The sequence below is a fragment of the uncultured Agrobacterium sp. genome, assembly GCF_913777885.1.
Classification (GTDB): Bacteria; Pseudomonadota; Alphaproteobacteria; order Rhizobiales; family Rhizobiaceae; genus Agrobacterium.
Map to the genome: position 1 here is coordinate 566,122 of NZ_CAJYTV010000003.1, position 57,671 is coordinate 623,792.

The window sequence follows — 57,671 nt, forward strand, 5'->3', positions numbered from 1 at the left end:
GACGCCTTGGGGTTGACGGTCGAAACCTACGATACCCGCTCGCTTTCGGCTCGCTTTCCGATGTTCTCGCTGCCGCAGGATCATCATGGATGGTTCGAGCCGCGTAATGCCGGCCACGTCAATCCACGCGCCATGGTCAAAGCCCAGATCGCGATCGCTGAGCAGCAGGGTGCCTCGATCTTTCGTGAGACGGTTGCCAAGGTTTTCGACAGCGCTTGCGGTGTCGAGGTCGAAACATCGGAAGGTGCGCGCTACTCGGCGCAAAAAGTCATCGTGGCGGCTGGCGGCTTCACGAATATGGGCGATATCCTGCCCGTCAAAGTCGATATGGCGGCCACCGGCCGGACCATCGCTTTCTTCGAACTCGATGAAGACAAGCAGAAAGCCTTCGCCGGTATACCATCCACTATCGTCCTTGCGGAAAACGAAGACGACATCGTCTATATCCTTCCACCTGTGCGATATCCTGATGGCAAGGTCTATTTGAAGATCGGCGGTGAAAGCGAGAAGGGCCGTTTGGATACGCTCGATCAGGCGATCCGATGGTTTCATTCGGATGGAACGGCGAGTGAAGTGGAATTCCTTGTCCGCCGAGCTGTCGAATTGATGCCGGCTCTTGCAGGATGTCCCATCACCTCCGGCTCCTGCGTCGCCTCCATCACTCGCACCGGCTATCCCTACATCGGCTACACATCGTCTTCCAATATCGCGGTCCTGACTGGTGGCAATTTCGTCTCGGCAAAATCGTCCGACGAAATCGGCCGTCTGGGAGCAGTGCTTCTGCTGGAGGGGCAACTCGGCGAGGATGATTTTGCAGCGCAGATGGCGCCGGTGTTCGTTTGACGATGTCAATGATGCAGACGTTGTCGCAGACGTGAGCCTTCATCGACGTCTTAAATCTCTCTGACGGTGATTCAAGAAGCCGCTACAAGTCACTGAAGCAGAATCTCAAATTGGAGGACACCGGGCATGGCAGCGCAGTTTAAATACATCGTCGTCGGCGCGGGTATGATGGGGGCCGCCGCGGCCCGGCATCTGTCTCTTTGGTCGGATGGCGTCGCGCTGATCGGGCCGAATGAGCCGGCGGACATCGCACGTCATCAGGGCGTGTTTGCCAGCCATTACGATGCGGCGCGGATTACGCGCACCATCGATGACGATGCGGATTGGGCCCGGCTCGCCAATCGCTCGATTGCGCGTTACCAGGAAATTGAAAACGAGAGCGGCATCGATTTCTACCATGAGGTTGGCTGCCTGATCGTCGGCAAGGCGCGCGGCACGGGTGTTCCCTATATCGAGAATGTCTGCGCGGCGGCAGAGACGCTTGGTGTTGAAACACAAGTTCTGGGCGATGCCGAGTTGATCCGGCGTTTTCCTTACTTTTCCTTTGAAAGCGGTTGCGAAGGCGTGTTCGAGCCGCGCAATGCCGGACACATCAATCCACGTGGGTTGGTGCGGGCACAGATTGTTGCAGCCGAGAAGCGCGGTGTTACGCGCTATGACGACGTCGCGGTTTCGGTGCGCGACGAGGGTGGTTTGGCGATTGTCACGACGGTGTCCGGCAAGCGCCATACAGCGGAAAAGGTGCTGGTTGCTGCGGGCGGATTTTCCATCGCAAAGGGACTGCTCCCTGAGCCTCTTTCGATGGAAGTCTATGGTCGCACGGTTGCTTTCTTCGAAATCGACAACACCAAGCTTGCAGACTATGCCGAAATGCCATCGCTGATCTACGAGCCGAGTGACGCGAGCAAGCATATCTATCTCTTGCCCCCCGTCCTCTATCCTGATGGCAAGACCTATCTAAAAATCGGCGGTGAGCCCGAAGATATTCTGCTGGGCAGCGACGCGGAACTACGCGCCTGGTTTCGCGCTGGCGGTAAGCCTGAGGTGCGCGACAATCTCGCAGCCATCGTCAAGACGCTCGTTCCCGGTATCGATGTGGAGAGATTGTCGATGGCAGGCTGCGTCACGTCCTATACGTCGAGCGGTTATCCGGCGATCGGCTATTGCGGATCGCAACGGGTTGCTGTTCTGACAGGCGGCTGCGGTGCGGCGGCGAAGAGCTCTGACGAGATCGGGCGGCTGGGCGCGGTCCTCCTGAGGCAAGGCCACCTCAAGGATGAGGGATACGAAACCGATTTCGCACCGGTCTTTTGTCCATAGCGTTGCCGCCATCTGCGAACGCGCTCCAGAGCGTGCCGATTTTCCGTTGGCTTTTCATCCCGAACCCGTCTAAGGAGCGCGTGCCAGTTGGCCGGGCAGCCGCGCTTTACCAATGTCGAAAGACGGTAGGGTGAGGAAAGTCCGGGCTCCACGGAAACACGGTGCCGGATAACGTCCGGCGGGGGCGACCCTAGGGAAAGTGCCGCAGAGAGTAGACCGCCACCTTTTAGGTGGTAAGGGTGAAAGGGTGGGGTAAGAGCCCACCGCGCCGCTGGTAACAGGGGTGGCATGGTAAACCCCACCGGGAGCAAGACCGAATAGGGATGACGTGGGGCGCTGCCAAAGCAGTGCCTACAGCCTGTTTCCGGGCGAGTCATCCGGGTGGGTTGCGCGAGGCGGCATGCAAATGTCGTCCCAGATGAATGGCTGCCACGTTCCGGGTCAAACCGGGGCCATACAGAACCCGGCTTACAGGCCAACTGGCGATTTTTCTCTTTTTCCAAAGTGGTGCGAAGCAGATTCCGCTCATCGGAATAGGCTCTTGTTATCGTTCGATAATTTTTGCTCCTGACTTCCGTTAGGTCAAGTGAAGAAGTCGCTTCAAACCCTTGCCGGTAAACCATTCGTTAAACTTAACGGGATATGAATATTCGAATCCGAAGTCGGTTCGCGCCGCCTTCTCCCATTGACGCCCATAGTGTCCCATGGTAACCCAAATGCACACCGCAAGGGGTCGTGTTTTTGACCCGCAATCGCTGAAACGGAGACAAGGCCTTTCCAAGGCTGCAGGACTTTTGGTTCTGCCGGTCAGCGATTTGTCGTGCGTATCGGTGTCGTCTGAGCATGCGGCTTCAGGCGTTTTTGGCGAGTTGTCACATGGGGCGCTTTTTATCGAACGTGACGAACAGGATCGACGCCAAGGGGCGCGTTTCGGTTCCTTCGGCGTTTCGTTCGGTGTTGGCGCAGCGCGAAATCCAGGAGCTTTATTGCCTTCAGGATTTTGCCTTTCCGGCCATCAGCATTGGCGGGCCGGACCTGTTGGATCGCTACGAGCGGCAGATCGCGTCGATGGACGCGTTTTCGCCGGAAGCAAATGCGATGTCGCTGCTGGTTCACGGTGGCGGCGTGTTCATGAAGCTCGACGGGGAAGGGCGGCTGATGGTCACGGATTTCATCCGCGACTTCACCGGCATCACCGCGGAAGTGACCTTTGTCGGTCGGGCGGATCATTTTCAGTTGTGGCGGCCGGAGGCGTTTCACGAGGCGCAGACGGCCGCAAGAGCGGGGCGCAGTTTTTCTGCTGTTCGTCCCGTATAAGGCGGGGACACGGAATGGCGGCGAATTCTGGCGGACGATCTTCTGATGCCGGTGGCGGACCTGTTCGCCACATTCCGGTTCTCCTTCGCGAAGTTTTAAGCGCGCTCGATCCCGCTCAAGGCAAGATCATTCTCGACGGCACATTCGGCGCTGGCGGCTACACCCAGGCGATCCTCGATTGTGGCGCCAACGTGATTGCGCTTGACCGCGACCCCACCGCCATTGCTGGCGGACAAGCGATGGTCGCAGCCAATGGCGGGCGGCTTTCTCTTATTCAATCGCAATTTTCCGATCTGGCAACGCACGCACCCTCTGAAGGGCTTGACGGCGTCGTGCTCGATATCGGCGTGTCCTCCATGCAGATCGACGAGGCAGAACGCGGCTTCTCCTTTCAGAAGAACGGCCCGCTCGACATGCGCATGTCCGCATCCGGCGTGTCGGCTGCCGATGTCGTCAATCGCTGCAAGGTCGGCGATCTGATCCGCATCTTCGGCTTCCTCGGTGAGGAAAAGCAGGCGGGTCGTATTGCGCGCGCCATCGAGAAGAAGCGTGCCGAGGAGCCTTTCCGCACCACCCGTGATCTTGCCGGGCTGATAGAAATCGTCACGCCCCGCAAGGCGAAGGACAAGATCCATCCCGCAACCCGTGTTTTCCAGGCGCTGCGCGTCTTCGTCAATGACGAGCTGGGCGAGCTGGCCAAGGCGTTATTTGCTGCCGAGCAGGTATTGAAGCCCGGCGGTCGTCTCGTGGTCGTTACTTTCCACTCGCTGGAAGATCGCATCGTGAAGAAGTATTTCGCTGATCGTTCCGGCCGTGCGGCAGGGTCCCGTCACATGCCGATGGTCGAAGACAAGCCGGCGATCTTCGATGCGCTGGGCAAGCCGATGATCGCTGCGAGCGAGGAAGAGGCGGAGATGAATCCGCGTGCCCGTTCCGCTAAGCTGCGTGCGGGTATTCGCACCAACGCTGCGGTCCGTTCGCCGGACATGTCAATTTTCGAACTTCCTGATCTCGCCAGCCTTGAAAAGATGGGAGGCTGATATGCTACGCACACTCGACCTCATCCTCGTCGGCGTGATGGTGGCAGCAGCCGTCGTCACCTATTCCATCAAGCATCAGGCCGATCTCAAGCTTGAATCGGTCAAGAAGCTCGAAGCCGAGATCAGGCTAGAGCGCGACACGATCGATCTACTGCGGGCCGACTGGGCGCTTCTAACGCAGCCGAACCGCCTGCATCGTCTCGTCAATGCCTATCAGGCCGATCTCCAGTTGGCGCCCACCTTGCCGACGCAGCTGGCGCAGCCGCAGGAACTGCCGATGCTGCGTTCGCAGTTGCCGCAGCCGCCAGAGCCTGAAGGCATGAGCGTCGAGGACGTGATTGCTGCGGCCGTCAATGGTTCGAAGCCGGGTGCCACACTTGGTGGTGCCAAGCCGAAGTCTGCGCCTGCCGGCCAGATTGTCGCTACTGGCGGCAAGCCTGTTCCAGCACCGGCGCCGCGCTCTCATGTGGCACGCGCGCCGAAGCAGCCGATGCCTGCGCCAAGAGCGCCGGTTGGCGACGAGTCTGGCGAAATGGATGAAACGATAACAGGATCGGTGGACTGATGTCTTTTCTCTCCCGCGTCATGGTTTTGAAGAGCAAGGCCCATTTCTCCGCCAGCACGATTGGCGGAGCGGACCATGCTGCGTTTGACGGTGCGCGCAAGAAGCGCGCTTCGCAGGCAAAAAGCCGCGTCGGCCTTTTGATCTTCGGCTTCGTCTGCTTTTACGGCGTCATCGGCGGTCGTCTGGTGCAATATGGTCTGGCCCAGCAGGAAACAGTTTCCAGCATCGCGCCTGCCGACAGGCTGATGGCCTCGCGTCCCGACCTTCTGGACCGCAACGGCGAAGTGCTCGCCACCGATATCCGCACCGTGTCGCTCTTTGCCGAACCGCATCGCATCGTTGATGTCGACGAGGCAATCGAGAAGCTGCGCACGGTTCTTCCCGATCTCGATACGCGCGGCACCTATCAGAAGCTGACCTCCAGTTCACGCTTCCAGTGGCTGCGCCGTCAGTTGACGCCGAAGCAGCAAAGCCAGATTTTGGCGCTCGGCATTCCCGGCATCGGCTTTCGCCCTGAGAAACGTCGCTTCTATCCCGGTGGCCCGACAGCGGCGCACGTCATCGGCCATGTCAATATCGATAACCGCGGCGTTGCCGGCATGGAGCGTTATCTCGACAGTCAGGGCCTTGCGGATCTGACCGCACTTGGCATGACGTCCGATCAGCCGCTGGAGCCGGTGAAGCTTTCCATCGATCTGCGCGTCCAGGCCATCGTGCGCGAAGTGGTGGTCAACGCCATCCAGAAATTCCAGGCGATCGGCGCGGGTGCTGTCGTCATCAATGTGCATACGGGCGAAATCCTCGCCATGGCATCACTGCCGGATTACGATCCCAACAATCCGGCGGAAGGCGCCAAGGAAGGCTGGCTGAACCGCATGTCGAACGGTACGTTCGAAATGGGCTCGACCTTCAAATCCTTCACCATCGCCATGGGCCTGGACGAGGGCGGCATCAACTTGGGGTCCACCTTCGATGCCCGCTTCCCGATCCGCATCGGTGGCTTCACCATCAAGGATTTCCACGGCAAAGGCCGCGTGCTTTCCGTGCCTGAAATCTTCCAGTATTCGTCCAACATCGGCACGGCGAAAATCGCCGATACGGTCGGTACGGAAGGGCATAAGGAGTTTCTGACGCGTCTTGGCCTGTTGTCCAAAATGCAGACGGAGCTTCCGGAAGTGGCAATGCCGACGCAGCCGCGCCAGTGGAAGAAGATCAACTCCATCACGATCTCCTTCGGTCACGGTGTTTCGACGACCCCGCTGCAAACGGCAATTGCCGGTGCGGCACTCGTCAATGGCGGCAAGCTGATCGAGCCAACCTTCCTGCCGCGCACTGTCGAACAGGCCGATCTCGTCGCCAAGCAGGTCATCAAGCCCACCACTAGCCGTGACATGCGCTTCCTGTTCGAGTGGAATGGCGTCAACGGCTCAGGCCGTAACGCCCGTGTCGAAGGCTTCAACGTGGGTGGCAAGACGGGTACTGCCGACAAGGTGGTCAATGGCCGCTACGTGCATGACAAGAACTTCAACGCCTTCCTCTCGGCTTTCCCGATGGAGAAGCCAGAATATGTCGTGCTTTCCTTCATCGACGAACCGAAGACGGACAAGGGCAATGGTGCGGCACTTGCAGGCTCTTCCGCGGCTCCGATGGTGCATGACATCATCGCCCGCTCTGCCGCGATCCTCGGCGTGAAGCCGAAGTTCGGTAAGGATGGCTCGGCCTTGCTCGTGTCTTATTGATTGGTACAGCTTATGATGGACCGGCGATTCGCGTCGGGGGGACATGACGGACACATCAATGAATTTGCGAGATCTATCGGGACAGTCGTTTCCGGAACTGAATGAATTGCTTCGCGCAGATGCCGGAGCGCTGACCATCACCTCGATCACGGCTGATAGCCGCAAGGTCGAGCCGGGCGCGCTCTTCGTTGCCGTTGCAGGCAATAAGGCGGACGGCACGAGTTTCGTACAGGATGCCGTCGCCAAGGGTGCGGCCGCGGTCGTGACCGGCCAGCCTGTATCCGCAGACGTACCGGTTCTCGTCGTTTCCGATCCGAGATTGTATCTCGCGCTCGCTGCCGCCCGCTTTTACGGAAAACAGCCGGAAACCATGGTTGCCGTGACCGGTACGGCTGGCAAGACTTCCGTTGCATCCTTCACCCGCCAGATTTGGGCTTTTGCCGGCCATCCCGCAGCACAGATCGGCACCACCGGCGTTATTGCGCCTGGCCGTGAGGAGTACGGCTCGCTCACCACGCCCGATCCTGTTTCGTTGCATGCGCTTCTGGCAGAACTCGCCGCAGAAGGCGTGACGCATGCGGCCATGGAGGCGTCGAGCCATGGTCTCGACCAGCGCCGTCTCGACGGCGTCAAGCTCTCGGCTGCCGGTTTCACCAATCTCGGCCGCGATCATATGGACTACCATCCGACCGTCGAGGACTACATGGCCGCCAAGATGCGGCTCTTCGATACTCTTCTTCCGAAGGGCTCTCCGGTCGTCATCTTTGCCGACGACCCATGGTCTGCGCAGGCAATAGAGGTCGCGACCAAAGCCGGTCACGACGTGCGCACCGTGGGTCGAAAGGGTGACTATCTGGCGCTGAAGCGTGTAGAGCACTTTCGCCACAAGCAGATGATCGAAGTGCATCACGAAGGCGCAATTCACGAAGTGGATATTCCGCTCGCCGGCGACTTCCAGGTGGCCAATGCTCTCGTTTCAGCGGGTCTTGCCATGTCCACCGGTGTGCCTGTGGCGGTAGCCATGAAAGCGCTGGAAAAGCTGATTGGCGCTGCCGGTCGTCTGGAACTGGTAGGGCAGACGAAGAACGGCGCGTTGGCTTACGTGGATTATGCTCACAAGCCGGACGCGCTGGAGAACGTTCTGACCTCCGTGCGTCCTTTCACCTCGGGTCGCATCATTACTGTTTTCGGCTGCGGCGGCGACCGTGACAAGGGCAAGCGTCCGATCATGGGCGAGGTCGCCACACGGCTTTCGGACGTTGTCATCGTCACAGACGACAACCCGCGTTCGGAGGAGCCCGCCACCATTCGATCCGAGATCATGGCGGCGGCACAGGGCGCACTGGAGATCGCAGACCGCGCAGAGGCGATCCGCCATGCCGTGTCGATGCTGGGGAATGGAGACACATTGATCGTTGCGGGCAAGGGGCACGAGGAAGGTCAGATCATCGGCGGCGTGACGCTGCCGTTTTCCGACCATGAACAGGTGCGTTCGGCGCTGGAAGGATTGAAGATTTGAACTGGTTATGGACAGTTGCGGACATGATCGCCATTACGGCTGGTCGTCCGGTCGGCAATCTGCCGCAAGGCATTACGGGAATTTCCATCGACAGCCGCACGGTGCAGCAGGGCGAAGCCTTCTTCGCCATCAAGGGCGATCGTGTCGATGGTCATGATTATGCAAGTTTCGCGGTTGCCAATGGCGCGAGCCTGATGGTCGTTGCCGAGGCAAAGCTGCCAGCGCTAGGTCGTTTGACCGTGCCGATGATCGTTGTCGACGACGTGCTCAGCGCACTGGTCAAGCTCGGTATCGCCGCGCGCGAAAGAACCTCGGCCCGCATCATTGCTGTTACCGGTTCTGTCGGCAAGACGACCACCAAGGAAATGCTGCGGCAGGTGCTGGCGCCATCGGGCAAGGTTCATGCGGCGGTGTCGTCCTTCAACAATCACTGGGGTGTGCCGCTGACGCTAGCGCGTATGCCGGCCGATACCGAATTCGGCGTGTTCGAGGTGGGCATGAACCACCCCAACGAAATCCGTCCGCTGGTCAAGCAGGTGAAACCGCATCTGGCGATCATCACCACCATTGCGGCAGCACATCTTGGCAACTTCAATAGCCTCGAAGAGATTGCCGATGCGAAGGCGGAAATTTTCGAGGGCGTGGTGCCGGGCGGCGCCGTCATTCTCAACCGAGACAATGCGCAGTTCGAGCGGTTGGAAGCTACCGCGATCAATGTCGGCATCGAACATATTCTAACGTTCGGCCAGCATGCCAAGGCCGATTTTCGTCTGGCAGATTTCGAAAGCACGCCGAACGGATCGACCATTTGGGCCATCATCAATGGCGAAACGAGCGAGCTCAATATCGCTATTCCGGGTCGTCACATCGCTGAAAACGCCATGGCGGCGCTCGGTGCCGTGGCTGTCACGGGCGCCAATCTCGACCGCGCATTCCAGGCGCTTGGCGCTCTGAAGCCGGTCAAGGGCAGGGGAGAGCGGCATCGCCGTTCCATCGGTGACGGCTCATTCCTGCTGATCGACGAAAGCTATAATGCCAACCCTGCTTCCATGCGTGCGGCAATTGCGCTTCTGGCGCAGGCCGAGGTGCACGGGAATGGGCGGCGCATCGTGGTTCTCGGCGATATGCTGGAAATGGGCGAGTTCGCCGCCGAGGTCCATGAAGATCTGTCGAGCCCGATCTTGTCTGCCGGTATCGAACATGTGTGGCTTGCGGGAGAATCGATGGCGTATCTGCGCGATGCGCTGCCGGAAAGCGTCAATGTCTCCTGGTTTCCAACAACAGGTGAACTGGCGGAGTTCGTGCTGAAATGGGTGCAGCCGGGCGACGTGGTGATGATAAAATCGTCACTTGGCATCGGTTTCGGCAAGATTGTGTCGGCTCTTCTTGACAAGTATCCGGCATTCCCCGAGACGGAGCGCCAGAATTAGGAAGCCTGAAAGGCCGAAATTTTCGGCTTTTTGCGCTCGATACGGAAACAAGAACCTCGAAGCGGTGCTGGTCATCCTCCCGCCCGCCGCTTCGACCGCCTTTCGAAAGGGCAAACATGCTGATCTGGCTCGTTGAACTGTCGGACAAAATTCAAATCTTCAACCTGTTTAGGTACATCACGTTCCGGGCAGGTGCCGCGCTCTTCACCTCCGCTCTCATCGTTTTCCTGTTCGGACCGGCCATCATCAATTCGCTGCGCATTCGCCAGGGCAAGGGTCAGCCAATCCGTGCCGACGGCCCGCAGACGCACTTCAAGAAGGCCGGCACGCCGACCATGGGCGGCTTGATGATCCTCGCCGGCATTCTCGGCGGATCGCTACTTTGGGGCGATCTGTCGAATGTCTATGTCGTTGCGGTTCTTCTTGTGACGCTTGGCTTCGGCGCGATCGGCTTTTACGATGACTACCTGAAGGTGACCAAGCAGAGCGACAAAGGCTTTTCGGGCAAGGCGCGTCTTGGCATCGAATTCGTTATCGCTGCGATTGCCACCTTCTTCATGATGCAGATTGCGCTGGCCACAGCCCCGCATGGCGGAACACTTGGAAGCTCGGTCGCGTTTCCGTTCTTCAAGGAATTCGTGATCAATCTTGGCTACTTCTTCGTTCTCTTCGGCGCCTTCGTCATCGTCGCGGCGGGTAACGCGGTGAACCTGACGGACGGTCTCGATGGTCTTGCCATCGTGCCGGTGATGATTGCTGCGGCGACCTTCGGCGTGATTTCCTATCTCGTCGGCAATGCCATCTTCGCCAATTATCTGCAGATCAACTTCGTGCCGGGAACGGGTGAGCTTGCGGTGATCGTCGGCGCTGTCATCGGTGCCGGTCTCGGCTTCCTCTGGTTCAATGCGCCGCCTGCCGCGATCTTCATGGGCGACACTGGCTCGCTCGCACTCGGTGGTCTGATTGGCTCGATTGCCGTTGCCGTCAAGCATGAGATCGTCATGGTCATCGTCGGCGGTCTCTTCGTGATGGAAACGCTCTCCGTCATCATCCAGGTGTTCTGGTTCAAGCGCACTGGACGTCGTGTTTTTCTCATGGCGCCGATCCACCACCATTTTGAAAAGAAGGGCTGGACGGAAAGCCAGGTTGTTATCCGCTTCTGGATCATCTCCGTCGGTCTTGCCATGCTCGGTCTCGCTACACTGAAGCTGAGGTAAGCGATGATCCCGGTCACATCTTTCGCGGATAAGAAGGTTGCTCTCTTCGGTCTCGGCGGTTCGGGCCTTGCGACCGCCAGAGCGCTGGTTGCTGGCGGCGCCGATGTCGTTGCTTTCGACGACAACCCGGACAGCGTCGCGAAGGCTGCGAGTGAGGGTATCGCGACCGCCGATCTGCGCACGCTCGATTGGTCGAAGCTTGCCGCTTTCGTTCTCGCGCCGGGCGTGCCGCTGACCCATCCGAAGCCACACTGGTCGGTCGATCTTGCCAAGGCTGCTGGTGTGGACGTGATCGGTGATATCGAGCTCTTCGTGCGAGAGCGCCGAGCGCATGCGCCGGATTGCCCCGTCATTGCCATTACCGGCACCAATGGCAAATCCACAACCACGGCCCTGATTGCCCATATTCTGAAATCCGCTGGCCGCGATACGCAGCTTGGCGGCAATATCGGCACAGCCGTTCTCAGCCTCGATCCACCGAAAGCTGAACGGTTCTACGTGGTCGAATGCTCCTCCTATCAGATCGATCTCGCTCCGACGTTGAACCCATCGGCCGGGATATTGCTCAACCTGACGCCCGATCACCTCGATCGCCACGGCACGATGCAGCATTATGCCGACGTCAAAGAGCGTCTCGTTGCAGGAAGCGATGCGGCTATTGTCGGAGTCGACGATAGCTATTGCACCTTGATTGCCGATCGTATCGAACGCGCTGGCGTGAAAGTCAGCCGGATCTCGAAGCGCAGTGTGGTGGCCAATGGGCTTTACGCCGAAGGCAGCCGGATCATGAAAGCCGAGGGCGGTACGTCGTCTCTGCTTGTCGATCTGGACGGCATCCAGACGCTTCGCGGTAGCCACAATGCTCAGAACGCTGCCGCTGCCATTGCGGCTTGCATTGCAGTCGGCGTCTCCGAGGACGAGGTGAGGTCGGGGTTGAAGTCCTTCCCCGGTCTGAAGCACCGCATGCAGCCCGTCGGACGGCGTGGCAACGTCACCTTCATCAATGATAGCAAGGCGACCAATGCGGATGCATCTGCGCCCGCGCTTTCGAGCTATGACCGCATCTACTGGATTGCCGGCGGTTTGCCGAAGGCAGGCGGTATCGCCAGCCTTTCACCATTGTTCTCGCGTATCGCCAAGGCCTATCTCATCGGCGAGGCGGCAGCCGAGTTTGCCGCGACGCTGGGTGAAGCCGTACCTTATGAAATTTCAGGCACGCTGGACAAAGCGGTCGCGCATGCGGCTGCCGAAGCCACGGCAGATGGTCAGAGCGGCAATGTCGTGATGCTATCTCCGGCTTGCGCAAGCTTCGATCAATATAAGAATTTTGAAATACGGGGTGATTCGTTCGTTTCGCACGTCGCTGCACTCGATGGTGTGACGATGCTGGTGGAAGTGCAAAAGGAGCACTGAAGATATGGTAAGCCGTACTGACCGTGGTCCAGTCGCGGAGTGGTTCTGGACAATTGACCGCTTCTTCCTGGCCGCCTTCATTGCTCTCATCGGCATTGGTCTGATGCTGTCCTTTGCCGCGTCGCCGGCGGTGGCAGAGCGCATCGGCCTCAACAGCTTCTTCTTCGTCGAGCGCCAGGCGATGTTCATCGTCCCGTCGCTGGCGATCATGATCGGTCTGTCCTTTCTTTCGCCGCGGCAGGTTCGCCGCGTGGCTATCGTGCTATTGATCGTATCGCTCCTGATGATGATCTTCGCGCTGTTCTTCGGCATCGAGGTGAAGGGTGCGCGCCGCTGGATTTCGATCGGCAGCTTTTCCATCCAGCCATCCGAATTCATGAAGCCAGCCTTTGTCATCGTTTGCGCCTGGCTTTTTGCCGAGCGTGCGCGCCATCCCGAAATTCCAGGCAACCTCTTCGCCATCATCACTTTCGGCATTGTCGCGGCGCTTTTGATCGCCCAGCCGGACTTTGGTCAGACGATTCTGACATCCGTTGTCTGGGGTGGGATGTTCTTCATGGCCGGTGTGCCGTGGTTTTGGATCATCATGCTCGGTGGTCTGGGTGTTGGTGGCATCGTCACTGCCTATCTGACGCTACCGCACGTGGCCGGTCGTATTGACCGCTTCTGGACAGGCGAGGGTGACACGTTCCAGGTGGATACCGCGCGAGAGGCGATCATTCGCGGCGACTGGTTCGGCCAGGGCCCGGGCGAGGGCATCGTTAAGCGAATCATTCCTGACAGCCATACCGACTTCATCTTCTCCGTGGCTGCGGAAGAATTCGGCATCGTCTTCTGCATGGCGTTGGTTGCGATCTTCGCGTTCATCGTTCTGCGTGGCCTCAGCCATGCCTTCAAGGAGAAGGACGATTTCGTCCGTTTTGCGGTTGCAGGCCTCGTTCTACAGATCGGCATCCAGTCGATGATCAATATCGGCGTCAATCTCGAACTCATGCCAGCCAAGGGCATGACGCTGCCGCTGATTTCCTATGGTGGTTCTTCGATGATGGCGATCTGCGTGACCGCCGGTTTCCTGCTGGCACTCACACGACACAGACCCGAGAAGCGCGCACAGGAGCGCAGCTTCTTCCGCGTGGGCGCGGGTCTTCCTGCGGAGTAAAGAATTATGACGAAGGGTATTGTTATGCTTGCCGCCGGTGGAACCGGCGGCCATGTTTTTCCGGCAGAAGCGTTGGCATACGAGTTAAAGGCACGCGGTTATTCCGTGCACTTGGTGACTGACAGCCGTGCCGAGCGCTATGCGGGCAAGTTTCCCGCCGAGGAAATTCATGTCGTGCCATCAGCGACGATTGGCTCGAAGAACCCGATCCGTGTGATCAAGGCGCTGGCCACGCTCTGGACGGGTCTTCGCTCTGCGCGCAAACTGATGACTCGACTTAAGCCTGTTGCCGTTGTCGGCTTCGGTGGTTATCCCACGGTTCCGCCGCTTTTGGCATCCACCGGCATGGGCGTACCGTCGCTGCTGCATGAACAGAATGCGGTCATGGGCCGCGCCAACAAGGCGCTGGCAAAGCGGGTTAAGGCGATCGCCGGCGGCTTTTTGCCGGAAAACAAGGGCGAGTATGGCGACAAGATCGTCATGACGGGGAACCCTGTTCGTCCAGCCGTCCTGTCTGCTGCGCATGTTGCCTACACGCCATCCAATTCGGGCGAACAGTTCAATCTCGTCGTTTTTGGCGGAAGCCAGGGGGCGCAGTTTTTCTCCGCAGCTGTTCCTGCTGCCATCTGCCTCCTTCCTAATGATCTGCGCAGCCGCATCACGCTGACCCAGCAGGCGCGGGTCGAGGATAAGGACAGCGTTGTCGAATCCTACAAGAAGCTTGGTGTGAGGGCGGATGTCTCGCCATTCTTCGGCGATATGGCCAAGCGTATTGCTCAAGCCGATCTGGTGATCAGCCGCTCAGGCGCTTCGACCGTCTCGGAGCTTTCGGTGATCGGTCGGCCGTCCGTTCTCGTTCCTTATCCGCATGCGCTCGATCACGATCAGGCGGCCAATGCGGCGGCTCTTTCCGCCGCCGGCGGTGCCAGCGTCATCAAGCAGGCTGATCTCTCACCGAATGCGCTCTCGGCGCTTTTGGCTGACGCGATGAACGACCCGGCTCGACTGGAGAAGACGGCTGCTGCCGCCAAGGCCACCGGCAAGCCGGACGCGGCCAAGCGCCTCGCCGATCTCGTGGAGGCGATTGCCGCCGGGGAAAGCGTTCAGCAATTCAAATCGAAGAATGAAGGAGTGCATCCATGAAGATGCCGAAAGCCATCGGTCTTGTCCATTTCATCGGAATTGGCGGCATCGGCATGAGCGGCATTGCCGAGGTGCTGCACAATCTTGGCCATCGCGTTCAAGGTTCCGATCAGGCAGACAGTGCCAATGTGCAGCGTCTGCGCGAGAAGGGTATTGAGGTTTTTGTCGGTCACAAGGCTGAAAACCTTGGCGACGCGGAAGTGGTGGTGGTTTCGACCGCCATCAAGAAGAACAACCCCGAACTGGTCTCCGCACGCGAAAAACATCTGCCCATCGTTCGCCGTGCGGAAATGCTGGCCGAGCTGATGCGTTTCCGCAATGCGATTGCTATCGGCGGTACGCATGGCAAGACCACGACGACGTCCATGGTGGCGACGCTGCTGGAAGCTGGCAATCTCGATCCGACCGTCATCAATGGTGGTATCATTAACGCCTATGGCACCAATGCCCGCATGGGCGAGGGTGAATGGATGGTGGTCGAGGCCGACGAATCCGACGGTACCTTTCTGAAGCTGCCCGCAGATGTTGCGGTGGTCACCAATATCGACCCGGAACATCTCGACCATTACGGCAATTTCGACGCCGTGCGTCAGGCCTTCCGCCAGTTCGTGGAAAACGTGCCTTTCTATGGGTTCGGGGTCATGTGCCTCGACCATCCAGAGGTGCAGACGCTGGTCGGCAAGATCGAGGATCGCAAGGTCATCACCTATGGTGAGAACCCACAGGCGGATGTTCGCTTTTCCAATGTTCGTATCGATGGTACCAAGTCTGTCTTCGATGTCGAAATCCGTCGCCGCCGCACGGGCAAGGTATTTTCCTTCAAGGATCTCGTGCTGCCGATGCCCGGCCGTCACAATGTCTCGAACGCTACAGCTGCGATTGCAGTCGCCAACCGGCTCGGCATTTCGGAAGCGGACATCAAGAAGGGGCTTGGTTCTTTCGGCGGCGTCAAACGCCGCTTTACGCTGACGGGTGAATCCAACGGCGTGCAGGTTTTCGACGATTACGGTCATCACCCCGTGGAAATCAAGGCCGTGTTGAAAGCTGCGCGCGAGGCCTGCAAAGGTCGCATTATCGCCGTCCATCAGCCGCACCGCTTCACGCGCCTGTCGAGCTTGTTTGAGGATTTCGCCCATTGCTTCAACGATGCGGACACGATTCTTCTTGCTCCGGTCTATGCAGCAGGTGAAGATGCCATCGAAGGTGTCAACTCCGAGACGCTGGTTTCTGCCATCAAGGCAGCAGGCCATCGCGACGCCCGTCATCTTGCCTCGCGCGACGATCTGGCAAAGACAGTTGCAGCCATTGCGAATCCGGGTGATTTCGTGGTTCTCTTGGGCGCTGGTAATATTACGCAGTGGGCAGCGGCGCTGCCGTCAGAATTGGATAGCATTTCAGGAAAGTCTGCATGAGACAGGTGGATGGGGTAAAGTTGCTGGAAAGGCTCGGCGACGGAGTAAAGGAACTAAGAGGACGTGTGACGCCGGACTCGCCAATGGACCGCGTGACGTGGTTCAGGGCCGGTGGTCTTGCGGAACTGATGTTCCAGCCCCACGACACGGATGATCTCATCACCTTCCTCAAGCTTCTGCCCGAGGATGTTCCGCTGACCGTGGTTGGCGTTGGCTCCAACCTGCTGGTGCGTGACGGCGGCATTCCGGGCGTCGTCGTGCGTTTGTCTGCCAAGGGTTTTGGTCAGGTCGAGCTTGCTGGCGAAAATCGTATCAAGGCGGGTGCTATCTGCCCGGACAAGCATATCGCAGCCATGGCGATGGATAACGGCATAGGCGGCTTCCACTTCTACTATGGTATTCCGGGCTCCATCGGCGGCGCGCTGCGCATGAACGCCGGCGCCAATGGTGGCGAAACCCGAGACCGTGTCGTGGAAGTCTATGCTTTGGACCGCAACGGCAACAGCCATGTGCTGTCCAATGCCGATATGCAGTATAGCTACCGGCATTCAGGTGCCGATAAAGATCTGATCTTCACGGGCGCACTTTTCGAGGGTTATCCGGAAGACCGTGCAAAGATCCGTGCCGATATGGACGCTGTGCGTCATCACCGTGAGACTGTTCAGCCGATCCGCGAACAGACCGGTGGTTCGACCTTCAAGAATCCGGAAGGTCACTCCGCCTGGGAGTTGATCGATGAGGCGGGTGGTCGCGGCATGGTGATCGGCGGCGCGCAGATGTCGTCTCTGCATTGCAACTTCATGATCAATACCGGCCACGCGACGGGCTACGATCTCGAATATCTCGGTGAAGCCGTGCGCAAGCGCGTGTTCGAGAAATCCGGCATTCGTCTGGAATGGGAAATAAAGCGCCTTGGCCTTTTCATGCCGGGCCGCGAAGTCGAGCCCTTTCTCGGCGCATAAGCGCATTCAGTAAGCTAATAAAAAAGCCCGCGAAGTCAGAAACTTCGCGGGCTTTTTTATTAGCTTGATTCAGGCTTCAAGCGGCGCATCGGGAATGGTGCGCCGCCATTGTCGGGATCGCTTACACTTCGTCCTTGCCTGAGGCAAGGATGCAGACCAGCGTGATCACGGCAGCGATGCCGAGATAATAGCCGACGGCGGCCATGCCGTAATTCGTCTGCAGCCACGTCGCGATGTAAGGTGCGAGAGAGGCGCCGACGATGCCTGCGAAGTTGAAGGTCAGCGACGCGCCGGTGTAGCGCACGCTGGTGGGGAAGGGGGCAGCCAATGCCGCGCCGATCAGCGCGTAGGTCATGCCCATCAGCGCCATGGCCGAGGCCGCGAAGATTGCGACACCTGTTTCGCCGCCGCCCAGAAGAACCGGAAGCAGGAAGGAGAAGGCGGCGATCAAGACCGTGATGACGATCAGCGACAGGCGACGACCGACCTTGTCGCCGACGATGCCCGTCAGCGGGATGAAGATGCCGAAGACGACGGCACTGAGGATCTGGATTTCCAGCGCGTCGAGGAAGGGGATCTTCAGGACCTTGACGTTGTAGGACAGCAGCCAGGCGGTCGCGATGTAGAACAGCACGAACGTGACGAGCGCTACAAAGGTGCCGAGGAACAGGCTGCGCTTGTACTTGGTGAAGATTTCCTTGGCTGGAACGGCAACGCGCTCATGCTTGTCGATTGCTTTCTGGAACGCAGGCGTTTCCGAAATGGAGAAACGGACCCACAGACCAACCGCGATCAGCAGCGTCGAGGCGACGAAGGGAATACGCCAGCCCCACGAGATGAGCGCTTCATTCGACATGACGTGCAGCAGCAGCCAGAAGATACCCGAGGAGAGGAAGAGACCAACCGGTGCGCCGAGCTGCGGGAACATGGCGTACCAGTTGCGTTTGCCAGGAGGCGCATTTTCCGTTGCCAGAAGAACGGCGCCGCCCCATTCGCCACCAAGTCCAAAGCCCTGGCCGAAACGGCAAAGGGCTAGCAGCAGAGGAGCGAAAACGCCTGCTGTTTCATAGGACGGCAAAAGACCGATCACGACAGTAGAGATACCCATCGTCAGCAGGGCTGCGACAAGCGTCGTCTTGCGGCCCACGCGGTCGCCGTAGTGACCAAACACCAGTGCGCCGAGTGGACGGGCAAAGAAGGCGATCGAGAAGGTGGCGAAGGATGCAAGCAAAGCCGTCATCGGATCGCTGTTGGGGAAGAACAGCGTCGGAAACACGAGCACGGCGGCGGTCGCATAAACGTAGAAATCGAAGAATTCGATGGTCGTACCGACCAGGCTGGCAGTGAGAACTCGTGCAGGCGAATTTGTCTTTACATCGTTCGGCGTGGCAGCTGTCGGCGATACAGGAGATATCGCGTCAGTCATGGTATTGGTTCCATTGTTAAGTAAGACTTATGACCTTGGAGGAGGCTGCCGTTGCGTTAACGCAATTTTCGATCCTTTGGAACGACTAAAGCGCAATAAGCTGTAAAAAATCACGAGAATTTCAGGTGTTTTTGGACTTCGAGGTGACGAGCGCTCAATGCGCGGTCTCTTTTTTGCCGCTCAGCGCGTGTGCCTTAAGGTTCTAAAATCCCTGGGGACAATTGGGCGATCTTAACGAATCGATCTTGCTTTTGATGCCGATGCTCGAACTCCGCGCAATGGATTTATTTGATACGGCTGAAATTCTGAATCTTGCATCGACCGCAACACTCTGATTCCAAGGAAGGAATCCGTGCCTCATGTGATTCTTTAACAAAAATCGCACCAATGGCCGCTTCGGTTAAGGAAAGTAAACGCTTCGTTAACCTTAATGACGTTTAAGTGTCTCGTACGGGTCGGGCGAGAGAATCGCGAACCATTCCGGTTCCGGTGCCTCGTCTGGAATTTCAGGTGTCAGAGGTTTTTATGAGCGGCAAGCACGTAGCTGTTCTTATGGGTGGGTTTTCTTCGGAGCGGCCGGTCAGCCTCTCGTCGGGAGAGGCTTGCGCGTCCGCGCTGGAAGGTGAGGGCTATAAGGTCACGCGGGTGGATGTCGATCGCAACGTTGCTGCGGTCCTTGCTGACTTGCGCCCTGACGTCGCATTCAACGCTTTGCATGGTCCCTTTGGGGAAGACGGTACGATCCAGGGTGTTCTGGAATATCTCGAAATTCCATATACCCATTCCGGGGTCGCGGCGTCGTCTCTGGCGATGAACAAGTCGCAGTCCAAGAAGATTGCCGCTGCCGCTGGCATCCCTGTTGCTGCCGAAAAGCTGATGAACCGTTTCGATATCGGCTCCGACCATCCGATGGCGACGCCTTATGTCGTCAAGCCTGTTTGCGAGGGTTCGAGCTTCGGAGTTGTCATCGTCACGGAAGATCAATCCCATCCTCCGCAGGTGCTTGGCTCGACCGACTGGCGTTATGGTGATTCGGTCATGGTCGAACGCTATGTTCATGGCCGCGAACTCACCTGCGGCGTGATGAACGGCGAGGCTTTAGGCGTGACGGAAGTCGTGCCGCTCGGCCATAATTTCTACGATTACGACGCAAAATACGCCAAGGGTGGCTCAAAGCATGTCATCCCGGCAGAAATTTCACCGAATATTTACCAAAGAATCCAATCATTGGCGGTCATGGCGCATCAGGTGATTGGCTGCCGTGGCGTAAGCCGTTCGGATTTTCGCTACGACGACCGTTTCTCAGAAGATGGCGAACTTATCTGGCTGGAGATCAATACTCAGCCGGGCATGACGCCAACCTCCCTCGTGCCCGAGATGGCGGCTCACCAGGGCCGTTCCTTTGGTGATCTTGTCCGGTGGATGGTGGAGGATGCGTCGTGCTTGCGGTAAAGGGCAAAAAATCGGCAGCTAGAAAGCGTGACCAGCACGCAGCCGCAGGTGTGGATGACCGGCTGGTTCTTCCGCGTCCGCTGCGCCGTGTCTTCCGCTTTTGTGCGAGCCTTGCAACGGGGCGCATTCATATTCCTGCCCATACCGGTACGGTATCGACGCTCGTATTTTTCTCCGCTGTTGGTCTTTACGGCATGTCGCTTGGTGGCCACACGGAGCTTGTTGCTCAAGCAACAACGTCCGCTGCCGGTTTTGCCGTTGAAGACGTCAAGGTATCCGGCAATCTTCAGACATCGGAAATCGAAGTCTTCCAGCTTCTCGGCCTTGATGGCGCAACCTCGCTGATCGCGCTGGACGTCAACGCTGCGCGCAAGAAACTGACCGAACTTCCATGGGTCGACGATGTGGAAGTGCGCAAGGTCTATCCGAAGACGATCGAAGTGCGCCTCAAGGAGCGTCAGGCCTTTGGTATCTGGCAGCACGGCTCGGAGCTGTCGTTGATCGAAAAGAGCGGCAGTGTCATCGCGCCGTTGCGTGACAACAAATATGCAGGTCTGCCGCTGTTCGTTGGCCGCGATGCCGAAACCGGTGCTGCAGGCTTTGTCGATGAGCTTGCGGACTGGCCGGAAATTCGCAACCGCGTTCGCGCCTATGTTCGCGTTGCCGGTCGCCGTTGGGATCTGCACCTCGACAATGGCATCGTGGTGAAGCTGCCGGAAGAGAACGTGCCGAAGGCGCTGCAGCTTCTGGCCCGTCTCGACATGGAGCAGAAAATTCTTTCGCGCGACGTCGCAGCCGTTGATCTGCGTCTTTCCGACCGCACCACGGTGCAGTTGACGGACGGTGCAGCAGAGCGTCGTCAGGCTGCCGTCGAAGCGCGTAGTAAGGCCCTCAAGAAAGCGGAGAAGAACACATGAGCTTGTTCGGTTCTTCCCAGTTCGGTCTTCCGCGCCTGAAGCCATTGTCGTCCAAGCGCAGCCATGTGGTTTCGGTTCTCGATATCGGCTCCACCAAGGTCGTGTGCATGATCGGCCGTCTGACGCCGCGCCAGGAGAGCGAAGTTCTGCCCGGTCGCACGCATAAGGTAGACGTGATCGGCATCGGTCATCAGCGTTCGCGTGGCGTGAAATCCGGCGTGATCGCCGATCTCGACGCGCTTGAAGGCGTCATTCGCTTAGCGGTCGATGCCGCCGAGCGCATGGCAGGCCTCACCGTCGACAGCCTGATCGTCAATGTTTCGGCTGGCCGTCTGGCGAGCGATATCTACACTGCCTCCATCGATCTCGGTGGACAGGAAGTGGAATCGGGCGATCTGCGCAAGGTTTTGATTGCTGCAAGCCAGCAGTCGCTTCGCCAGGACCGTGCTATTCTGCATTCGTTGCCGACGGGCTATTCGCTGGATGGCGAGCGCGGCATTCGCGACCCACTCTCCATGTATGGCGATCTACTGGGTGTGGATATGCACGTCGTTACCGCTGAACGCACGGCGCTGAAGAACCTAGAACTTTGCATCAACCGTGCGCACCTCTCGGTCGAAGGCATTGTTGCAACTCCCTATGCCAGCGGTCTGGCTGCATTGGTGGATGATGAAGTCGAACTCGGCTGCGCTGCTATCGATATGGGCGGCGGCACGACGACGATCTCGGTTTTCGCCGAAGGCCGTCTGGTCCATACCGATGCAATCGGCCTCGGTGGCCACCACGTCACCACCGACCTTGCACGTGGTCTCTCCACGCGTATCGAAGACGCAGAGCGTCTGAAGGTGGTTCACGGTTCGTCGCTTGCCAATGGCGGCGTGGACGATCGCGAGATGATTGCCGTTCCGCCGATCGGCGAGGACGATCGCGATCAGCCATCGCAGGTCTCTAAGGCGCTGGTCAGCCGTATTATCCGCGCTCGTATCGAAGAGACGCTGGAACTCATTCGTGACCGGATCCAGAAGTCCGGTTTCAGCCCCATCGTGGGTAAGCGCGTGGTGCTGACGGGTGGCGCTAGCCAGCTCACCGGTCTGCCGGAAACGGCGCGTCGCATTCTGGCTCGCAACGTGCGCATCGGTCGTCCGATGGGTGTGGCGGGCCTACCGGTTGCGGCCAAGGGCCCGGCCTTTTCCACGGCTTGCGGATTGATGATCTATCCGCAGATCGCGGACATCGAAATTCATGCGGCGCAGAGCGGAATGTTCTCGCCGTTTGGAATGGGCAGCGGGCGGATCGCCCGTGTGGGGCAGTGGCTGAAAGAAAGTTTCTGATCCTTTTCCTGCGTATCACGGAAAAGGAATGAGTGAAGATCGAAGAAATTGGCCAGCGGGGCGTTGCCGGCCATCAAAAGAAGGAATGGTAAAATGACGATACAGCTGCAAAAGCCGGATATCACCGAGCTGAAGCCACGCATCACCGTTTTCGGTGTTGGCGGCGGTGGCGGTAACGCTGTCAACAACATGATCACGGCGGGTCTGCAGGGCGTCGATTTCGTCGTCGCCAACACGGACGCACAGGCGCTCACGATGACGAAGGCCGACCGGGTTATCCAGCTCGGCGTGAACGTCACCGAAGGCCTCGGCGCCGGTTCGCAGCCGGAAGTTGGCCGCGCTGCTGCCGAAGAGTGCATCGATGAAATCATCGATCACCTGAACGGCACTCACATGTGCTTCGTCACCGCCGGCATGGGCGGCGGCACCGGCACGGGTGCGGCTCCGGTCGTTGCACAGGCAGCCCGCAACAAGGGCATCCTGACGGTCGGCGTCGTAACCAAGCCGTTCCATTTCGAAGGTGGACGCCGCATGCGTCTGGCCGAACAGGGTATCGAAGAGCTGCAGAAGTCGGTCGATACGCTGATCGTCATTCCGAACCAGAACCTTTTCCGCATTGCCAATGACAAGACGACCTTTGCCGATGCCTTCGCAATGGCTGACCAGGTTCTCTATTCGGGCGTTGCTTGCATCACCGACCTGATGGTGAAGGAAGGTCTCATCAACCTCGACTTCGCCGACGTTCGCTCGGTCATGCGCGAAATGGGCCGCGCAATGATGGGTACGGGTGAGGCTTCCGGCGAAGGCCGCGCAATGCAGGCTGCGGAAGCGGCGATTGCCAACCCGCTGCTCGACGAAACCTCGATGAAGGGCGCACAGGGCCTCCTGATCTCCATCACCGGTGGTCGCGACCTGACCCTCTTCGAAGTCGACGAAGCTGCAACGCGTATCCGCGAAGAAGTCGATCCGGATGCCAACATCATCCTCGGCGCGACCTTCGACGAAGCGCTCGAAGGCCTCATCCGCGTTTCCGTTGTTGCCACCGGCATCGACCGTGTACCGGGCCAGATGGAGCAGAACATTGCTGAAATGCGTGCAGCCGCAGCTGCCGCAGCAAAGCCCATTATCCGTCCCTCCGCGGCCGTTGCATCCGCACCGGCCGCAGTTCAGCCTGCCCCAGTATCGCAGGCACCAAAGACCGTAGATCCGATTGCTCAGACCATCCGCGCTGCGGAAGTCGATATGGAGCGCGAACTTGCTCTGGCCGCTGCCGAACAGCAGCTGCGCCAGGCACAGGCAGAGGCCGAGTTCCGCCCACAGAGCAAGCTGTTCGCATCTGCTCCGGCCGAAGCGCCGGTCGTTGCTCGCCCCGCAGCACCGGTTCAGGCTGCTCCGGCACCTGTATACCACGCTCCGGAGCAGGTCGCAGCGCCGGCTCCGCGCATGGCACAGCCGCAGGCTCAGGTTTATCATGAACCTGCTCCTGTCGCACGCCAGCCGGAGCCGGTTCGCATGCCAAAGGTCGAGGATTTCCCTCCGGTCGTGAAGGCTGAAATCGATCACCGCGCACAGGTTGCTCATGCAGCGCCTGAAGAGCGTGGCCCGATGGGTCTCTTGAAGCGAATCACAAATTCGCTCGGTCGCCGCGATGAAGAAGATACTGTTCCTTCCGACATGATGGATGCTCCGAGCCTTGCTCCGCAGCAACGCCGTCCGCTGTCTCAGGAAGCCAGCATGTACGCACCGCGTCGGGGCAATCTGGATGATCACGGTCGCCAGATGCCGGCATCGTCCAGCCATCACGATGACGATCAGCTCGAAATTCCGGCCTTCCTACGCCGTCAGTCGAACTGATCGGATTGCCGGTCGGTGAACCGATCAGGCGATTCTACGTTTAGCGAATACCCGGGTTCGAAAGGCCCGGGTATTCGTGTTTCATCCGCTTCGTCAGGGCGAATTTAGATCAATTGTTTCAAATGCTTGCGTCTGTAACAATGCGAAATCAACAGTGATTTGTTATGGCGCTGCACTGTGCGTATGTAAGAACATGGGTTTGGGAAATGACGTCTTTGTGAAGGCAATATTTCCACTCGTTCGACTTCGAACCGAGGCGGTATCGCCGGCTGGTTCACATGAAAAGGCTTAATACGCATGACCATCGGATTGCTCGGTTTTCAGACAACCATCGCCAACCCCGTTCAGCTCAAGGGCATCGGCGTTCACTCGGGCAATCCGGCTTCCATGACGTTTCAGCCGGCGGAAGCCGGAACGGGCATCGTCTTCAGCCGCACGCTGGAGAACGGCACCGTGGTCGATGTGAAGGCCGTTTCTGCCAATGTCGGCAATACCGATCTTTGCACCGTCATCGGCCGTTCGCCGGCACAGTCGGTTGCGACCGTCGAGCATGTCATGGCTGGCATCTACGCCATGGGCATCGACAACCTGATCGTTGAAGTCGACGGTCCGGAAGTGCCGATCATGGATGGTAGCTCCGCACCTTTCATCGAAGCGATCGAGTCGGTTGGTATCAAGAATCTCGGTGTGAAGCGTCGCTACATCCGCGTGATCAAGCCTGTTCGTATTGATGCGGGCGCTTCCTGGGCGGAATTCCGTCCCTATGACGGCACGCGTTTCGAAGTCGAAATCGATTTCGATACGCCGCTTATCGGTCGCCAGACCTGGAAGGGTGACCTGACGGCTGATACATTCAAGAACGAGTTGTCCCGCGCCCGTACCTTCGGCTTCATGCGTGATGTGGAGCGCCTGTGGGCTGCCGGCTACGCGCTCGGCTCGTCGCTCGAAAATTCCGTTGTGATCTCCGACGACCACACGGTCATCAATATGGAAGGCCTGCGTTACGCGAAGGACGAATTCGTCCGTCACAAGACGCTTGATGCCGTTGGCGATCTGGCACTTGCAGGTGCGCAGTTCATCGGTTGCTATCGCTCCTATCGTGGTGGCCACAAGGTCAACGCCAATGCGCTGAAGGCACTGCTCAGCGATCCGACCGCGTATGAGATCGTCGAGGCGCCTGCCGCGCGTCATCCGGTCGTTCGCGCACGTGAGTTTGTCGCCATCAACCAGCCGGAATTTGCCCCCTGGTCCGCGTAAATTCTGCGAGAAACTCGATCTTCACTAAGGGCTGCTCCTCCAGGCAGCCTTTTTTTATTTGCTGCCGACACTTTATTACAGTGTGCCGTTAGCGTTGCAGGTTACGCCACCGGAAGAGCTTGCAAAGCAGACTTCAAGCCATCAGAAAAGTGCTTCGTTCAAGGGGATTAGTAGTGCCGGTGTTTTTCGGTCGCGACGCGTGATTGGCTCTACCGTATGTCGAATACGTCCACCATCGATCACCTGTGCGACGGCGAAAATCTGCTCGAGCAGAACGCTTCCATTTAAAAAGGAAACCCTCTAATAGGAGTTGCACGGGTGGAGATCGGGATTATCGCGTCATGCGCGGTTGCCTGCCATAAAAATGCGTTAATGCGTCATCATTGCGTTGCCCTGCTGGTGCTTTTACGGCTAGAAACGCCTGCAAGAAGCCAAAGCTCTGTGTTGACGCGGGAAGTGGGAACTGTCGAATGAAGCGTGTAGGTTCTGGTGCTATGAATGGAACGATGCGGGTCGGACTCGTGTCGCTGATGCTGCTTGGCGCCGGAACGCTGGTCACTGCCTGCCAGTCCGATCCCGATATCGACATCACCAAACTCGGCGTTGAGAATGATCCGCCGGATGTGCTCTATCGCCAGGCCCTTGCCAATATGAACAAGGGCAACATGACCGAAGCGGGCCGCAAGTTCACAGCGATCGATAAGCAGTATCCTTTCACCGAGTGGGGCCAGAAGGCTCTGGTGATGAACACCTTTATTGCCACCCGCCAGAACAAGAACGAAGCAGCGATCACCTCTGGCCAGCGGTTCCTCAAGCAGTATCCGCGCGCCAAAGACGCCGCCTACGTTCAGTACATGATCGGCCTTGCTTACTCCAAGCAGATTGCCGACGTGACGCAGGACCAACGCGCCGCCCAGCGCACCATCGAGGCGATGAGCAAGGTGGTCAACGATTATCCCGATTCCGAATATGTAGCCGATGCGCAGGCCAAGATCCGCTTTGCGCGTGACCAGCTTGCCGGTCGCGAAATGCAGGTCGGTCGTTATTACCTCGAGCGCAAGGAATATTTGGCCGCGGTGTCGCGCTTCCGCATCGTCGTGGAGCAGTACCAGAACACCAACCAGATCGAAGAGGCGCTGGCGCGTCTTACCGAAGCTTACTACGCCATGGGACTGGTGGATGAAGCCCAGACGGCTGCTGCCGTGCTTGGCAATAACTACCCTGACAGCCAGTGGTATGCCGATTCCTACAAGCTCTTGAAGGGGCAGGGGCTGGAGCCGCGCGAAAATCGCGAATCCTGGATCTCGCGCGCCGGCAAGAAGCTGATCGGAGCCTAAGGCAAGGGCGTCATCCATGCTGGTCCAGCTTTCGATCCGCGACATCGTTCTGATCGAACGGCTCGACCTTGGGTTCGAGGCCGGTCTCTCCGTGCTGACCGGTGAAACCGGCGCTGGTAAATCCATTCTTCTCGACAGCTTGTCGCTTGCTCTTGGCGGCCGCGGCGATGGTGGCCTTGTGCGTCACGGCGAGGAAAAAGGTCAGGTTACGGCCACGTTCGAAGTCGGATTGGATCACCCCGCTCGGCTGCTGTTGCGTGAGAACGGTCTGGACGACGACGGCGATCTGATCTTTCGGCGTGTGCAGTCGGCGGACGGGCGGACCAAGGCCTATGTCAACGATCAGGCCGTATCGGTGCAGATGATGCGCCAGCTCGGACAACATCTCGTTGAAATTCACGGTCAGCATGACGATCGGGCGCTGGTCGATACCAACGCGCATCGTGCGCTTCTTGATGCTTTCGCCGGTCTTGTCGACGAGGTCGTTTCGGTGCAGGGTCTGTACCGTACGTGGAAAGATGCCGAGCGCGGCTTGAAGGTGCATCGCGCCAAGGTCGAGGCGGCGGCGCGTGAGGCCGATTATTTACGGTCATCGGTTGATGAGCTGGAAGCCCTGTCTCCTCGCGATGGTGAGGAGGACGAACTGGCCGAGCGTCGGGCCGTGATGCAGAAGTCCGAACGTATTGCCGGTGATATTGCCGAAGCGAGCGAGTTCCTGAACGGCAACGCATCTCCCGTGCCGATCATCGCCTCGATGATGCGGCGACTTGAGCGCAAGAGCCATGAAGCGCCCGGTCTGCTGGAAGACACGGTGCAGCTGCTGGACGCCGCGCTCGACAATCTGTCCAATGCGCAGATGGAGGTGGAGGCAGCTCTTCGCCGGACCGAATTCGACCCACGCGAGCTGGAGCGGGTTGAAGAGCGTTTGTTTGCGCTTCGTGCGGCGGCTCGCAAATATTCCGTTCCCGTGACCGATCTTCCAGCCCTTGCCGAGCGTATGGTGACGGATCTTGCCGATCTCGATGCGGGCGAAGAAAAGCTTGCGAAACTCGAGGCGCAGCTTGGCGTCGTCAAGGCCGATTTCGACCGGGCGGCATTATCGCTGTCGGAGAAAAGGCGTCATGCTGCGGCGGCGCTCTCCGAAGCCGTCATGGCCGAACTGCCGGCACTAAAGCTGGAGCGGGCGCGCTTCAGCGTAGAGGTGACGAGCGATTCCTCCTCGGCGACGGCTGACGGCATCGACGTTGTGGAATTTCATGTCCAGACCAACCCCGGCACGCGACCCGGTCCGATCATGAAGGTCGCTTCGGGCGGCGAGCTCTCACGCTTCCTGTTGGCGCTCAAAGTTGCCCTTGCCGATCGTGGATCTGCGCCGACGCTGGTGTTCGACGAAATCGATACGGGAGTAGGGGGCGCAGTGGCGGACGCCATCGGTCAGCGTTTGAAACGCTTGTCGAAGACTGTGCAGGTTCTATCCGTCACCCATGCGCCGCAGGTGGCAGCACGCGCTTCCACGCATCTGTTGATCGCCAAGGGACCGGCAGGCGACGGGACCGAGCGCATTGCCACGCGCGTTGCCACCATGCAGCCCGAACATCGCACCGAAGAGATTGCCCGTATGCTTGCCGGTGCTTCTGTGACGGACGAAGCCAGGGCGGCGGCTGCGCGGCTGCTGGCCGCGCAGGATTGAAGCGTTTCCCTTAACAAGAAGATCGAGCTTGCTGGAAACGCTCGGGTTGGTCCTGCCGAGCCGGTTATCTTTGCCGTCAGGCGGCAGGCGCCAGCAGTTCTTTGACCGTGCTTGGCACGACAACCGACTCGAAGGCGGGTTTCGCCAGAAGGTATCCCTGCACCAGAACAACGCCGAGATCGCGAAGGACCGAAAGTTCACCGGCGGTTTCCACACCCTCACAGAGAGGTGTGATATTCAGATCGGCCAGCATATTCAATGTATTGCGAACAATGACGCGTCTGACCGGATCGCGGTCGATCCCGCGGATCATGTCCATGTCGAGCTTGACGATATCGGGCTGGAAATGGGTGAGAAGACCGAGCCCGGAATAGCCGGCACCGAAATCATCGATCGCCGTCATGAACCCGATGTCCCGGTATGTGCGCAAGATATTCAGCACATGCACAGAGTCCAGCTTCTCCGTTTCCGTGAATTCGAAAATGATACGGTTCAGCGGGAAGCCGGTCTTCATAGCGGTTGCGAGCGTCAGGCGGATGCAGGCGCGCGGCTCGTAGACGGCGTTCGGCATGAAGTTGATGGAGAGCTTGGTGGTTTCCGTCGGGTCGAAAAGGCGCGCTGCCAGCTCAATTGCCTTGATGCGACATTGCTGATCGAACCTATATCGGTTGCTGTCATCGACCTGAGACAGGATCGTTCCAGCGCCCTCGCCATTCGGACCACGCACCAGCGCCTCATTGGCAAACACCGAACCGGTGTTGACATCAAATATCGGCTGGAATGCCATCGAGAATGGCAAATCGACCCCCTTGCCCTCGCGGCAACCTTCACAATTTGTCGACATGTCCAACTTTTCTCCATGGTTGTTGCGGAAACCTAGCTGGGTGATGTTAACTATTCGTGTGGAAGGCGCGATATAAACTGTGTTCGAAAGCGTACGGTCGGACGCTTAACTGTCGTCTTGGTGAGACAAAATATTGATCAATCGCCCAAAGGGATCTCTTACGTAGAAACGCGTTACCCCCCAAGGCTCATCGGCAGGCCCATATTCTAGCGCCAGGCCTGCGGCTGTTACCCGTAGAAGTACCTCCTGAAGGTTGTCCACTTCAATCGAGAGATCCGGGACGGGCGTGCCTGATCCGCCTTGGGTTGCGATGCTGATCTGCGGCCTGGCTTCTATTGCCGGTGCGGCGAAGGTCGCGATCCACCCGTGGTCCATTATGAGGTCGAGGCCGAGGATATCGCGATAAAACGCCTGTGCGGTTTTGACATCCGGCGCGGCAATATTGGCGACAATCCTTTTGACGACCATGGTCGCTTCACTCCTTGTCAGCGGCTGGCGGCGACAGCCACGCCTGAGCCGATCATGACGCTGCCTGCAACGCGATTGACACGCTTCACGATGCGTTCGGATCGTAGAAGCTTCCGTGCCCGGACCGCAAGCATCACGTGTCCGCCGATCACCAAGACCTCCACGCCCAGGATGACGGCGGCAAGTACTGCCAAATGATCCACGTTCAGCGACGTGCCGACGATATTGGGCAGGAGGGCCACATAGAACAGCGGCATTTTTGGATTGCCTAGATTGAGTACGAAGCCAGTGAGGAGGATGGAAAGAAGCCCTTGTCTTCCACCCGCTGGCTGAAGCTCCGGCACGACGGCCGGTGCCGTCCACATCTTCACGCCCATCCAGATCAGATAGGCCGCGCCACCATAGCGCAGAACAGTCATGACGACGCCCATCTCCTGCGCGACCAGCGACAGGCCGAAGGCGGCGAGTGTGAGAAAGATCAGGATACCAGCGACGGTGCCTATCCCGTAAGCAATCCCTGATAGCGCGCCATGGGTGATGGTTCGGGCGACGATCGTCATGTTGTCGGGGCCGGGACTGGCTGCAAAGACGAAGAACGCAGCGGCGAAGGCAAGAACAGTCGTCATGTCCATTGGTCAGCTCCGGAACAGATTTATCATCCGGATGTTCAGAGTAGCCGATTCCGGGCCGATGAAAAGGGGCCGGTTTGTCCGCCTCGATAGCCGAACAAGCGCTATCTTTCAGATTCGCGTCTATTCAGATATTCGTTGTGGCATGGCGTTATCGCAAAACCGTTTCACACTTTCGCACGACATGCTCTAAAAGCACTGGCAGATTTCCCCAATGAGGCCGCCATGTCGAACTACCAGACACCTGTCGAAAACCTGACCGAGCTTGAAGCGTCTTCAGAGCTCGCTTTTCTCGCAGCAGAACTGGCGCGGCACGATGCGCTCTATCACGGCAAGGATCAGCCGGAGATTTCAGACGCAGAATATGACGCGCTGAAACGGCGCAACGACGCGATTGAGGCGGCATTTCCTGCATTGGTGCGGGCCGATAGTCCGTCAAAGAAGGTGGGCTTTACGCCCCTGCCAACCTTTGCGCCCATCGTTCACGCGCGCCCGATGCTTTCGCTCGACAATACCTTTTCCGAGGAAGATGTTACGGATTTCGTGGCTTCGGTTTACCGTTTCCTCGGCCGTCTGCCGGATGATTCCATCGCTTTCACGGCCGAGCCTAAAATCGACGGACTTTCCATGTCCATTCGCTATGAGCGTGGAAGACTGACGACGGCGGCCACTCGCGGTGACGGAACGACGGGCGAAAACGTTACTGCCAATATCAGGACGATCAAAGAAGTTCCTAACGAGTTGCCCGCTGGGGCGCCGGACGTCGTAGAGGTGCGCGGTGAGGTCTACATGGCCAAAAGCGACTTCCTGGCTCTGAACGCGCAGATGGAGGCCGAGGGCAAGCAGACCTATGTCAATCCGCGCAACACCGCGTCCGGTTCGCTACGCCAGCTCGATCCGACTGTGACGGCCCGGCGCAAGCTGAGATTTTTCGCTTATGCGTTGGGTGAGGTTTCGAATGGTGGCCAGCCGACCCGTATTGCCGACACACAGCACGGCATCGTTGAGACGTTTCGCAAGTGGGGCTTTCCCGTCAACCCCTTGATGAAGAGATTCACCTCTGCCGCGCAACTGCTTGAGCATTATCATGAAATCGGCATTGCCAGACCGGATCTCGATTATGACATCGATGGCGTGGTCTACAAGGTCGATGAGCTCGATCTGCAAGAGCGCCTCGGGTTTCGCTCCCGGAGCCCTCGCTGGGCGACAGCGCATAAGTTTCCCGCTGAGCAGGCTTTCACAACGGTGGAGGCGATCGACATTCAGGTGGGACGCACAGGTGCGCTGACGCCAGTGGCGCGGCTGACGCCGATCACCGTCGGCGGCGTGGTGGTGACGAATGCGACATTGCACAATGCTGATTACATCGATGGCATCGGCAATAACGGTGAGCGCATCCGCCCACAGGAGCACGATATCCGCATTGGCGACACCGTCATCGTTCAGCGGGCAGGCGATGTCATTCCGCAGGTCCTCGATGTCGTGCTGGAACGTCGCCCCGACGGTCTGAAGCCCTATGAGTTTCCGAAGAAGTGCCCGGTTTGTGGCAGCCACGCGGTGCGTGAGCGCAATGAAAAGACTGGCAAGCTCGATTCGGTGACGCGTTGCACGGGCGGTTTCGTCTGCCGGGCGCAGGCAGTGGAGCATCTGAAGCATTTTGTCTCGCGAAATGCCTTCGATATCGAGGGGCTTGGCACCAAGCAGATCGAGTTTTTCTTCGAGAGTGACGATCCGGCGCTGTCGATCAAGACTGCTGCGGATATCTTTACGCTGAAGGAGCGGCAGGACAAAAGCGCACTGACCAAGCTTGAGAATATCGATGGCTTTGGCAAGGTCAGCGTGAAGAAGCTTTTCGATGCCATTGATGCCAGGCGCGAGATCGATCTGCACCGGTTGATCTTTGCCTTGGGCATTCGCCATGTCGGGGAAACCACCGCAAAGCTTTTGGCCCGAAATTACGGTACTTACGCACATTTCGAAGAATCAATGAAGGATGCTGCGGATATCTCCGGTGATGCATGGAGCGAGCTCAACACGATCGATGGTATCGGCGAGGTCGTGGCACGCGCCATTGTGGAGTTCTACAAGGAGCCGCGCAATCTCGATGTCATCGACCGGCTGATAAAGGAACTGCGCCCGAAGGAGGCGGAGAAACCCACGACGGAGGGAAGCCCGGTGGCTGGCAAGACGATAGTCTTTACCGGGTCGCTGGAGAAATTCACCCGCGATGAGGCCAAGGCGCGGGCCGAAAGCCTCGGCGCCAAGGTGGCGGGATCGGTGTCGAAGAAGACCGATATCGTCGTGGCAGGTCCCGGTGCAGGATCGAAGTTGGATAAGGCACGCGAGCTTGGTGTGCAGACCATGGATGAGGATGAATGGCTGGCTTTGATCGGGGGGTGACTGCAGGGTCGTTTCGCATGTCCCGCTACAATCACTGATTAGCAGCCTACTAAGGCGAGCGGAGTGCGGACGAGACGAGAGGCTGAGCGAATGGTCGCGCGGGATTATTCGCGAATCGATGAAAGATCATCTCCAAGATGGCAAGGGCTGATGAAGAAGGTATGCCGAACAGACACTCTTGATGCTTTTGCTCTACACCCTTAAATTTCGGTTGCTGAGTTAAGCATCAATTCCAAATTGTGCAACCCATCTGTATGTGTCACAGATCTCAGGGGCTACAGCATCGGGCCGATGCGTGGATTAAAGAAGATAGGGCGTCCTTTGTGCGTTTCATAAGAAGCACGGCGTTCTAGGGGCGCAAATGGACATATTTTCTTATAGACTTCTGACCTTGAATGAACTGCAGGACGTGCTTTTTTCCTGGGCGATTCTGTTCGGGTCTGCTGCTTTAAGCGCAACGGTCTTCAAATTCGACTTCAAGCTCAGGCGCCCGCTTTACGCCTTCATCGTTGGCATCGCTGTGCTCGTTTTGGGGATACGATCTGCCTCCATTGTCGCAGTATTTGACGCAATCAAGGGCGGATATCTGACGCAACTGACGCTCGCGCTTTATGGGGTATTGGTTCCGATCGGCATTTTAATGGGGATTTTTTCCGCAGCGCGAAGCAGGGACGCTTATGGCTCCTCCGACAAGTGGGCATATGGACTTATCCCCATCCTCAACTTGGTCATGCTGTTCGCGCCCTCGCAGGAAAACGCTGACAAAACGGGCTTCTTCAGAAGGGCCGGGAAGATCGCAGTCGTCAGCGTCGCCGTAATGCTGATGCTGTCAGGTCATGTGGTGCGGTTGCTAGCCGAAAAGCAGGCTGAAATATCCCAGACGGATATCGATCCCGAATTGCAGAAGAAGATTGTCTTTTATGAGCTTCGTAGCGGCAACATGGCTTCTTATGCTACGCTCATCACGCAGGAGTTGTCCAACTCAAAGGATTATAGTGCTGTCTTCACGAGCAAACATGTGGATGTTGATGAGTTGACAGTCAATTATACTTTTGAAGTCGCGGATAAGGATTATCGGTTCTCGGAAATATGGCGCGATTCCCTGATCAATGATTTATGCGAGGGAAAATCGGGAATCTTGATAGATGCTGGCGCGACGATCAATCAAAAGTATCTTTCCAATGACGGAACGGTATTGGCTGAGCTGAGCCTTGACGCAGCCTCTTGCGATCAGTGGGCGTCGAAGCTGGATAGTAATATGAAGCAGGTCGCCAGATCCATTGATGGAGTAAAGGAAATCAATGGATTGAATTTGAGAGTTCGTGCCGAATATTATGATAAAACATTGAGTATTCGTTATATCGCCAATCAGGTTCCTGAGGAAGGCTGGGAAAATCGTATTTCAGAGAGCTTGTGTAACAACAATGATCTGAGGATCATAATGGGTTTTAATATCAACATTCATACATTTTTTTTCTATGGGGCCAGGCGCGTCGGCGACTTTTCGGTCAACTCTCAGATTTGCGATACGCGATCACAGAAGAGTGTAAGTTCTCAAGGTAAGATATTGTAAGTCGCAATCTCCAGCCAATGCTGGAGATTGCTCCAATTGAACTACCGCAGCCGCGCCATCAAGTAACAATCGGCATATGCGCCGGCTCGGAAGGCGTATTGGCGCATCGTGCCTTCTTTCTCGAAGCCGAACTTTTCATACAGCCGGATAGCGGGCGCGTTGTCGGTGAAGACGTTGAGCTCGATCCGTTTCAAGTCATGCCAGTTATCGGCAGCGTCCAGCAAAGTCTTGATGAAGAGCGTTCCGAGCCCCTTGCCCGTGAAGTCATCATGGATGCCGAGCCCGAGCGATGCCGCGTGTCTTCGACGGCCACGTTGGGCGTGCAGGCCAGCGTTTCCGAGTAGCATTCCATGCCATTCTGCGACGATAACGATATCGGCGTGCGTCAGCGATTCGATATATTGGCGGGTGTGAGCGACGCTCTGGAAGGGCTGGCGCAGCGTGCCGTGGCGCACGCCCGGCATGTTCAGCACCTGTGCCAACGCTTCGGCATCGTCAGGGCGTATGCCGCGGATGGTGACGTCGTCGAATGAAAAATCGGCGGGAGATGGTTCCTGGGACGGCGACATGCTGTTTCCTTTTGGTTGGAAGAGCAGGTGCATCCTCTTGCCCTGCTGCTTCGGCAGGGCTCTGGTGTAAAGATCGCGCGACCTATCGCGCCAATGCTCGACACAGGGCTCCACCGTCCACCGGCGCGCCGGTGGTACCCGTGGAAAGCATCACTGTGTTGGTCTTTGCGATCATGACGGAAGGATGAGGTCACAGGCCAGCCCTGTCAAGACGCCTTCAGAGACTTGCGCCGCAACAGCCGTCCATCGATGGCAACGAGGCCAGCGGCAATCATCGCCATGCCGATGAAATGCTTCGCTGCAAGCTGTTCTCCGAGCGCCAGCGATCCGAGCAGGATGGCGCTGACAGGAATGAGGAAGGTGACGAGCGCAAGATTGGTCGCCCCTGCTGAGGAGAGAATGCGGAAGAAGATCAGATAGGCAAGTGCGGTAGAGAGGAGCGCGATGCCAAACAGCGCCGCCCATGTCTCGCCACTCGGAATGGCGAGCGTCCATGGCCGGTCGATGACCATGGCAAGCGGAAGAAGCAACAGGCTCGAGGCGGAAATCTGGCCGGTGGCCGTGACCAGTGGGCGACGCCTATGATCTTGAAACGCCGTCCGAAAACGCTAGCGAAGGAATAGGATACCGCGGCTCCCAGAATGGCAAGTTGACCCAATAAGCTCGATCTCTCACCGCTGAGTGCAGCGGGGCCGATCAAGGTTGCGACGCCTGCAAAGCCGATGATGACGCCTGCCAGCTTGTTGGCGCTGAGTTTTTCATCTGTGGTCAGCATATGGGCCACAAGCACGGTAAAGAGCGGTGTCGTGGCATTGAGGATGGAGGCGACGCCGCTTGCAATATGCGTCTGGCCCCAGACGATCAGCGAAAAGGGTATGATGTTGTTCAGCAGCCCCATCACGAGGAAGGCGCGGAGAACCTCCGGCTTTCGCGGCAGGCTGTAGCCGAGCACCCGACACACCGTGAGCAGCGCGAGCGCCGCAATAAACACCCGCAGCGTGACGATGGTGATCGGCGGCAGTTCTCTGACCGCTATGCCCACAAAGGAGAAGGAGCCGCCCCAAAGGATGGACAGGGTGACGAGCATTGCCCATTCCGTCGAATTCATGCGGCTATGTACGCTCACCTCGATCATCCCCGTCGCGGTATTGGGGCTTTAAGCTGGGGCGGCTGTGGTTCCCACTCGTTTCTTGCCCGGTGGTTCATTTTCGGGCCATTTTGTTCTATGCCGTTTGCGATATACGGGGAATCACCTCTTGAAAACAATCGCAATCGATTTCGAAACCGCCAATGAAGAGCGTGGTAGCGCTTGCTCGGTTGGGCTCGCCTGGATCGAGGACGGCGCAATCACGCGGGTAGAAGAACGGCTGATCCGGCCGAAAGACATGCGCTTTTCGCCCTTCAATATTGCCGTCCACGGCATTCGTCCAGCAGATGTGGAGGATGCTCCGGAGTTTCCCGAGGTGATGGAAGAGTTTGTCGACGAGTTTCGCGATGCGACGATGATCGCGCATAATGCGGCTTTCGATTTCAGCGTCATGCGCGCCAGCTTCGACAAATATCGGCAGAGTTATCCGTCGCTTTCTTATTTCTGTAGCGTGAAGATGGCGCAGCGCGTCTGGCCGTCGCTACCGTCACACAAGCTCAACATTATCGCGCATCATCTGCAGCTTCGGTTCGTCCACCATAATGCGGCAGAAGACGCCGTTGTCTGCGCCTCTGCGGCTCTTGCGGCGGCGAAGTCCCTCGCAGTTCAGCATGTGCGCGACATTCCAGCAAAGATCGGCATGGTTGCAGGGCGTTTGCACGCTTTGGGCTACGAGCCCTGCACCATGAGAAAACGATAATCCAACGGCTTGTCACCGTCGCGCGCCACCCTATCTGTTGTTGCAGACATGGAGGTAAAGGCGATGGTTTCAAAGAAGTTTCGGGCAATTCTGGTGGCGGGGCTTGTGCTTGCTCCGCTCGGCGCACTGGCGCAGGTGGTGGGCAAGGTCGGCGTGGACTGGACCGGCAACGATATCGTTGTGGAGGCCATTGCCGATCCCAAGGTAAAGGGTGTTACTTGCCACATTACCTATTTCGACCGCGGCGTGATCGACCGGCTAAAAAACGGCAACTGGTTCGAAGACCCTTCCAATAACGCCATTTCGTGCAGCCAGACCGGGCCGGTCGAAGTTGACGATATCGATCTTTCCAAGGGTGGGGAGGAAGTTTTCCGTCAGGGCATGTCGCTCGTGTGGAAGAAAATGGTCGTCAACCGGATTTACGATAAGGCCAATGACGCCCTGATCTATCTGGTCCACACCCGCGAGCTTACCGATGGCTCGGCTAAGATGGCGATCTCGACCGTGCCACTCTATGGGCAGACGGTCACATGGAAGAACGGTAAGCCTTAAGACTTGGGACGTGCGCGGACTGTTCGCACTCAACGAAAAACGGCGGACCCGAAGGCCCGCCGTTTTATGAAATTCGTCAAGACCGGTCGTTAGGCAGCTTCGCGCGACAGTTCGTCGGCGATGACCGTGTCGAGGTTGAGGAAGCAGACCATACTCTTTTCCAGCGCCACGATGCCGCGGCAGAAATTGCGCTGCTCTTCAGGAATGATTTCCGGGGCAGGCTGGAGGTCTTCCGAGCGGATGGTCATCATATCGGATACCTGTTCGACCAGAAGGCCGACCAGTTTGCCGCCAATATCGGTGACGATAATTGCGGAGCGTTCGGACGGTTCGGTCATCTTCATGCCAAGGCGGCAAGCCATGTCGATAACCGGGATAACTGCGCCACGAAGGTTTATGAGGCCGAGAACGTAAGGCGGGGTGTGGGGCATCGGCGTGACTGGCGCCCAACCGCGAATTTCGCGGATCGCCATGATGTCGATGCAGAATTCCTGATCGCCGAGATGGAAGGAAACGATTTCGAGGTATGCGCCGGATTGTTTGATGGCGTTCGACATGGTCGTTGCTTGTCCTGGCGGCTCTCTGGCGGGCCGCTTGTTTGGGAAGATGAATGCGGTGTCCAGTTGAACCCGGTGACATCATGTCGTGCGCTTACGCGGACCGCTGGCGAACATGATGGCAAGAATCGTTTAAACTTTCACTAACGAATACATTCAAACCTCTTGTTACCGAGCTTTGCACTTTGCCTGGCAAGGATATTGCAGTATTGTTTGGCGATGAGCGGATTATCGTCCAACACCGGAAAGTTGCTTCTTGGCGCTGCTGCAACAGCAGCATTTCTTTATGTGTCAGTGGCAACCTTCGACGGCTGGCTGCGGCACGGCACGGACATCTTCATCGCTTCGGTACAAAACGGCATTGCCTGGTGTTTTTGACGGGCCTCTACGCTCATTTCCTTTCTTTCATGGTACTGGGACAAAACAGCGCGGTTTGACTTTCAAGCCGATGTTGATTTGCGCAATGTCGAAGGCTTGGTTATCAAGCGGTTTAGGGCGCTTGGCGCCAATCGAGAGCGGTTCGCGATCATCCGCACCATACTCTCGGACATTGCGTGTGGCATGGTGAGGAAAAAGCATGAAATCGATCCGTCTTGCGCTCTGGGGTGCCGTGGTCGTTCTTTTGGGCGTCATGGGCTGGTTGACTGTTGAATTGACCAAGAGTCGCGAACAGATGGTGGAGGAAGCCTATGGCGTTCCGTTCCAGCTGGTCGCTCAGAACGGCCAGCCGATTACCGAAAAGGCTTTTCAGGGCAAGCCGACAGCGTTGTTTTTTGGTTTTACGCATTGCCCCGAGGTTTGCCCGACAACGCTGTTCGAGTTGAATGGCTGGATGGAAAAGGTGGACCCGACAGGCGACAAGCTGCAAGCCTATTTCGTCTCCGTAGATCCCGAGCGGGACACGCCCGAGGTGATGAACCAATATATTTCCAATGTCTCAAAGCGCATTACCGGTATTACCGGGGCTCCGGACAAGATTGCTGAAACGCTGAAAGGCTATCGCATCTACGCCAAGAAGGTGCCGGTCGATGAGAAGGAGCCGAATGGCGATTATACGATGGATCATACCGCCTCAGTGATCCTGCTTCGGCCCGATGGCTCGTTTGCCGGGACGATTGCCTACGGCGAAAATCCGGATATCGCCGTCCAGAAGCTGCAAAATCTCGTCAAATCCTAAGCGGGCCGCGCAAGAAACTCGCTTCGCTCCATTGGATTGGTGTGTGTTTTGTGGCAAAGGCTGACGCGTCAACCAGCCAGGTTTTGAGAAAGCGTCAGCCGTGAGCGAAATCCGTCTCTATGTCACCACAACCGAAGTTCAGGCAGGCGATGTGCTCGACGTGATGTCTGAGGTTTTCGGCGAGGAAGATATTGCGATTGCGACCACCGAAGTGGATGAGAAGCGCGATATCTGGGAAGCGTCGATCTATATGCTGCGCGAGCAGGAAGAAGAGATCGCGGAGCGCTTTGCGTCCTTGCTACAGGCGTCCTTTCCGCACCTCGTCATCGAGCGCGAAGTCATTCCCGATGTCGACTGGATCGCCAAATCGCTAGAAGGGCTGAAGCCGGTGAGAGCAGGGCGCTTCCTCGTTCACGGGTCGCATGATCGCGACAAGGTTCGACCAAACGATTTGGCCATCGAGATCGAGGCGGGGCAGGCGTTCGGGACCGGACACCACGGCACCACGGCAGGTTGCCTAGAAATGATCGAGGATGTGCTACGCGCCCGTACCATCCGCAATGCGCTCGATCTGGGAACGGGAAGCGGAGTGCTGGCAATCGCTGCCGCGAAAATGCGTAAAGTTCCTGTGCTGGCCACGGACATCGATCCGATCGCGATCCGGGTCGCGAAGGAAAATGCGCGGCTGAACGGCATCGTCTCCGGAATATCTTTCGAGACCGCGCCCGGGTTCCATTCGGACTCCTTTCGCCGGCATGGGCCGTTCGATCTGATTATCGCCAATATCTTGGCGCGTCCTTTGATCAAGATGGCACCGCAGCTCGTTGCGCATCTGGCGCCCGGCGGCACGGTCATCCTGTCCGGTATCTTGAGCACCCAGCGCTGGAAGGTCCTGTCTGCTTATAATGGCATGAAGCTCAGCCATATACGCACGATCTGGCGCAATGGCTGGGTCACGATCCATCTTCGCCGGGATGCCTTCTGAGACACTGAAAAAGGCGACGCTCGCGCGCCGCCTTTTCAATCGGTCCTTCTGACCGAATCCGCGAACCTTGGGAGGAGAGGCTCAAGCGGATAAACGTATTCTTTTCAAATCGGGCTTGGGAGGAGAAGACCCGATTGATGATCAAAATACGTAAGTGGATTTTGCCTTACGACGAAGCTCTTCACGTGTGGTGCCGAAAGCGGCGATCGTGGTCGCGTCGAGATTGAGCATTGCGCTGCTGACATGGCGATCGGCCTGACGCTGGCGGGCCTCAACGACGCGCTCGAATGCTGTGCGAAAGATCGACTTCGACATTGTAGACATCCTTGTTCACGGGCGTTTTGTCGCCCTTTCGATGCTTTGGACCTTAAGCCATACCGGCGTTGCAGGCCATAGACGCTTCGGCATCCTTGCTATGCAATTTTTGCAACGCTCATCCATCTCGGCGTCGAAAATCTTGCTAGTTGCCTACAGTTTGTGCGGATCGGCTGCATTCAAAAGCGCCTGTGCTTAGGTCTGGACGTTCAAGACGCTGCCGGGATATGCTCGGCCACACTGACGATTTAGAAAGCATTCCATGTTTCAGTCCTTCGACAACAAATCCGCTCCACAATTCGGCAAAGCTCGCGTGGAGGCGCTACGCGCGACATTCGATACGCTCGGAATTGATGGTTTTCTTATTCCCCGTGCTGACGAGTATCAGGGTGAATATGTTCCCGAATGCGCCGAGCGGATGGCGTGGCTCAGCGGCTTTACCGGATCTGCCGGCGTGGTGCTGGTGACGCGATCCGAGGCTATCGTATTCGTCGATGGTCGTTACACGACGCAGCTTGTGGCGCAGGTCGATCCATCGGTCTTCACGGGCGGCGACCTTGTTGGTGCGCCTCCCGCACGATGGCTTGCCGACAATGCGTCCGCGGGATTTCGCCTAGGCATCGATCCGTGGCTTCACACGAGCGCCGAGTTGTCGCGTCTTGAAAAAGCGCTGGAGGAGAAGGGGGGCTCGGTGGTCCTGCTTGCTGCCAATCCGCTCGATCCATTGTGGGAAGGGCGTCCAGCGGAGCCTCTCGAGCCGGTGACGATTCAGCCGGATGCTTTTACCGGTACCCCCGCGCGCGACAAGATCGGGGCGGTTGCGGCTGAGGCTAAAGGCCGGAAGGCAGATGCAGTTCTGGTCACCGATCCGTCTTCGATTGCCTGGATATTCAATATTCGCGGCAACGACGTTCCGCACACGCCGCATCCGCTTGCCCGCGCCATTATCCATGCGGACGGCAAGGCTGATCTGTTCCTGGATGAGCGAAAAACGAATGACGAGGTCAAAGACTATCTTCGCGACCTCGGTGAACTTCAGACGCCGGGAGAGATCAAGCCGATGCTTCGCAGCCTTGCGGAGAAAGGCGCGACGATCTTGGTTGACGCTGATGTGGTGCCGGTGGCGCTGACGCGGATCATCAAGGATACGGGAGGCTCGGTCGTAGAGGCCACGGATCCGGTGAAGCTGCCACGGGCCTGCAAGAACGAGGCAGAGCTTGCCGGTTCCACCGCTGCCCATATTCAGGACGGTGCGGCTATGGTCGAGTATCTGGCCTGGCTCGATGCCCAGCAGCCCGGCACTGTGACGGAAATCCAAGCGGTGAAGATGCTGGAGCAGACACGTGCCAAGCTTGGGCAGGCGATGCAGAACCCGCTCAAAGATATTTCCTTCGATACGATTTCCGGTTCCGGCCCGAATGCCGCAATCATTCATTACCGCGTGACCACCGACACGGATCGCACTCTGCAGAATGGCGAGATGTTCCTGGTCGATTCCGGCGCGCAATATATAAACGGCACGACGGATATCACCCGCACTGTCGCCATCGGCTCTGTGCCTGAGGAGCAGAAGCGCTTCTTTACCCTGGTGTTGAAGGGCGTTATTGCCATCAGTGACGCGAAGTTTCCGAAAGGCACGCGCGGTTGCGATCTCGATCCGCTGGCGCGCATTGCATTGTGGAAGGCAGGCGCCGATTACGGCCACGGCACGGGCCATGGCGTCGGCTCCTACCTGTCGGTGCATGAGGGTCCGCAGCGCATCTCGCGCGTATCTCAGCAGGAACTGCTGCCCGGTATGATCCTCTCCAACGAGCCCGGCTACTACAGACCTGGTGCCTTCGGCATTCGTATCGAAAACCTGATCTATGTGCGGGAGGCGCAATCGATCGAAGGTGGCGACCAGCCCATGCTTTCCTTCGAAACGCTGACGTGGTGTCCGATCGACCGCAGGCTAATCGTTGTTTCTTTGCTGACGGAGGACGAGCGCAATTGGCTGAACGACTATCACGCCAAGACGCGGGAAAAGCTGCTGCCGTTGATCAGCGATGAGAGCGTCAAGCAGTGGCTGACGGCTGCGACCGAGGCTTTGTAACGTCACGCTTTTGGCGGCATTTTTAGCTCACGCGAGCTGAAAATGCCGCAACGCCACGACCAATGCCCAGCCAGCAAACAGCATGATCAGTCCGGGAAAGCGTAAACCGACGATCAGGGCCACGATCATGCCGAGTTTCACGTCATAGCCGCCCTCGAAGAAGGCCGGCGCCACAAGCGTGGTCAGAACCGCGACAGGCACGGCGTTTAGTCCGGCCTCCACGCGGGGTGGGATGGATTTCAGCCGCGTCATCAACACGTAGCCGCCAACGCGGGTGAGATAGGTCGCGACAGCGCCGGCAAAGATGATGATCAGCGTCTGAAGATGGAAAAACTCGCTCATGACGTTTGCACCTCACTGTCCGCATTTTTGGTTTTGGCAGGCGGCAGAATAACGGCGATGATGATGCCGGTCATCGCGCCGATGCTCACATGCCATGGCGAGCCGACGAAGTGGAAGGACGCGATCGCGCCGACCGCACTTGCCAGCATGACGGGGTAGAAGCTGTCGCGCTTACGGAAACCGAGAACCATGCCCATGAAATAGATGGGTAGCAGCACATCGAAGCCGAGCGCCTTCGGATCGCCGACAAGATTGCCAAGCGATGCACCGACGACCGTCGAGATCATCCACAGCACATAGACCACTAAGGCGTAGCCCATATAGAGGGCATAACGCACTTGCCCGTGTATTTCCTTCTGCCGGACGGATTCGGCAAATTGCGGGTCGACGAGAAAGAAAAAGCCTATCGCCTTGCGGGCGAAGGACCACTCCGGAACGATGCGAACCATGGCGGCCGAATAGAGTACGTGCCGAAAATTGACGGCGAAGATCGACAGGACCACGAGCCAAGCGGGCAAGTTTTGATTGAAAAGCTCGATGCCGACGAGTTGGCTGGCGCCTGCGTAGATGATGCCGCTCATCAGCGTTGCTTCATAAATGGTTAGGCCATTGTCGATCGCGACGGCGCCAAACAGCGCGCCGAAGGGCAAGACGGCAAGAGCGACGGGAAGGCCAAGGCGGATGCCTGACCTGAAAGGTGACTGGGTCATGGGGAGCCGGTCCTGCACCGGAGAACATTGAATAGCTGTTGACCTACAGCCTTGGCGACACCAGCACAAACAAAAATACGGAATGGCTCGATTGATTTATTTGAAGCTGAAATTAAGCTGACTTGGCTTGGAGCGCGGTCCCGTCTTTTTAGACGCACAAAGCCCAATGCTGTAGGAGATCATCATTGTGGAACTCAAAGTCGATAAACAGCAGAAAGCAGCAATGACCAAGCTCGTTCGGGACTATCTGGTCAGCGAACTCGACGTGGATATCAGCGGGTTGCAAAGCGAAATGCTGGTGGACCACCTTGCGCAGGTAATCGGCCCTCAGTTCTACAATCAGGGTTTAAGGGACGCGCAAGCTGTGATCTTGCGCCGCATGGACGATGCCGCCTCTGACATCGATGTGCTGGAGCAGCCCTTGCATGGCCGCTGACGGCTCAGGCCATCAGAATATCGGTGCTATTGACGACCGCTACACCCTTGGCACGCATGGCTGCAATGGCGGCCTTGATGCCCTCCGGATCGATGCCTCGGCTCGCGTCCTCAATGAAGCGCACCTTAACACCCGGAAGCATGTCGCGCGCATCTAGCGCCGAGAAACTGACGCAGTAATCGGTTGCAAGGCCGCAAATATCGAGAACGGTCACACCCTGGCGGCCAAGATAGTCCGCAAGGCCGGTGGTTGCCCACTTATCGTTATCGCGAAAGGCGGAATAGCTGTCGACGGCAGGGTTCTCGCCCTTTTGCTGGATGAAATCGAAGGCCTGAATATTGAGATCGGGATGAAACTCCGCATCGGTGGTTCCCTGCACGCAATGGTCTGGCCACATGACTTGCGCTTTGCCTGACAGCTCACCCATCTCGAAGGGCTGCGTTCCCGGATGCTGAGATGCAAAGCTGCCGTGGTTGGCCGGATGCCAATCCTGGGAGGCGACGATCAGGTCGTAGCCGCCATTCTCGATCAGAGCATTGGCGATAGGTACGACTTTGTCTCCATCGACAACGGGAAGATTTCCACCCGGGCAAAAACCGTTCTGGATGTCGATCAGTAATAGCGCTTTCATGTGTCTTCCCTGAACGTGTCGGAGCAGGTCGAGCTTAAAGGCTTTCAAGTAAAATGAAAGCCGGTGCCGCCGCTATCGCCCCATTTTCGGCTAAGTCAAAAGATACTGGCTTCTCTAGAAGAGGGGATCCAGACAAAGCCGGTTTGTGCGGCGCTGACAGCCTTGCTCTTTGGTTTCGACGTCCGAAAAAACCGGCGCGAACATCGAATCTTACCTGCATGACCACAGCTCACGCTTCAGGGACAGCGTTTTCAGGGGACTCGTAAAGACTTTGGTTACCATAATTCGGCATGCTTCGGACCTGTTCACTTCGAAGTTGGTGCGATTCGCTCCTTGCATTCGAAGCCAACACCAAGTCGCTGGCCATAGGCCGGTTTTGCGTAAACGGTTCGAGTAACGAGTATCATGGCGTCATCAGTCGTGACCTATCAGGGTCGCCCCGTGCGCGGCGCGTCCCCAGCCAAAAAACGTGCCGCTCTTTCCAGCGGTGGCTTCTCTGCCCTTATGGGCGGCGGAGTTCTTGCCAGCGTCTGCGCAATCGCGGCTTTTGCCTCCCTGCACGGGATGGCGCAGGCCTCGCATGGTGCGCGCGGTTTTGAGAAAACGCTGGTTGCGCGTCTGGATCGTCCCTCAAGCGATCCGTCCGATGCCGCTCAGCCGACTATCCACGTTCACAAATTTTCCAGGCTTTCGGCCAGCGCTGAAAGTCACCAGAAAATGACTCGCCTTGCAGCGGAGCATCACCTCACCGCCAAGCTTTTTGCCGCGCGTTTCGGTGCCGCCGCCATCGATGCTCAAGGGCAAGCGACAGTGAAGGAGCTTGCGGCGCTTCGCCCTTCGGCTATCGTCGATTCGGCGCTTGGACGCGGCCCTGAAACCGCCATGCTGGAAACGCCGACAGAGAAGGAACATCCGGCATTCGCTGCGGCGCTTGGACGTCCGCAACCAGCGGCGGAAGACGAAATCGACCTTCTGCCAGAGACGGTTCCACTGCCAAGTTTCCGCCCCGAGATTGCCAAGGCAATCGAAGTAGAGCCGATGCCGCGACCTGACCTTCCACCGGTCGCCGAAAAGACAGTCGCTACGCCTGCCACCATCCCAACACCCGTCAGACCGCCGGTGCAGCAGCCTGCAACGTCCACGATGGTGGCCTTTGCCAAGCCAGACAATCCGATGCGCGAAACGAAAATGGACGCTGTTCCGTGGCCGGACCGTGGCAATGGAACGGCTATATATGATATCTCCGCAGGTGTTGTGCATCTCCCCAGCGGCGAGAAGCTTGAGGCCCATTCGGGCATCGGCAAGATGCGCGACAATCCCGATTTCGTTCACGTGAAGATGCGCGGCGCGACACCGCCTTCCAGTTACCGTCTGACGATGCGTGAATCGCTTTTCCATGGTGTCGAGGCGATTCGCCTTACACCGGAAAACGGCGTGAACCCACATGGCCGCAACGGTCTTCTGGCGCATACCTACATGCTGGCGAAGCGTGGTGAATCGAATGGCTGCGTCGTCTTCAAGGAATATCCGAAATTTCTCGCGGCTTTCAAACGCGGAGAAGTCAAGCGCCTGATCGTCGTGCCGAAGTTGAATGGACGTCCATCTGCCATGGCTGCCAGCAGCGGTGGAAAGAGCGGTGGCAAAACCTTGTTCGGTAGCCTGTTCGGCAAGAGCTAAAACCGATCGCGGATTTTAGGGCTCCGCGCCTCACGCTTCAAAGCAGGTCCGATGAACTTGATTTTACCAGACCTGCTTTAACCCGTTTTCTGCATTTTCGGTCGTGTATCCGCCGAACTCTTTCGCGCGGACCGTGCTTTATGAAATCGCTTCAGCGTCGCCGTTGCGTCAGCACCATGCCGGCGAGGATGAGGAGCACACCGAGTGCCGTCGCCCAGATTTTCGGCGGCTGGTCGCTCAGGAAATCCAGCGCCACGCCGGATACCATCTGGCCGCTGATGACGAGAAGCGCGGTGTTGACCGCGCCGATGCGCGCGATGAGCCAACTTCCCGAGGCGATGAAGACCACGCCGATCGGACCGCCGATGAAAGCGTACCACGGCGCTTCAGTCGCGCCTTCAGGGAACAGGCCACCAATAAAAAGCCCCAGCAAAGTCAGAACCGCAAGTCCGACAAAGTGATTCCAGAAGGATGCGGTGAGCGGTGAAGTGGACAGGCTGAGACGCCCGTTGATCTGGCGGCTGAGCGACACGAAGACGCCCCCGACGAAAGCCATGGCGATCCAGACGATCATGTCGCTCTTCCTATGAGAATGATAAGAGCGCTGCCGCCGAGGATCAGGGCGATTACCAGAATGTCTTGGCCTTGCGGACGTCGTTTTGGCAGACCAAACAAACCCCAGAAATCCGCCGCGAGGCTGAAAATGACCTGTCCCGCCAATCCGAGCGCGATGGTGCCGGAGAGGGCGAGCGGCGAGTTTACCGCCGTGGAGGTCAACATCACAAGCACCGCGCCGATCATTCCCCCGAGATAGGCCCACAATGGAGCCTTGGGCTTTGTCGCCTGTCCTGGTGCCCGTTTCCGGTAAAGCAAGGCCATCATAATGATGGCGGCAACAGTGCCCGTGGCATGCGCCGTCCAGGATGAAAAGAGAGCGTTGCCATAATGGGCAAGCATTCCGTTGAAATGCACCATCAGGGTCAAGAGACCGCCACTGGCAAAGGCTGCGGCCAGGTGAAGCGGGTTGGAACGTGTCGGCGTCATGGGAATCTTCGTCTCTTCGAACTGATCCTTCAGATGCTTCGCTTTAGAGCTTCACGGGCCGAAAGCAAAATGAAATGCATTCATCGGCTCGATCCTGTGTGGTTATGACGTAAAGCCGGAACAAAATCCGCACAGATCGGTTGTCTGCGCATGAAGAAAACCACACGCAAACCACTGAACCGGATGACTGTCTTCGTCATCTCCATCTTCGTTCTGGCCGTCATCATTGCCGCCGTTTACCTGATCGGTTTTACGCCAGGTGAGACGACGGCTTAAGACGTGCGCTGTTCCGCTGGAAGCATCACGGGCTGAACGGGTCGCTGGGCCACACTACGCGAAAAGAAGCCAATTGTTTTAACCTGTAGCAGCCTGAAGCCGCGGCACAGGAACCGCGCTATTTCCAAATAGGCGCGATAGGGAAGCACGGTGAGATAACGCCAGCCCGGCAGTCGATAGCTGCGGACGTTATCCTGGATCTGGCTCCGGGCATCGGCATGTTGGGTGGCGCAGACCGGGTAGATAAACGCAGCTTTCAGCCCGGCAAGATATTCGGTGTCGAACGCGATGTCATATGCAAGTCTCATCGGCACGAGATCGGTCGAAATCCATTGGGCCGCTCGACGATTGATGACATATGCGCCAGCGCCCTTTTCGCGGGTCATGGCGATGGCGAGCGCTCTTTGAGCTGTGAGCTTTTGAAACGGATATTTTCGGCCCGAATTGACCGTCGACAATCGCAGTATATCCCAGGATCCGCTCTTCTCGACGGCGGCTTCGACAGCCTCCAGAAAGTCGTCGTGGAAAATGACGTCGTCTTCGAGGATGAGAGCAAAGTCCGCCCCACTGCGTAAAAGTCTGCGGGCGCACTCTACGTGGCTAAGATAGCAGCCGACTTCCGGCGGGCAAGTGCGGCGGCCATGGAGCAGCTTGTAAGAGATTCCACTGAACTGCGGAATGGGGAAGGTCAACGCCCTGCCATCGACCGCCTCGATGCGTTCGGCAGTCAGGCCGATCGCACTCAGTCTTTCAGACATGCCCAACCTGCGCTCATGCGCATCCGCCATGTTGATGAGATAAACAGCAAGTATTTTTTTAGGTTTTTCGAATAAATGCAATTTATCCTCAGAGGAAATTACTAGGTAATGACAATTGTTATTACCTAGAATCACTCGCAGAGGAAGTAGCGGATCATGACGATCCGGAGAATTACGACCTGAATATTTGACGTCAGGCCTTTTCCACGAAGCCGTCTAGCACACGTTTTTGGCCGGCACGGTCAAAATCGATTGTCAGTTTGTTACCCTCGACGGTCGCGACGTTGCCATTGCCGAACTTGATGTGGAAGACACGATCTCCGACAGCAAATTTCGAAGGGACATCTGCGACTGACTTTGCCACCAGCTCGCCTTCAATCGTGCGGGTACGCGGGCCGCTTTCACCGTAACCAATCCGCTCCACCGCATGGCCAGAGCGGGACCCCCAATTGTCGCGTGTGGCATCGGAGCGATTGGCCTGCGCCCGCTTCCAACCCGGAGTTGAGTAGTTGTTGGTAAACGGGTCTGCCTTGTCAAAACGCGACTGGCCGTAGCCGCCGCGGCCACCATAGCCGCCATAATTGCTCTCCGATGCCGTGACCTCGACATGCGATGGGGGCAGTTCGTCCAGGAAGCGGGAGGGCAGGGTTGATTGCCAAAGGCCATGAATGCGGCGGTTGGAGACGAACCAGATGTGGCAGCGTCGCTTGGCGCGGGTAATGCCCACATAGGCAAGTCGCCGCTCTTCTTCCAGGCCGGAACGTCCACCTTCATCCAAAGAACGCTGATGCGGAAACAGGCCTTCTTCCCATCCCGGCAGGAAGACCGTTTCGAATTCGAGACCTTTGGCAGAGTGCAGCGTCATGATCGAGACGGCGTCGAGGTCCTCGTTTTGTTCGGCATCCATGACGAGCGCTACGTGCTCAAGAAAGCCACGCATGCTCTCGAAGGATTCCATCGAGCGGATAAGTTCCTTAAGGTTTTCAAGACGTCCAGGCGCTTCCGCTGTCTTGTCTGCCTGCCACATGGCCGTATAGCCGCTCTCATCGAGGATCTGTTCCGCCAGAACCGTGTGCTCGGTGTTTTCAAGAAGACCTTGCCAGCGGCGGAAATCCTGAACCACATCGAAGAGCGCCTTACGTGCCTTGGGCTTCAACTCATCGGTCTCGATAATATCAGCGGCAGCCGCCAGCATGGGAATATCACGGGCGCGGGCGTAGTCGTGCAGCGTGCGAACGGTCGTGTCACCCAGACCGCGCTTTGGGGTGTTGACGATACGCTCGAAGGCCAGATCGTCCGCCGGTTGGCAGACGAGACGGAAGTAGGCCATTGCGTCGCGGATTTCCATGCGCTCGTAGAATCGGGGGCCGCCGATGACCCGGTAATTCAAGCCGAGGGTTACGAAGCGATCTTCGAACTCACGCATCTGGAACGAGGCGCGGACCAATATCGCCATGTCGTTCAGATTGTGCTTGGTATTGCGCTGTAACGCCTCGATCTCTTCGCCAACGGCGCGTGCTTCTTCTTCCGAGTCCCAGGCCGCATGGACCACGACCTTCTCGTCGTTCGGATCGACACGATCGGTAAAGAGCGTCTTGCCGAGGCGGCCTTCATTATGAGCGATCAGATGGCCGGCGGCGCCGAGAATATGCTCGGTGGAGCGATAATTGCGCTCCAGCTTGATGACCCTGGCGCCGGGAAAATCCTTGTCGAAGCGCAGGATGTTGTCCACCTCCGCGCCGCGCCAGCCGTAGATGGACTGGTCGTCGTCGCCGACGCAACACACGTTCTGAGGCTCTCCTTTGGCGCGCTGTGCCAATAGCCGGAGCCACATATATTGAGCGGTGTTGGTGTCCTGATACTCGTCCACCAGAATGTAGCGAAAGCGCTGGTGGTAGTCTTTCAGAATATCGCCATGGCGGCGGAAGATGGTGATCGGGTGCAGAAGAAGATCGCCGAAGTCACAGGCGTTCAGAGTCTTCAGACGCGCCTGATAGGCGGTGTATAGGTCTCGACCCTTTCCGTTGGCGAAAGCGCGACTGTCGCCTTCCGGAATGTCCGGTGGTGTCAGGCCCTTGTTCTTCCAGTTGTCGATCATACCGGCAAACTGCTTGGCGGGCCAGCGTTTGTCATCCAGACCTTCTGCCTGGATGAGCTGCTTGATGAGCCGCACCACGTCATCCGTATCGAGGATGGTAAAGTCCGATTTCAGTCCGACCAGCTCTGCGTGACGACGCAGCAGTTTCACGCCAATGGAGTGGAAGGTGCCGAGCCACGGCATGCCTTCTACCGCGCCGCCGACGAGAACGCCAATACGCTCCTTCATTTCGCGGGCGGCCTTGTTGGTAAAGGTCACGGCGAGGATCTGACTTGGATAGGCGCGGTTGGTTGCCAGAATATGGGCAATACGCGTGGTCAGCACGCGGGTCTTGCCGGTGCCCGCTCCTGCAAGAACCAGCACAGGTCCGTCCAATGTCTCCACGGCATCCCGCTGTTCCGGATTGAGGCCTGAGAGATAATCGGGTGCGGAACGTGCCTGATCGCGTGCAGCCATAGCGCGGGCAGCAATTCCCAGACCGCCAGCAGCCGGCGCGGCAGGTGCCGGGCGGCGCGGCTCGTTTGGTTCTTCCTCGAAGAACGGCATATCGTCGAAACTGTTACTCATGCGGCCCAATGTAGTGATTCGGTATGTAAACGCTAGAACATCGTTCTGCTTTTATTCCCGCATCAACTGCGATCGCGTCCAATCCAAGGCAGAGGCGCCTGCGTTACAGGTGCGTTTGTGCTGCCAATCAGATGCGTTTCTTCAGGTTTTCCGATCAGCATTACAACTCCTGATACTGCTAGTTGCTCGATTTCAGACTGAATGTCGTCAAATAATCGAGAATTACAATTCAGTAAGAAACGGAATCATCCGTTGCGTTGTTAAGCGGCTGCAAAGATACTGCGATAAATCATTTGCGCGTCGGCACCATGGTGCGACTGCGTTTGCGTTTAAATTACACGGAGAATTGAATGCGGGTTTGGAAGCAGGTTGGTGTCAGTCTGGCGGTCGTCGGAGCCGGCTTCTTTTTGTGGGCCTTCAATTCGTCCACCGGGCGCGACCTTTTGGCAAGAGCGGGCATCGTCACGGCAGAAATTCCAGTTGCACCGACAGCCGCGGATTCTGCGTCGAAACCGTCAGGGCAGAGGGGCGGCGGGCGCAGCAATGCGACGCTTGTCGTGACTGCTCCGGTGAAAACCGCCAACGTGAACGACCGCCTGAATGCTATCGGCAACGGCGAAGCCATCCAGACCGTCATCGTGACACCTCAGGCTTCCGGCCTGGTTTCGGAAATCCTGGTGTCCTCTGGCCAGAAGGTTAAGAAGGGCGACGTTCTGGCCCGGCTCGATGATGACGAGCAGTTGATCGAGCGCGATAAAGCGCAGGTCGCTCTCAGGAGCGCGGTCGAGAAATCCTCATCCTACCGAAATCTCCGGTCTGTGGCGCGCCTCGATGTTCTCGATGCGCAGATTGCCGAGGAGTCCGCCAAGCTTGCCGTCAGCACCGCCGAGCTTAATCTCAAGCGACGCAACATCGTCGCACCCATCGAGGGAATCGCAGGCATCGTCGCTATCAATGTCGGCGATAATGCCACGACGCAGACAAGCGTTGTCAGCATCGACGACCGCTCGAAAATTCTCGTCAATTTCTGGGCACCAGAGCGGTTCGCGACCACGATCAAGGTGGGCATGCCGGTGGAGGCGACCTCGGTTTCGCGTCCGGGTGAAACGTTCACGGGCAAGGTCGAGGCGGTTGACAATCGCGTGGACGAAGCAAGCCGGACCGTGCGGGTGCGTGCGGTTTTCGACAATGCAAGGGACGAATTGCGCGCCGGCATGTCGTTCAGCGTGACGATGCGGTTTGAGGGAGAAAACTATCCATCAGTCGATCCGCTGGCCGTGCAATGGGACGCGGATGGATCGTATGTCTGGCGTGTGAACGATAACAAGTCCAACAAGGTGCGGGTGCAGGTGGTTCAACGCAATCCGGATGCGGTGCTGGTGAAGGCCGATCTCACACCCGACGATGTTATTGTAACGGAAGGCCTTCAGCGGGTGCGCGAAGGTGGGGCTGTGCGCCGTGCGGACGCTGCGAATGCAGCGGAGGTGGCAAGCCGATGAGTGCTGCATCGACCGGACAGACGCCGCCCGCAGGCCAGGATTCGAAGCTGACATTCACCGCGCTCTTCGTCCGTCGGCCTATCCTTGCTGCCGTTATCAATACGCTTATCGTCGTTGCTGGCCTTGCGGCGCTTGTAGGCGTGGAGGTGCGCGAATTGCCGGATGTGGATCGCCCGGTCATCTCCGTGCGCACGACCTATGACGGCGCCTCGCCGCAGACGATCGATCAGGAGGTGACGCAGACCATCGAAGGCGCGGTCGCTCGCGTCAGCGGTGTGAAATCCATTTCCTCTGCTTCCCAATTCGGGACCAGCCGCGTGACCTTGGAATTCGGTGACGATATCGATCTTGCCGTTGCGGCGAATGACGTGCGCGACGCAATAGGGCGCGTCACCAATCAGATGCCCGAGGATGCCGATGAGCCGCAGATCATCAAGGCCGATTCCGACAGCCAGCCGATCATGCGTCTGGCCGTCACTTCCTCGACACTAAGCATGGAAGACCTGACGAAGCTCGTGGACGATGAGATCGTCGATCGTCTGGCTGCCGTGGATGGCGTAGCCGATGTGGAACTTTATGGCGATCAGGAAAAGGTCTTCCGGGTCGATCTCGATCAGGCCGCGCTCGCCAGTCGCGGGCTGACGGTGACGGATGTGTCGAATGCGCTGGCAACCGCCGCGCTCGACGTTCCTGCCGGATCTTTGAAGAGCTCGACGCAGGACATCGTGGTTCGTGCGACCGCCAATCTGACAACGCCCGCAGAATTCGAGAACCTTCTGATCAAGGACAAGGTCCGCCTACGCGATGTGGCCAGCGTTCAGCTTGGCGCGGATGACGAGAACACGTCATTACGCTCCAACGGAGTGCAAGGGGTAGGGCTTGGCGTTATTCGTCAGGCGCAGTCCAACACTCTGAATATTTCGAGCGGCGTGAAGGCGGCAGTCGAAGCAATGACGCCGAACTTGCCAGCGGGCACCAGAATTGTCGTCACCAGTGACGATGCGGTCTTTATCGAAGGCGCGCTTCACGAGGTGGAACTGGCGCTGGGCCTGTCCGCGCTGATCGTTGTCGTCGTTCTCTATCTTTTCCTCAGGGATTGGCGCGCCACGCTCATTCCGGCGATCACCATGCCGGTCGCGTTGATCGGTACGCTGGTTGCGATCTATATGGTCGGTTTCTCCATCAACATCCTGACGCTGCTCGCCATCGTTCTGGCGACGGGTCTTGTGGTGGACGACGCCATCGTGGTGCTTGAAAATATTGTGCGCCGCCGTGCCGAAGGCATGGGGCCGCGGGCGGCAGCCGTTCTCGGTACGCAGGAGGTGTTCTTCGCGGTTCTTGCCACGACGGCAACGCTTGCTGCGGTCTTCATTCCGCTATCCTTCCTGCCCGGCCAGTTGGGTGGCCTATTCCGCGAGTTCGGCTTCGTGCTCGCCTTCGCGGTCGGCCTATCCTCCATCGTGGCGTTGACGCTTTGCCCGATGCTCGCCTCCCGGATGCTGAAAAAGACCATCGAGTATCAGACCGGACCGCTTGCCTGGTTCGGCAACGTGTTTGCCAGTACCTACAAAAAGACGCTTTCGAGCTGTCTGAACAATCCGCTGATCGTCATTGTCGTATCGCTTGCCTTCGCTGGCGTGTCCTGGATCGCTTTCGGCATGGTGCAGAACGAGTTGACGCCGCGCGAAGATCGCTCTTCGATCTTCATGCGCGTTACGGCACCGCAAGGTGTAAGTCTTGAATATACGCGAGACCAGCTGCAGCGTATCGAGGAAAATCTTGCGCCGCTTCGCGAAAGCGGGGAGATCCGCAATATCTACTCGATTACCGGCATGAACGGAGCGACAAATTCCGGCTTCATGGTGCTGACGCTGGCGCCGTGGGCAGATCGCGATCGAACTCAGAACCAGATTGCTCAAGACATCAACGCGGCTGCGCAAAAAGTGCCCGCTCTGCGCGGTACGGCGCAGCAACCGAACAGCTTGCGCATTCGCGGTGCTGGCAACGGGTTGAGCATGGCGATGGTAGGATCCAACTATCCGGCGCTGACAGAAGCGACGCAGAAGTTGCTGTTGTCCATGGAAGAAACCGGTATGTTCGATACGCCGCGTTTTGACAACGAGCCGAACCAGGCTCAGCTTTCGGTGTCCATCGATCGTGAGCGGGCATCCGATCTCGGTATCGATATCACCGGGCTTTCCCGTGCAATGCAGTCTCTGCTCGAAGGCCGCTCCATTGTCGACGTGTTCGTGAATGGTGATGCTATACCGGTACGCCTGCTGGCCTCAACGCGACCGATCAACGACCCGACTGATCTTGAGAATGTCTTCCTCAAGACCGATGACGGAAAGATCGTGCCGATGTCGGTTATCGCGACGATGAAGGAAAATGCGGTGGCGCCGCAGTTGAATCGCGAACAGCAACTGCCGTCGGTCGGATTTTCCGCCAACCTGCGCGAGGGTGTTTCCCTTGGCGAGGCGGTCGCGAAGGTCAACGAGCTTGCCGGCCAGATCATGCCATCCGGCGCGCGTTTAATGCCGCTTGGTGAGGCCGCGACATTGCAGGAAAATTCCAGCGGCATGCTGCTGACCTTCGGTTTTGCCATTGCGATCATTTTCCTGGTGTTGGCAGCGCAATTCGAAAGCATACTGAGCTCACTCATCATCATGACGACGGTCCCGCTCGGCCTGGCCTGCGCCGTCATCGCGCTGTTGGTCACCGGATCGAGCCTCAATGTCTACAGTCAGATTGGTTTGGTGCTTCTTGTCGGCGTCATGGCGAAGAACGGCATTCTGATCGTGGAGTTCGCCAACCATCTGCGTGACCAGGGGGCGAGTGTGCGTGAAGCCATTGAGAAGTCCTGCAGCATCCGTTTGCGCCCGGTGATGATGACAATGATCGCCACCATTCTCGGCGGCGTGCCGCTTGTGTTGGCGCAGGGTGCGGGTGCTGAGGCCCGTATCGCGCTTGGCTGGGTGATTGTCGGCGGTCTCGGTTTCGCGACGCTGGTGACGCTCTACATTACGCCGGTTTCCTACCTGCTGATTGCGCGCTTCGCCAAGCCGCAGGCCGATGAGGAAATCCGTCTTCACCGCGAGTTGGATACGGCCATTCGTCGTCGCGCTTTGGAAGAAGACAAACCGCTTCTCGCGGCGGAATAATTTGGAGTCCAACACTGAAGCAAGGTAAAGCCTGCGCTGGACAAAGTGAAAGCCTTGTCACATACCACACCATGACCCGCGCGCGGCGCGGGTCGAAATTTGCAGTGTGGTGGAGCATGTCATGGCTTTGAAAGATGTCGTATCGGGAACGCGAAACGAGGCTGGAATTGCCGCTGTTCTAACCGTGCTGAAGCACGATCTCGGCGATAAATTCCAGACGGGCCAATCCTTTCGCGAGCAGCATTCCCACACCACGACGTACCTGACGACCCAGCTTCCCGATGGCGTGGCCTTCGTCGAAAGTGCAGATGATGTGAAGGCGGTGGTCAAGGCCTGTGCGGAGCATAAGGTCCCGGTCATCCCTTTCGGTACGGGCTCATCGTTGGAGGGTCAAGTCAATGCGCCCTCGGGCGGCATCTCCATCGATTTCAGCCGGATGAACCGCATCATAGAGTTGAACGCCGAGGATCTTGACGTAACCGTCGAGCCGGGCGTCAACCGCGAGCAATTGAATACGTATCTGCGCGATACGGGTCTGTTCTTCCCGATCGATCCCGGCGCGAACGCTTCCATCGGAGGCATGGCATCCACCCGTGCATCCGGAACCAATGCGGTGCGTTACGGGACGATGAAGGATAATGTTCTGGCTGTGACCGCTGTCACCGCCAAGGGTGAGGAAATCCGCACTGGCAGGCGTGCGCGTAAATCGTCCGCCGGTTATGATCTGACGCGGCTTTTCGTCGGCGCCGAAGGAACGCTCGGAGTCCTTACCTCTGTTACTCTTCGTTTGCAGGGAATTCCCGAAAAAATTGCCGGAGGTGTCTGCAGCTTCGAGACAATCAAGGCCGCCTGCGACGCGGTGATCATGACGATCCAGATGGGGATTCCAGTGGCCCGGATCGAGCTTCTGGACGAGGTACAGATCCGCGCCTGCAATGCCTATTCCGGTCTTGGCTATGAGGAGAAGCCGACGCTCTTCGTCGAGTTTCATGGCACGGAAGAAACGACCGCTTTGCAATCGCAGCAATTTGCCGAAATCGTTGGCGAGTTCGGCAGCACAGATTTCAAGTGGACGGGCGACGCGCAGCAGCGCAACGCGCTGTGGAAAGCGCGCCATGATGCCTATTGGGCATCCCGCGCGCTCGCACCACATCTCGATGGACTTTCCACCGATGTCTGCGTGCCCATTTCCCGCCTTGCCGATTGCGTTGTGGAAACGCAGCGCGATATCAGGGAAAATGATATGTTGGCGCCGATCGTCGGTCATGCAGGAGATGGGAACTTCCATGTTCTCGTGCTTTTTGACGGAAAAGATCCGGAGAGCGTGGTAAAGACCGAAGCTTTCGTCGCACGTCTCAACCGCCGTGCACTTTCGATGGATGGCACCTGCACCGGTGAACACGGGGTAGGACAGGGGAAGATGAGCTTTCTCGAGGAAGAGGCTGGTGCCGCGCTCGATATAATGCGCACCATCAAGCGGTCGCTTGATCCGGACAATATTTTTAATCCGGGCAAGCTTTTCCGGCTTTGAACTGGTTAGAACCATCAACCAATTGATGCTTGCCCTGAGGCGAAAAAACGCTAGTTTTCAGCGGTGATTATGGGAGACGACGGGTCGTGCTCGGACGCATACTGGTTTTTCTGGGCGGACTGCTGGTCGTGGCGCTTTTTGCGGCGCTTTTGATTCCGTATTTTATCGATTGGACGGACTTCCGTCGCGACTTCGAAGATCAGGCAAGCCGCATCTTGGGCAAGAAGGTCGTGGTCCACGGACCAGTCGAGGCCCGGCTTCTGCCGTTTCCATCCGTGACTTTGCACGATGTACGGGCAGGCACCGATGCCGATGGCTCGCCGCTCATTCAGGTGGCGCGCTTTTCCATGGATGCCGAGCTTGCGCCGTTTCTTTCCGGGGAAGCACGTATCTTCGATATGCGCATCGAAGAGCCGAAAGCGAAAATTCGTCTGCTGAAGGATGGAACGCTGGACTGGATGCGTGGAGGTCGCGCCGAGATCCCAGCCCGTACAGTGGTGCTGGAAAGCGTCAATATCGAAGACGGGCAGATCGAGTTCATCGACGAGCAATCCGGGCGCAACCGCACCATCACCGGGCTGAACGCCGCC

At 57.9% G+C, this 57,671-nt stretch carries 50 protein-coding genes, 1 other RNA gene and 1 pseudogene (2 of these 52 only partly in view); 37 read left to right on the plus strand and 15 right to left on the minus strand.

Features of this window, described 5'->3' with window-relative positions:
* From QZ869_RS03645 to murB, 15 genes are all read left to right on the plus strand, one after another.
* A protein-coding gene (locus tag QZ869_RS03645; protein ID WP_296102501.1) for an FAD-dependent oxidoreductase crosses the window boundary here: on the plus strand, nt 1–843 show its 3' portion. 345 nt of this gene lie to the left of the window's left edge; the window shows 843 of its 1,188 coding nt (coding positions 346–1,188); its start codon lies off the left edge, out of view; its stop codon occupies nt 841–843.
* A 126-nt stretch (nt 844–969) separates the two neighbouring features.
* Nucleotides 970–2,163, plus strand: coding sequence for an FAD-binding oxidoreductase (locus QZ869_RS03650; RefSeq protein WP_296102503.1), 1,194 nt, complete (start codon nt 970–972; stop codon nt 2,161–2,163).
* Between the two features lie 83 nt (nt 2,164–2,246).
* Nucleotides 2,247–2,650: RNase P RNA component class A (gene rnpB / locus QZ869_RS03655), an RNA gene on the plus strand.
* Nucleotides 2,651–3,039: 389 nt separating this feature from the next.
* Entirely contained in the window at nt 3,040–3,480 is a 441-nt protein-coding gene (gene mraZ / locus QZ869_RS03660; RefSeq protein WP_296015110.1) for a division/cell wall cluster transcriptional repressor MraZ, read from the plus strand.
* A gap of 14 nt (nt 3,481–3,494) precedes the next feature.
* A complete protein-coding gene (gene rsmH / locus QZ869_RS03665) occupies nt 3,495–4,520 on the plus strand; it encodes a 16S rRNA (cytosine(1402)-N(4))-methyltransferase RsmH (RefSeq protein ID WP_296097274.1) in 1,026 nt (341 codons plus the stop codon).
* Between the two features lies 1 nt (nt 4,521).
* Nucleotides 4,522–5,085 carry a hypothetical protein gene (locus tag QZ869_RS03670; protein ID WP_296015094.1) on the plus strand — a complete coding sequence of 188 codons (564 nt, stop codon included), beginning with the start codon at nt 4,522–4,524 and terminating at the stop codon, nt 5,083–5,085.
* Nucleotides 5,085–6,824, plus strand: a complete 1,740-nt coding sequence (locus QZ869_RS03675) for a penicillin-binding protein 2 (protein WP_296015087.1) — start codon at nt 5,085–5,087, stop codon at nt 6,822–6,824. The genes QZ869_RS03670 and QZ869_RS03675 overlap by 1 nt, the downstream gene beginning before the upstream one ends.
* 58 nt (nt 6,825–6,882) lie before the next feature.
* Complete coding sequence (locus QZ869_RS03680; protein ID WP_296102505.1) at nt 6,883–8,343, plus strand: UDP-N-acetylmuramoyl-L-alanyl-D-glutamate--2,6-diaminopimelate ligase; 1,461 nt, start codon at nt 6,883–6,885, stop codon at nt 8,341–8,343.
* Nucleotides 8,340–9,773, plus strand: a complete 1,434-nt coding sequence (locus QZ869_RS03685) for a UDP-N-acetylmuramoylalanyl-D-glutamyl-2,6-diaminopimelate--D-alanyl-D-alanine ligase (RefSeq protein WP_296102506.1) — start codon at nt 8,340–8,342, stop codon at nt 9,771–9,773. Before QZ869_RS03680 ends, QZ869_RS03685 begins: the two co-directional genes overlap by 4 nt.
* A gap of 116 nt (nt 9,774–9,889) precedes the next feature.
* A complete protein-coding gene (gene mraY / locus QZ869_RS03690) occupies nt 9,890–10,990 on the plus strand; it encodes a phospho-N-acetylmuramoyl-pentapeptide-transferase (protein WP_296015068.1) in 1,101 nt (366 codons plus the stop codon).
* Nucleotides 10,991–10,993: 3 nt separating this feature from the next.
* A complete protein-coding gene (gene murD / locus QZ869_RS03695) occupies nt 10,994–12,403 on the plus strand; it encodes a UDP-N-acetylmuramoyl-L-alanine--D-glutamate ligase (RefSeq protein WP_296102507.1) in 1,410 nt (469 codons plus the stop codon).
* 4 nt (nt 12,404–12,407) lie between these two features.
* On the plus strand, nt 12,408–13,562 hold the full coding sequence (gene ftsW / locus QZ869_RS03700; protein WP_296015051.1) for a putative lipid II flippase FtsW: 1,155 nt from the start codon (nt 12,408–12,410) through the stop codon (nt 13,560–13,562).
* 6 nt (nt 13,563–13,568) lie between these two features.
* Nucleotides 13,569–14,705 (plus strand): undecaprenyldiphospho-muramoylpentapeptide beta-N-acetylglucosaminyltransferase, encoded by a 1,137-nt coding sequence (murG, locus tag QZ869_RS03705; RefSeq protein ID WP_296076250.1) that lies wholly within the window; start codon nt 13,569–13,571, stop codon nt 14,703–14,705.
* Nucleotides 14,702–16,117, plus strand: coding sequence for a UDP-N-acetylmuramate--L-alanine ligase (gene murC / locus QZ869_RS03710; protein ID WP_296015021.1), 1,416 nt, complete (start codon nt 14,702–14,704; stop codon nt 16,115–16,117). Before murG ends, murC begins: the two co-directional genes overlap by 4 nt.
* The gene (gene murB / locus QZ869_RS03715) at nt 16,114–17,079 is read left to right on the plus strand and encodes a UDP-N-acetylmuramate dehydrogenase (protein ID WP_296102509.1); all 966 of its coding nucleotides are present in this window, start codon (nt 16,114–16,116) and stop codon (nt 17,077–17,079) included. Before murC ends, murB begins: the two co-directional genes overlap by 4 nt.
* 121 nt (nt 17,080–17,200) lie before the next feature.
* Here the strand turns inward: murB and QZ869_RS03720 are convergent, their stop codons facing one another.
* Nucleotides 17,201–18,505, minus strand: coding sequence for an MFS transporter (locus QZ869_RS03720; RefSeq protein ID WP_296015009.1), 1,305 nt, complete (start codon nt 18,503–18,505; stop codon nt 17,201–17,203).
* A gap of 525 nt (nt 18,506–19,030) precedes the next feature.
* Between QZ869_RS03720 and QZ869_RS03725 the strand changes: the two genes are divergently transcribed.
* The 7 genes from QZ869_RS03725 to recN all read left to right on the plus strand — a co-directional run bounded on the left by QZ869_RS03725 (nt 19,031) and on the right by recN (nt 28,343).
* On the plus strand, nt 19,031–19,957 hold the full coding sequence (locus tag QZ869_RS03725) for a D-alanine--D-alanine ligase (RefSeq protein WP_296084905.1): 927 nt from the start codon (nt 19,031–19,033) through the stop codon (nt 19,955–19,957).
* Entirely contained in the window at nt 19,945–20,874 is a 930-nt protein-coding gene (locus QZ869_RS03730; RefSeq protein WP_296014975.1) for a cell division protein FtsQ/DivIB, read from the plus strand. Before QZ869_RS03725 ends, QZ869_RS03730 begins: the two co-directional genes overlap by 13 nt.
* Nucleotides 20,871–22,205 (plus strand): cell division protein FtsA, encoded by a 1,335-nt coding sequence (gene ftsA / locus QZ869_RS03735; RefSeq protein ID WP_296014966.1) that lies wholly within the window; start codon nt 20,871–20,873, stop codon nt 22,203–22,205. The genes QZ869_RS03730 and ftsA overlap by 4 nt, the downstream gene beginning before the upstream one ends.
* 93 nt (nt 22,206–22,298) lie before the next feature.
* Nucleotides 22,299–24,059, plus strand: a complete 1,761-nt coding sequence (ftsZ, locus tag QZ869_RS03740) for a cell division protein FtsZ (RefSeq protein ID WP_296014956.1) — start codon at nt 22,299–22,301, stop codon at nt 24,057–24,059.
* A gap of 297 nt (nt 24,060–24,356) precedes the next feature.
* On the plus strand, nt 24,357–25,316 hold the full coding sequence (gene lpxC, locus QZ869_RS03745) for a UDP-3-O-acyl-N-acetylglucosamine deacetylase (protein WP_296039535.1): 960 nt from the start codon (nt 24,357–24,359) through the stop codon (nt 25,314–25,316).
* 470 nt (nt 25,317–25,786) lie between these two features.
* A complete protein-coding gene (locus tag QZ869_RS03750; protein ID WP_296014940.1) occupies nt 25,787–26,653 on the plus strand; it encodes an outer membrane protein assembly factor BamD in 867 nt (288 codons plus the stop codon).
* A gap of 16 nt (nt 26,654–26,669) precedes the next feature.
* Complete coding sequence (gene recN, locus QZ869_RS03755; RefSeq protein WP_296102510.1) at nt 26,670–28,343, plus strand: DNA repair protein RecN; 1,674 nt, start codon at nt 26,670–26,672, stop codon at nt 28,341–28,343.
* 76 nt (nt 28,344–28,419) lie between these two features.
* Here recN and QZ869_RS03760 read toward each other — a convergent pair whose 3' ends face one another.
* The 3 genes from QZ869_RS03760 to QZ869_RS03770 form a co-directional block, all read right to left on the minus strand.
* Nucleotides 28,420–29,187 carry an EAL domain-containing protein gene (locus QZ869_RS03760; RefSeq protein ID WP_296102513.1) on the minus strand — a complete coding sequence of 256 codons (768 nt, stop codon included), beginning with the start codon at nt 29,185–29,187 and terminating at the stop codon, nt 28,420–28,422.
* Nucleotides 29,188–29,292: 105 nt separating this feature from the next.
* Nucleotides 29,293–29,655 carry a VOC family protein gene (locus tag QZ869_RS03765; RefSeq protein ID WP_296076238.1) on the minus strand — a complete coding sequence of 121 codons (363 nt, stop codon included), beginning with the start codon at nt 29,653–29,655 and terminating at the stop codon, nt 29,293–29,295.
* Between the two features lie 17 nt (nt 29,656–29,672).
* Complete coding sequence (locus QZ869_RS03770; protein WP_296102515.1) at nt 29,673–30,287, minus strand: LysE family translocator; 615 nt, start codon at nt 30,285–30,287, stop codon at nt 29,673–29,675.
* A gap of 222 nt (nt 30,288–30,509) precedes the next feature.
* On the opposite strand from QZ869_RS03770, the gene ligA reads away from it, so the two are divergent.
* Together ligA and QZ869_RS03780 are read left to right on the plus strand one after the other, a co-directional pair.
* Nucleotides 30,510–32,684 (plus strand): NAD-dependent DNA ligase LigA, encoded by a 2,175-nt coding sequence (ligA, locus tag QZ869_RS03775; protein ID WP_296102517.1) that lies wholly within the window; start codon nt 30,510–30,512, stop codon nt 32,682–32,684.
* A 361-nt stretch (nt 32,685–33,045) separates the two neighbouring features.
* Complete coding sequence (locus tag QZ869_RS03780) at nt 33,046–34,257, plus strand: hypothetical protein (protein WP_296102518.1); 1,212 nt, start codon at nt 33,046–33,048, stop codon at nt 34,255–34,257.
* 41 nt (nt 34,258–34,298) lie between these two features.
* Here QZ869_RS03780 and QZ869_RS03785 read toward each other — a convergent pair whose 3' ends face one another.
* Nucleotides 34,299–34,826 (minus strand): GNAT family N-acetyltransferase, encoded by a 528-nt coding sequence (locus QZ869_RS03785; protein ID WP_296102519.1) that lies wholly within the window; start codon nt 34,824–34,826, stop codon nt 34,299–34,301.
* 206 nt (nt 34,827–35,032) lie between these two features.
* Nucleotides 35,033–35,934 (minus strand): annotated as a pseudogene (locus QZ869_RS03790) (DMT family transporter).
* A gap of 148 nt (nt 35,935–36,082) precedes the next feature.
* Here QZ869_RS03790 and QZ869_RS03795 point away from each other — a divergent pair.
* Nucleotides 36,083–36,673 carry a 3'-5' exonuclease gene (locus QZ869_RS03795; RefSeq protein ID WP_296014022.1) on the plus strand — a complete coding sequence of 197 codons (591 nt, stop codon included), beginning with the start codon at nt 36,083–36,085 and terminating at the stop codon, nt 36,671–36,673.
* 63 nt (nt 36,674–36,736) lie between these two features.
* Nucleotides 36,737–37,225 (plus strand): CreA family protein, encoded by a 489-nt coding sequence (locus tag QZ869_RS03800; protein ID WP_296014023.1) that lies wholly within the window; start codon nt 36,737–36,739, stop codon nt 37,223–37,225.
* A gap of 89 nt (nt 37,226–37,314) precedes the next feature.
* Here QZ869_RS03800 and QZ869_RS03805 read toward each other — a convergent pair whose 3' ends face one another.
* The gene (locus QZ869_RS03805; protein WP_062426540.1) at nt 37,315–37,782 is read right to left on the minus strand and encodes a chemotaxis protein CheW; all 468 of its coding nucleotides are present in this window, start codon (nt 37,780–37,782) and stop codon (nt 37,315–37,317) included.
* A 219-nt stretch (nt 37,783–38,001) separates the two neighbouring features.
* On the opposite strand from QZ869_RS03805, the gene QZ869_RS03810 reads away from it, so the two are divergent.
* The 3 genes from QZ869_RS03810 to QZ869_RS03820 all read left to right on the plus strand — a co-directional run bounded on the left by QZ869_RS03810 (nt 38,002) and on the right by QZ869_RS03820 (nt 39,944).
* A complete protein-coding gene (locus tag QZ869_RS03810) occupies nt 38,002–38,160 on the plus strand; it encodes a hypothetical protein (protein ID WP_296014025.1) in 159 nt (52 codons plus the stop codon).
* A gap of 199 nt (nt 38,161–38,359) precedes the next feature.
* A complete protein-coding gene (locus tag QZ869_RS03815) occupies nt 38,360–38,959 on the plus strand; it encodes an SCO family protein (protein WP_296076215.1) in 600 nt (199 codons plus the stop codon).
* 100 nt (nt 38,960–39,059) lie between these two features.
* Entirely contained in the window at nt 39,060–39,944 is an 885-nt protein-coding gene (locus tag QZ869_RS03820) for a 50S ribosomal protein L11 methyltransferase (protein WP_296039557.1), read from the plus strand.
* A gap of 141 nt (nt 39,945–40,085) precedes the next feature.
* On the opposite strand, the gene QZ869_RS03825 is transcribed toward QZ869_RS03820, so the two are convergent.
* A complete protein-coding gene (locus tag QZ869_RS03825) occupies nt 40,086–40,259 on the minus strand; it encodes a hypothetical protein (protein ID WP_296014029.1) in 174 nt (57 codons plus the stop codon).
* A 262-nt stretch (nt 40,260–40,521) separates the two neighbouring features.
* Here QZ869_RS03825 and QZ869_RS03830 point away from each other — a divergent pair, with 262 nt between their 5' ends.
* Nucleotides 40,522–42,351, plus strand: coding sequence for an aminopeptidase P family protein (locus QZ869_RS03830; protein ID WP_296102520.1), 1,830 nt, complete (start codon nt 40,522–40,524; stop codon nt 42,349–42,351).
* A 27-nt stretch (nt 42,352–42,378) separates the two neighbouring features.
* Here the strand turns inward: QZ869_RS03830 and QZ869_RS03835 are convergent, their stop codons facing one another.
* Both QZ869_RS03835 and QZ869_RS03840 read right to left on the minus strand, forming a co-directional pair.
* Complete coding sequence (locus QZ869_RS03835; RefSeq protein ID WP_296014032.1) at nt 42,379–42,693, minus strand: AzlD family protein; 315 nt, start codon at nt 42,691–42,693, stop codon at nt 42,379–42,381.
* Nucleotides 42,690–43,403 carry an AzlC family ABC transporter permease gene (locus QZ869_RS03840; RefSeq protein WP_296102521.1) on the minus strand — a complete coding sequence of 238 codons (714 nt, stop codon included), beginning with the start codon at nt 43,401–43,403 and terminating at the stop codon, nt 42,690–42,692. The genes QZ869_RS03835 and QZ869_RS03840 overlap by 4 nt, the downstream gene beginning before the upstream one ends.
* A 187-nt stretch (nt 43,404–43,590) precedes the next feature.
* On the opposite strand from QZ869_RS03840, the gene QZ869_RS03845 reads away from it, so the two are divergent.
* Nucleotides 43,591–43,839, plus strand: coding sequence for a DUF2164 domain-containing protein (locus QZ869_RS03845; RefSeq protein ID WP_296102522.1), 249 nt, complete (start codon nt 43,591–43,593; stop codon nt 43,837–43,839).
* 4 nt (nt 43,840–43,843) lie between these two features.
* Here the strand turns inward: QZ869_RS03845 and pncA are convergent, their stop codons facing one another.
* Complete coding sequence (pncA, locus tag QZ869_RS03850; protein ID WP_296102523.1) at nt 43,844–44,470, minus strand: bifunctional nicotinamidase/pyrazinamidase; 627 nt, start codon at nt 44,468–44,470, stop codon at nt 43,844–43,846.
* 405 nt (nt 44,471–44,875) lie between these two features.
* Here pncA and QZ869_RS03855 point away from each other — a divergent pair, with 405 nt between their 5' ends.
* Nucleotides 44,876–46,147, plus strand: a complete 1,272-nt coding sequence (locus QZ869_RS03855; RefSeq protein WP_296102524.1) for a tlde1 domain-containing protein — start codon at nt 44,876–44,878, stop codon at nt 46,145–46,147.
* Nucleotides 46,148–46,298: 151 nt separating this feature from the next.
* Here the strand turns inward: QZ869_RS03855 and QZ869_RS03860 are convergent, their stop codons facing one another.
* The gene (locus QZ869_RS03860; protein WP_296039569.1) at nt 46,299–46,721 is read right to left on the minus strand and encodes a DMT family transporter; all 423 of its coding nucleotides are present in this window, start codon (nt 46,719–46,721) and stop codon (nt 46,299–46,301) included.
* Nucleotides 46,718–47,191, minus strand: a complete 474-nt coding sequence (locus QZ869_RS03865) for a DMT family transporter (protein WP_296102525.1) — start codon at nt 47,189–47,191, stop codon at nt 46,718–46,720. The genes QZ869_RS03860 and QZ869_RS03865 overlap by 4 nt, the downstream gene beginning before the upstream one ends.
* Nucleotides 47,192–47,341: 150 nt before the next feature.
* Between QZ869_RS03865 and QZ869_RS03870 the strand changes: the two genes are divergently transcribed.
* Nucleotides 47,342–47,467, plus strand: a complete 126-nt coding sequence (locus tag QZ869_RS03870; protein ID WP_296014042.1) for a hypothetical protein — start codon at nt 47,342–47,344, stop codon at nt 47,465–47,467.
* Here QZ869_RS03870 and QZ869_RS03875 read toward each other — a convergent pair.
* The gene (locus QZ869_RS03875) at nt 47,464–48,306 is read right to left on the minus strand and encodes a glycosyltransferase family 25 protein (RefSeq protein ID WP_296102527.1); all 843 of its coding nucleotides are present in this window, start codon (nt 48,304–48,306) and stop codon (nt 47,464–47,466) included. The two genes, QZ869_RS03870 and QZ869_RS03875, sit on opposite strands and share 4 nt — an antisense overlap.
* A gap of 112 nt (nt 48,307–48,418) precedes the next feature.
* Entirely contained in the window at nt 48,419–50,890 is a 2,472-nt protein-coding gene (locus QZ869_RS03880) for an ATP-dependent helicase (protein WP_296102529.1), read from the minus strand.
* Nucleotides 50,891–51,240: 350 nt separating this feature from the next.
* Between QZ869_RS03880 and QZ869_RS03885 the strand changes: the two genes are divergently transcribed.
* The 4 genes from QZ869_RS03885 to QZ869_RS03900 form a co-directional block, all read left to right on the plus strand.
* Nucleotides 51,241–52,389 carry an efflux RND transporter periplasmic adaptor subunit gene (locus tag QZ869_RS03885; protein ID WP_296102531.1) on the plus strand — a complete coding sequence of 383 codons (1,149 nt, stop codon included), beginning with the start codon at nt 51,241–51,243 and terminating at the stop codon, nt 52,387–52,389.
* On the plus strand, nt 52,386–55,550 hold the full coding sequence (locus tag QZ869_RS03890; RefSeq protein ID WP_296102533.1) for an efflux RND transporter permease subunit: 3,165 nt from the start codon (nt 52,386–52,388) through the stop codon (nt 55,548–55,550). The genes QZ869_RS03885 and QZ869_RS03890 overlap by 4 nt, the downstream gene beginning before the upstream one ends.
* A gap of 121 nt (nt 55,551–55,671) precedes the next feature.
* Nucleotides 55,672–57,081: an FAD-linked oxidase C-terminal domain-containing protein gene (locus tag QZ869_RS03895; RefSeq protein ID WP_296102534.1), complete on the plus strand. Its 1,410-nt coding sequence runs from the start codon at nt 55,672–55,674 to the stop codon at nt 57,079–57,081.
* A gap of 86 nt (nt 57,082–57,167) precedes the next feature.
* Nucleotides 57,168–57,671, plus strand: the 5' portion of a protein-coding gene (locus QZ869_RS03900; RefSeq protein ID WP_296102536.1) for an AsmA-like C-terminal region-containing protein. The gene runs 3,186 nt beyond the window's last position; 504 of the gene's 3,690 nt are visible here — the first part of the coding sequence; it begins with the start codon at nt 57,168–57,170; its stop codon lies off the right edge, out of view.

What these genes read in the sequence shown, in the direction of transcription:
- lpxC (WP_296039535.1), top strand. Translation starts at nt 24,357, where the DNA reads ATGACCATCGGATTGCTCGGTTTTCAGACAACCATCGCCAACCCCGTT.
- murD (WP_296102507.1), top strand. Translation starts at nt 10,994, where the DNA reads ATGATCCCGGTCACATCTTTCGCGGATAAGAAGGTTGCTCTCTTCGGT.
- QZ869_RS03815 (WP_296076215.1), top strand. Translation starts at nt 38,360, where the DNA reads ATGAAATCGATCCGTCTTGCGCTCTGGGGTGCCGTGGTCGTTCTTTTG.
- QZ869_RS03825 (WP_296014029.1), bottom strand. Translation starts at nt 40,259, where the DNA reads ATGTCGAAGTCGATCTTTCGCACAGCATTCGAGCGCGTCGTTGAGGCC.
- recN (WP_296102510.1), top strand. Translation starts at nt 26,670, where the DNA reads ATGCTGGTCCAGCTTTCGATCCGCGACATCGTTCTGATCGAACGGCTC.
- QZ869_RS03830 (WP_296102520.1), top strand. Translation starts at nt 40,522, where the DNA reads ATGTTTCAGTCCTTCGACAACAAATCCGCTCCACAATTCGGCAAAGCT.
- QZ869_RS03865 (WP_296102525.1), bottom strand. Translation starts at nt 47,191, where the DNA reads ATGACGCCGACACGTTCCAACCCGCTTCACCTGGCCGCAGCCTTTGCC.
- ftsA (WP_296014966.1), top strand. Translation starts at nt 20,871, where the DNA reads ATGAGCTTGTTCGGTTCTTCCCAGTTCGGTCTTCCGCGCCTGAAGCCA.
- QZ869_RS03880 (WP_296102529.1), bottom strand. Translation starts at nt 50,890, where the DNA reads ATGAGTAACAGTTTCGACGATATGCCGTTCTTCGAGGAAGAACCAAAC.
- QZ869_RS03860 (WP_296039569.1), bottom strand. Translation starts at nt 46,721, where the DNA reads ATGATCGTCTGGATCGCCATGGCTTTCGTCGGGGGCGTCTTCGTGTCG.
- QZ869_RS03785 (WP_296102519.1), bottom strand. Translation starts at nt 34,826, where the DNA reads ATGTCGCCGTCCCAGGAACCATCTCCCGCCGATTTTTCATTCGACGAC.
- QZ869_RS03670 (WP_296015094.1), top strand. Translation starts at nt 4,522, where the DNA reads ATGCTACGCACACTCGACCTCATCCTCGTCGGCGTGATGGTGGCAGCA.
- QZ869_RS03750 (WP_296014940.1), top strand. Translation starts at nt 25,787, where the DNA reads ATGAAGCGTGTAGGTTCTGGTGCTATGAATGGAACGATGCGGGTCGGA.
- QZ869_RS03765 (WP_296076238.1), bottom strand. Translation starts at nt 29,655, where the DNA reads ATGGTCGTCAAAAGGATTGTCGCCAATATTGCCGCGCCGGATGTCAAA.
- rsmH (WP_296097274.1), top strand. Translation starts at nt 3,495, where the DNA reads ATGGCGGCGAATTCTGGCGGACGATCTTCTGATGCCGGTGGCGGACCT.
- ligA (WP_296102517.1), top strand. Translation starts at nt 30,510, where the DNA reads ATGTCGAACTACCAGACACCTGTCGAAAACCTGACCGAGCTTGAAGCG.
- QZ869_RS03895 (WP_296102534.1), top strand. Translation starts at nt 55,672, where the DNA reads ATGGCTTTGAAAGATGTCGTATCGGGAACGCGAAACGAGGCTGGAATT.
- QZ869_RS03675 (WP_296015087.1), top strand. Translation starts at nt 5,085, where the DNA reads ATGTCTTTTCTCTCCCGCGTCATGGTTTTGAAGAGCAAGGCCCATTTC.
- QZ869_RS03725 (WP_296084905.1), top strand. Translation starts at nt 19,031, where the DNA reads ATGAGCGGCAAGCACGTAGCTGTTCTTATGGGTGGGTTTTCTTCGGAG.
- murB (WP_296102509.1), top strand. Translation starts at nt 16,114, where the DNA reads ATGAGACAGGTGGATGGGGTAAAGTTGCTGGAAAGGCTCGGCGACGGA.
- QZ869_RS03780 (WP_296102518.1), top strand. Translation starts at nt 33,046, where the DNA reads ATGGACATATTTTCTTATAGACTTCTGACCTTGAATGAACTGCAGGAC.
- QZ869_RS03650 (WP_296102503.1), top strand. Translation starts at nt 970, where the DNA reads ATGGCAGCGCAGTTTAAATACATCGTCGTCGGCGCGGGTATGATGGGG.
- QZ869_RS03810 (WP_296014025.1), top strand. Translation starts at nt 38,002, where the DNA reads ATGAGCGGATTATCGTCCAACACCGGAAAGTTGCTTCTTGGCGCTGCT.
- ftsW (WP_296015051.1), top strand. Translation starts at nt 12,408, where the DNA reads ATGGTAAGCCGTACTGACCGTGGTCCAGTCGCGGAGTGGTTCTGGACA.
- murG (WP_296076250.1), top strand. Translation starts at nt 13,569, where the DNA reads ATGACGAAGGGTATTGTTATGCTTGCCGCCGGTGGAACCGGCGGCCAT.
- QZ869_RS03720 (WP_296015009.1), bottom strand. Translation starts at nt 18,505, where the DNA reads ATGACTGACGCGATATCTCCTGTATCGCCGACAGCTGCCACGCCGAAC.
- ftsZ (WP_296014956.1), top strand. Translation starts at nt 22,299, where the DNA reads ATGACGATACAGCTGCAAAAGCCGGATATCACCGAGCTGAAGCCACGC.
- QZ869_RS03840 (WP_296102521.1), bottom strand. Translation starts at nt 43,403, where the DNA reads ATGACCCAGTCACCTTTCAGGTCAGGCATCCGCCTTGGCCTTCCCGTC.
- QZ869_RS03805 (WP_062426540.1), bottom strand. Translation starts at nt 37,782, where the DNA reads ATGTCGAACGCCATCAAACAATCCGGCGCATACCTCGAAATCGTTTCC.
- QZ869_RS03835 (WP_296014032.1), bottom strand. Translation starts at nt 42,693, where the DNA reads ATGAGCGAGTTTTTCCATCTTCAGACGCTGATCATCATCTTTGCCGGC.
- murC (WP_296015021.1), top strand. Translation starts at nt 14,702, where the DNA reads ATGAAGATGCCGAAAGCCATCGGTCTTGTCCATTTCATCGGAATTGGC.
- QZ869_RS03870 (WP_296014042.1), top strand. Translation starts at nt 47,342, where the DNA reads ATGAAGAAAACCACACGCAAACCACTGAACCGGATGACTGTCTTCGTC.
- QZ869_RS03680 (WP_296102505.1), top strand. Translation starts at nt 6,883, where the DNA reads ATGAATTTGCGAGATCTATCGGGACAGTCGTTTCCGGAACTGAATGAA.
- QZ869_RS03890 (WP_296102533.1), top strand. Translation starts at nt 52,386, where the DNA reads ATGAGTGCTGCATCGACCGGACAGACGCCGCCCGCAGGCCAGGATTCG.
- mraY (WP_296015068.1), top strand. Translation starts at nt 9,890, where the DNA reads ATGCTGATCTGGCTCGTTGAACTGTCGGACAAAATTCAAATCTTCAAC.
- pncA (WP_296102523.1), bottom strand. Translation starts at nt 44,470, where the DNA reads ATGAAAGCGCTATTACTGATCGACATCCAGAACGGTTTTTGCCCGGGT.
- QZ869_RS03800 (WP_296014023.1), top strand. Translation starts at nt 36,737, where the DNA reads ATGGTTTCAAAGAAGTTTCGGGCAATTCTGGTGGCGGGGCTTGTGCTT.
- QZ869_RS03885 (WP_296102531.1), top strand. Translation starts at nt 51,241, where the DNA reads ATGCGGGTTTGGAAGCAGGTTGGTGTCAGTCTGGCGGTCGTCGGAGCC.
- QZ869_RS03760 (WP_296102513.1), bottom strand. Translation starts at nt 29,187, where the DNA reads ATGTCGACAAATTGTGAAGGTTGCCGCGAGGGCAAGGGGGTCGATTTG.
- QZ869_RS03855 (WP_296102524.1), top strand. Translation starts at nt 44,876, where the DNA reads ATGGCGTCATCAGTCGTGACCTATCAGGGTCGCCCCGTGCGCGGCGCG.
- mraZ (WP_296015110.1), top strand. Translation starts at nt 3,040, where the DNA reads ATGGGGCGCTTTTTATCGAACGTGACGAACAGGATCGACGCCAAGGGG.
- QZ869_RS03770 (WP_296102515.1), bottom strand. Translation starts at nt 30,287, where the DNA reads ATGGACATGACGACTGTTCTTGCCTTCGCCGCTGCGTTCTTCGTCTTT.